The organism is Kineococcus rubinsiae, assembly GCF_011839805.1.
Classification (GTDB): domain Bacteria; phylum Actinomycetota; class Actinomycetes; order Actinomycetales; family Kineococcaceae; genus Kineococcus; species Kineococcus rubinsiae.
Genome location: NZ_VWPY01000016.1, coordinates 1 through 56,008 on the forward strand (window position 1 = coordinate 1; position 56,008 = coordinate 56,008).

At 74.4% G+C, this 56,008-nt stretch carries 55 protein-coding genes (1 of these 55 cut by a window edge); 31 read left to right on the top strand and 24 right to left on the bottom strand.

Annotated features, from left to right (window positions below):
- Positions 1-355: 355 nt before the first annotated feature.
- From F1544_RS10215 to F1544_RS10235, 5 genes are all read left to right on the top strand, one after another.
- Positions 356-1,102, top strand: coding sequence for a hypothetical protein (locus F1544_RS10215; protein WP_167584907.1), 747 nt, complete (start codon positions 356-358; stop codon positions 1,100-1,102).
- Positions 1,103-1,311: 209 nt separating this feature from the next.
- A complete protein-coding gene (locus F1544_RS10220; protein ID WP_167584909.1) occupies positions 1,312-2,073 on the top strand; it encodes an SDR family NAD(P)-dependent oxidoreductase in 762 nt (253 codons plus the stop codon).
- Positions 2,074-2,141: 68 nt separating this feature from the next.
- Positions 2,142-3,404, top strand: a complete 1,263-nt coding sequence (locus tag F1544_RS10225; protein WP_167584911.1) for an MFS transporter — start codon at positions 2,142-2,144, stop codon at positions 3,402-3,404.
- Positions 3,405-3,484: 80 nt separating this feature from the next.
- The gene (locus F1544_RS10230; RefSeq protein ID WP_167584913.1) at positions 3,485-4,114 is read left to right on the top strand and encodes a TetR/AcrR family transcriptional regulator; all 630 of its coding nucleotides are present in this window, start codon (positions 3,485-3,487) and stop codon (positions 4,112-4,114) included.
- Between the two features lie 171 nt (positions 4,115-4,285).
- Positions 4,286-4,879, top strand: a complete 594-nt coding sequence (locus F1544_RS10235; RefSeq protein ID WP_167584915.1) for a GrpB family protein — start codon at positions 4,286-4,288, stop codon at positions 4,877-4,879.
- Between the two features lie 132 nt (positions 4,880-5,011).
- Here the strand turns inward: F1544_RS10235 and F1544_RS10240 are convergent, their stop codons facing one another.
- Complete coding sequence (locus F1544_RS10240; RefSeq protein WP_167584917.1) at positions 5,012-5,635, bottom strand: TetR/AcrR family transcriptional regulator; 624 nt, start codon at positions 5,633-5,635, stop codon at positions 5,012-5,014.
- Positions 5,636-5,976: 341 nt separating this feature from the next.
- Between F1544_RS10240 and F1544_RS10245 the strand changes: the two genes are divergently transcribed.
- The 4 genes from F1544_RS10245 (at position 5,977) to F1544_RS10260 (ending at position 9,916) form a co-directional block, all read left to right on the top strand.
- Entirely contained in the window at positions 5,977-6,828 is an 852-nt protein-coding gene (locus F1544_RS10245; protein ID WP_167584919.1) for an SDR family NAD(P)-dependent oxidoreductase, read from the top strand.
- Between the two features lie 35 nt (positions 6,829-6,863).
- Positions 6,864-7,748 carry a transketolase gene (locus F1544_RS10250; RefSeq protein WP_208971648.1) on the top strand — a complete coding sequence of 295 codons (885 nt, stop codon included), beginning with the start codon at positions 6,864-6,866 and terminating at the stop codon, positions 7,746-7,748.
- Positions 7,748-8,761 (top strand): transketolase family protein, encoded by a 1,014-nt coding sequence (locus F1544_RS10255; RefSeq protein WP_208971649.1) that lies wholly within the window; start codon positions 7,748-7,750, stop codon positions 8,759-8,761. The genes F1544_RS10250 and F1544_RS10255 overlap by 1 nt, the downstream gene beginning before the upstream one ends.
- Positions 8,762-8,887: 126 nt before the next feature.
- Positions 8,888-9,916, top strand: coding sequence for an ATP-dependent 6-phosphofructokinase (locus F1544_RS10260; RefSeq protein ID WP_167584921.1), 1,029 nt, complete (start codon positions 8,888-8,890; stop codon positions 9,914-9,916).
- A 198-nt stretch (positions 9,917-10,114) separates the two neighbouring features.
- On the opposite strand, the gene F1544_RS10265 is transcribed toward F1544_RS10260, so the two are convergent.
- Together F1544_RS10265 and F1544_RS10270 are read right to left on the bottom strand one after the other, a co-directional pair.
- Positions 10,115-11,020: an NAD(P)-dependent oxidoreductase gene (locus F1544_RS10265; protein WP_167584923.1), complete on the bottom strand. Its 906-nt coding sequence runs from the start codon at positions 11,018-11,020 to the stop codon at positions 10,115-10,117.
- 150 nt (positions 11,021-11,170) lie between these two features.
- Positions 11,171-11,356, bottom strand: a complete 186-nt coding sequence (locus F1544_RS10270; protein WP_167584925.1) for a hypothetical protein — start codon at positions 11,354-11,356, stop codon at positions 11,171-11,173.
- A gap of 36 nt (positions 11,357-11,392) precedes the next feature.
- On the opposite strand from F1544_RS10270, the gene F1544_RS10275 reads away from it, so the two are divergent.
- Complete coding sequence (locus F1544_RS10275) at positions 11,393-11,986, top strand: cysteine hydrolase family protein (RefSeq protein WP_167584927.1); 594 nt, start codon at positions 11,393-11,395, stop codon at positions 11,984-11,986.
- A gap of 255 nt (positions 11,987-12,241) precedes the next feature.
- On the opposite strand, the gene F1544_RS10280 is transcribed toward F1544_RS10275, so the two are convergent.
- The 4 genes from F1544_RS10280 to F1544_RS10295 all read right to left on the bottom strand — a co-directional run bounded on the left by F1544_RS10280 (position 12,242) and on the right by F1544_RS10295 (position 16,562).
- Entirely contained in the window at positions 12,242-12,907 is a 666-nt protein-coding gene (locus F1544_RS10280; protein ID WP_167584929.1) for a response regulator, read from the bottom strand.
- On the bottom strand, positions 12,904-14,178 hold the full coding sequence (locus tag F1544_RS10285) for a sensor histidine kinase (RefSeq protein WP_167584931.1): 1,275 nt from the start codon (positions 14,176-14,178) through the stop codon (positions 12,904-12,906). Before F1544_RS10285 ends, F1544_RS10280 begins: the two co-directional genes overlap by 4 nt.
- A gap of 70 nt (positions 14,179-14,248) precedes the next feature.
- Positions 14,249-15,775, bottom strand: coding sequence for an alpha/beta hydrolase (locus tag F1544_RS10290; protein WP_167584933.1), 1,527 nt, complete (start codon positions 15,773-15,775; stop codon positions 14,249-14,251).
- 73 nt (positions 15,776-15,848) lie between these two features.
- A complete protein-coding gene (locus F1544_RS10295; protein ID WP_167584935.1) occupies positions 15,849-16,562 on the bottom strand; it encodes a TetR/AcrR family transcriptional regulator in 714 nt (237 codons plus the stop codon).
- Between the two features lie 126 nt (positions 16,563-16,688).
- Between F1544_RS10295 and F1544_RS10300 the strand changes: the two genes are divergently transcribed.
- Positions 16,689-17,522 (top strand): SDR family NAD(P)-dependent oxidoreductase, encoded by an 834-nt coding sequence (locus F1544_RS10300; RefSeq protein WP_167584937.1) that lies wholly within the window; start codon positions 16,689-16,691, stop codon positions 17,520-17,522.
- Here the strand turns inward: F1544_RS10300 and F1544_RS10305 are convergent.
- Complete coding sequence (locus tag F1544_RS10305) at positions 17,491-18,666, bottom strand: epoxide hydrolase family protein (protein WP_167584939.1); 1,176 nt, start codon at positions 18,664-18,666, stop codon at positions 17,491-17,493. The two genes, F1544_RS10300 and F1544_RS10305, sit on opposite strands and share 32 nt — an antisense overlap.
- Before the next feature lie 114 nt (positions 18,667-18,780).
- Between F1544_RS10305 and F1544_RS10310 the strand changes: the two genes are divergently transcribed.
- From F1544_RS10310 to F1544_RS10320, 3 genes are read left to right on the top strand one after another with little or no spacing between them, the layout of a single operon-like run.
- Positions 18,781-19,380, top strand: coding sequence for a TetR/AcrR family transcriptional regulator (locus tag F1544_RS10310; RefSeq protein WP_167584941.1), 600 nt, complete (start codon positions 18,781-18,783; stop codon positions 19,378-19,380).
- Positions 19,381-19,412: 32 nt separating this feature from the next.
- Entirely contained in the window at positions 19,413-19,931 is a 519-nt protein-coding gene (locus F1544_RS10315) for a GNAT family N-acetyltransferase (protein ID WP_167584943.1), read from the top strand.
- Positions 19,932-19,968: 37 nt separating this feature from the next.
- Positions 19,969-20,550 (top strand): histidine phosphatase family protein, encoded by a 582-nt coding sequence (locus tag F1544_RS10320; RefSeq protein ID WP_167584945.1) that lies wholly within the window; start codon positions 19,969-19,971, stop codon positions 20,548-20,550.
- Positions 20,551-20,582: 32 nt separating this feature from the next.
- Here the strand turns inward: F1544_RS10320 and F1544_RS10325 are convergent, their stop codons facing one another.
- Together F1544_RS10325 and F1544_RS10330 are read right to left on the bottom strand one after the other, a co-directional pair.
- Entirely contained in the window at positions 20,583-21,371 is a 789-nt protein-coding gene (locus F1544_RS10325) for a nucleotidyltransferase domain-containing protein (RefSeq protein WP_167584946.1), read from the bottom strand.
- A gap of 74 nt (positions 21,372-21,445) precedes the next feature.
- Positions 21,446-22,243, bottom strand: coding sequence for a DeoR/GlpR family DNA-binding transcription regulator (locus F1544_RS10330; protein ID WP_167584948.1), 798 nt, complete (start codon positions 22,241-22,243; stop codon positions 21,446-21,448).
- An 80-nt stretch (positions 22,244-22,323) separates the two neighbouring features.
- Here F1544_RS10330 and F1544_RS10335 point away from each other — a divergent pair, with 80 nt between their 5' ends.
- Both F1544_RS10335 and F1544_RS10340 read left to right on the top strand, forming a co-directional pair.
- Entirely contained in the window at positions 22,324-22,572 is a 249-nt protein-coding gene (locus F1544_RS10335; protein WP_167584950.1) for an NUDIX hydrolase, read from the top strand.
- Positions 22,569-23,675 carry a LacI family DNA-binding transcriptional regulator gene (locus F1544_RS10340; protein WP_167584952.1) on the top strand — a complete coding sequence of 369 codons (1,107 nt, stop codon included), beginning with the start codon at positions 22,569-22,571 and terminating at the stop codon, positions 23,673-23,675. Before F1544_RS10335 ends, F1544_RS10340 begins: the two co-directional genes overlap by 4 nt.
- Here the strand turns inward: F1544_RS10340 and F1544_RS10345 are convergent.
- Positions 23,602-24,342: a hypothetical protein gene (locus F1544_RS10345; RefSeq protein ID WP_308469992.1), complete on the bottom strand. Its 741-nt coding sequence runs from the start codon at positions 24,340-24,342 to the stop codon at positions 23,602-23,604. The two genes, F1544_RS10340 and F1544_RS10345, sit on opposite strands and share 74 nt — an antisense overlap.
- Positions 24,343-24,794: 452 nt before the next feature.
- Between F1544_RS10345 and F1544_RS10350 the strand changes: the two genes are divergently transcribed.
- The 3 genes from F1544_RS10350 to F1544_RS10360 all read left to right on the top strand — a co-directional run bounded on the left by F1544_RS10350 (position 24,795) and on the right by F1544_RS10360 (position 27,970).
- Positions 24,795-25,058, top strand: a complete 264-nt coding sequence (locus tag F1544_RS10350) for a hypothetical protein (protein WP_167584956.1) — start codon at positions 24,795-24,797, stop codon at positions 25,056-25,058.
- Between the two features lie 459 nt (positions 25,059-25,517).
- Positions 25,518-26,354: a hypothetical protein gene (locus F1544_RS10355; protein ID WP_167584958.1), complete on the top strand. Its 837-nt coding sequence runs from the start codon at positions 25,518-25,520 to the stop codon at positions 26,352-26,354.
- A 155-nt stretch (positions 26,355-26,509) separates the two neighbouring features.
- Positions 26,510-27,970 carry a hypothetical protein gene (locus F1544_RS10360; protein WP_167584960.1) on the top strand — a complete coding sequence of 487 codons (1,461 nt, stop codon included), beginning with the start codon at positions 26,510-26,512 and terminating at the stop codon, positions 27,968-27,970.
- Between the two features lie 143 nt (positions 27,971-28,113).
- Here F1544_RS10360 and F1544_RS10365 read toward each other — a convergent pair whose 3' ends face one another.
- The 3 genes from F1544_RS10365 to F1544_RS10375 all read right to left on the bottom strand — a co-directional run bounded on the left by F1544_RS10365 (position 28,114) and on the right by F1544_RS10375 (position 30,582).
- Positions 28,114-28,938 (bottom strand): SDR family oxidoreductase, encoded by an 825-nt coding sequence (locus F1544_RS10365; protein ID WP_167584962.1) that lies wholly within the window; start codon positions 28,936-28,938, stop codon positions 28,114-28,116.
- A 93-nt stretch (positions 28,939-29,031) separates the two neighbouring features.
- On the bottom strand, positions 29,032-29,781 hold the full coding sequence (locus F1544_RS10370; protein WP_167584964.1) for an NAD-dependent epimerase/dehydratase family protein: 750 nt from the start codon (positions 29,779-29,781) through the stop codon (positions 29,032-29,034).
- A gap of 36 nt (positions 29,782-29,817) precedes the next feature.
- Entirely contained in the window at positions 29,818-30,582 is a 765-nt protein-coding gene (locus F1544_RS10375; RefSeq protein WP_167584966.1) for a TIGR03089 family protein, read from the bottom strand.
- A 56-nt stretch (positions 30,583-30,638) separates the two neighbouring features.
- Between F1544_RS10375 and F1544_RS10380 the strand changes: the two genes are divergently transcribed.
- Positions 30,639-32,900 (top strand): hypothetical protein, encoded by a 2,262-nt coding sequence (locus F1544_RS10380; RefSeq protein WP_167584968.1) that lies wholly within the window; start codon positions 30,639-30,641, stop codon positions 32,898-32,900.
- A gap of 24 nt (positions 32,901-32,924) precedes the next feature.
- Here F1544_RS10380 and F1544_RS25825 read toward each other — a convergent pair whose 3' ends face one another.
- A complete protein-coding gene (locus F1544_RS25825) occupies positions 32,925-33,671 on the bottom strand; it encodes a class I SAM-dependent methyltransferase (protein WP_308469993.1) in 747 nt (248 codons plus the stop codon).
- Between the two features lie 183 nt (positions 33,672-33,854).
- Between F1544_RS25825 and F1544_RS10390 the strand changes: the two genes are divergently transcribed.
- From F1544_RS10390 to F1544_RS10400, 3 genes are read left to right on the top strand one after another with little or no spacing between them, the layout of a single operon-like run.
- Positions 33,855-34,793, top strand: a complete 939-nt coding sequence (locus tag F1544_RS10390; RefSeq protein WP_167584970.1) for a glycosyltransferase family 2 protein — start codon at positions 33,855-33,857, stop codon at positions 34,791-34,793.
- Positions 34,790-36,823: a glycosyltransferase gene (locus F1544_RS24295; protein WP_167584972.1), complete on the top strand. Its 2,034-nt coding sequence runs from the start codon at positions 34,790-34,792 to the stop codon at positions 36,821-36,823. The genes F1544_RS10390 and F1544_RS24295 overlap by 4 nt, the downstream gene beginning before the upstream one ends.
- Position 36,824: 1 nt before the next feature.
- Positions 36,825-37,838 (top strand): lysylphosphatidylglycerol synthase domain-containing protein, encoded by a 1,014-nt coding sequence (locus F1544_RS10400; RefSeq protein WP_167584974.1) that lies wholly within the window; start codon positions 36,825-36,827, stop codon positions 37,836-37,838.
- Between the two features lie 22 nt (positions 37,839-37,860).
- On the opposite strand, the gene F1544_RS10405 is transcribed toward F1544_RS10400, so the two are convergent.
- Genes F1544_RS10405 through F1544_RS10420 form a run of 4 tightly spaced genes read right to left on the bottom strand, consistent with a single transcriptional unit; the run spans position 37,861 to position 42,228 of the window.
- Positions 37,861-38,628 (bottom strand): FadR/GntR family transcriptional regulator, encoded by a 768-nt coding sequence (locus tag F1544_RS10405; RefSeq protein ID WP_167584975.1) that lies wholly within the window; start codon positions 38,626-38,628, stop codon positions 37,861-37,863.
- 5 nt (positions 38,629-38,633) lie between these two features.
- Positions 38,634-40,487 carry a D-apionate lactonase family protein gene (locus F1544_RS10410; protein ID WP_167584977.1) on the bottom strand — a complete coding sequence of 618 codons (1,854 nt, stop codon included), beginning with the start codon at positions 40,485-40,487 and terminating at the stop codon, positions 38,634-38,636.
- Positions 40,484-41,248 (bottom strand): SDR family NAD(P)-dependent oxidoreductase, encoded by a 765-nt coding sequence (locus F1544_RS10415; RefSeq protein WP_167584979.1) that lies wholly within the window; start codon positions 41,246-41,248, stop codon positions 40,484-40,486. Before F1544_RS10415 ends, F1544_RS10410 begins: the two co-directional genes overlap by 4 nt.
- A 56-nt stretch (positions 41,249-41,304) precedes the next feature.
- Entirely contained in the window at positions 41,305-42,228 is a 924-nt protein-coding gene (locus tag F1544_RS10420) for a phosphogluconate dehydrogenase C-terminal domain-containing protein (protein ID WP_167584981.1), read from the bottom strand.
- Positions 42,229-42,468: 240 nt separating this feature from the next.
- Here F1544_RS10420 and F1544_RS10425 point away from each other — a divergent pair, with 240 nt between their 5' ends.
- The 5 genes from F1544_RS10425 to F1544_RS10445 all read left to right on the top strand — a co-directional run bounded on the left by F1544_RS10425 (position 42,469) and on the right by F1544_RS10445 (position 47,868).
- Positions 42,469-43,179 (top strand): DUF2291 family protein, encoded by a 711-nt coding sequence (locus tag F1544_RS10425; RefSeq protein WP_167584983.1) that lies wholly within the window; start codon positions 42,469-42,471, stop codon positions 43,177-43,179.
- Positions 43,176-44,735: a sugar ABC transporter ATP-binding protein gene (locus tag F1544_RS10430; protein WP_167584985.1), complete on the top strand. Its 1,560-nt coding sequence runs from the start codon at positions 43,176-43,178 to the stop codon at positions 44,733-44,735. The genes F1544_RS10425 and F1544_RS10430 overlap by 4 nt, the downstream gene beginning before the upstream one ends.
- Positions 44,732-45,874 (top strand): ABC transporter permease, encoded by a 1,143-nt coding sequence (locus tag F1544_RS10435; RefSeq protein ID WP_167584987.1) that lies wholly within the window; start codon positions 44,732-44,734, stop codon positions 45,872-45,874. The genes F1544_RS10430 and F1544_RS10435 overlap by 4 nt, the downstream gene beginning before the upstream one ends.
- 53 nt (positions 45,875-45,927) lie before the next feature.
- Positions 45,928-46,971, top strand: a complete 1,044-nt coding sequence (locus tag F1544_RS10440) for a D-ribose ABC transporter substrate-binding protein (RefSeq protein WP_167584989.1) — start codon at positions 45,928-45,930, stop codon at positions 46,969-46,971.
- Positions 46,972-47,052: 81 nt separating this feature from the next.
- Positions 47,053-47,868, top strand: a complete 816-nt coding sequence (locus F1544_RS10445; RefSeq protein WP_167584991.1) for a sugar phosphate isomerase/epimerase family protein — start codon at positions 47,053-47,055, stop codon at positions 47,866-47,868.
- 7 nt (positions 47,869-47,875) lie between these two features.
- On the opposite strand, the gene F1544_RS10450 is transcribed toward F1544_RS10445, so the two are convergent.
- On the bottom strand, positions 47,876-48,274 hold the full coding sequence (locus F1544_RS10450) for a DUF4345 family protein (RefSeq protein ID WP_167584993.1): 399 nt from the start codon (positions 48,272-48,274) through the stop codon (positions 47,876-47,878).
- Positions 48,275-48,337: 63 nt separating this feature from the next.
- Between F1544_RS10450 and F1544_RS10455 the strand changes: the two genes are divergently transcribed.
- Both F1544_RS10455 and F1544_RS10460 read left to right on the top strand, forming a co-directional pair.
- Complete coding sequence (locus tag F1544_RS10455; RefSeq protein ID WP_167584995.1) at positions 48,338-48,928, top strand: hypothetical protein; 591 nt, start codon at positions 48,338-48,340, stop codon at positions 48,926-48,928.
- A gap of 106 nt (positions 48,929-49,034) precedes the next feature.
- On the top strand, positions 49,035-50,336 hold the full coding sequence (locus F1544_RS10460; protein ID WP_167584997.1) for an HNH endonuclease signature motif containing protein: 1,302 nt from the start codon (positions 49,035-49,037) through the stop codon (positions 50,334-50,336).
- A gap of 4 nt (positions 50,337-50,340) precedes the next feature.
- Here the strand turns inward: F1544_RS10460 and F1544_RS10465 are convergent, their stop codons facing one another.
- Positions 50,341-51,072, bottom strand: a complete 732-nt coding sequence (locus tag F1544_RS10465; RefSeq protein WP_167584999.1) for an SDR family oxidoreductase — start codon at positions 51,070-51,072, stop codon at positions 50,341-50,343.
- A 105-nt stretch (positions 51,073-51,177) separates the two neighbouring features.
- Here F1544_RS10465 and F1544_RS25345 point away from each other — a divergent pair, with 105 nt between their 5' ends.
- Positions 51,178-52,029 (top strand): LysR family transcriptional regulator, encoded by an 852-nt coding sequence (locus F1544_RS25345; protein WP_167585001.1) that lies wholly within the window; start codon positions 51,178-51,180, stop codon positions 52,027-52,029.
- A gap of 35 nt (positions 52,030-52,064) precedes the next feature.
- Here the strand turns inward: F1544_RS25345 and F1544_RS10475 are convergent, their stop codons facing one another.
- The 3 genes from F1544_RS10475 to F1544_RS10485 form a co-directional block, all read right to left on the bottom strand.
- Positions 52,065-52,814, bottom strand: coding sequence for an SDR family oxidoreductase (locus tag F1544_RS10475; RefSeq protein WP_167585003.1), 750 nt, complete (start codon positions 52,812-52,814; stop codon positions 52,065-52,067).
- Positions 52,815-52,933: 119 nt separating this feature from the next.
- Positions 52,934-53,782: a helix-turn-helix transcriptional regulator gene (locus tag F1544_RS10480; RefSeq protein ID WP_167585005.1), complete on the bottom strand. Its 849-nt coding sequence runs from the start codon at positions 53,780-53,782 to the stop codon at positions 52,934-52,936.
- Positions 53,783-53,917: 135 nt separating this feature from the next.
- Positions 53,918-56,008, bottom strand: the 3' portion of a protein-coding gene (locus F1544_RS10485; RefSeq protein ID WP_167585007.1) for a DUF2201 family putative metallopeptidase. It continues 45 nt past the right edge of the window; 2,091 of the gene's 2,136 nt are visible here — the last part of the coding sequence; the start codon falls outside the window, past its right edge — the gene reads right to left on this strand; the stop codon is at positions 53,918-53,920.

Consider the following 56,008-nt stretch of genomic DNA (forward strand, 5'->3'; position numbering starts at 1 on the left):
CCCGGCCGGGGTGTCCGCGCGGCGGCGGCGTGGCTGCTGCTGGTCCTGCCGCTCGGTGCGGCCGGGGAAGTGCTCCTGCACCTCGTCCTGGCCTGACGTGATCGCCGGACGCGGGCCAACGGCGTCGTTGCGGTGACCGCATGGGAACCGTGAAGCCGTGGCACATCGTGGTGCTGGTCCTGATCGTCCTCGTGGTCGCTGCCGTCGTGGGCATCGTCGCTCGGGTGGCGCGGGCCGGTCGCCGCCGCTATGACCTCCAGCAGAACTCCGGCGGTCACCTCGTCCCGCGGCCCTGCCGCCCGGTCGGGGGAGTTCCAGGGACGGGTTCCGCGGCCCGCGACGACAGGGTGGGTGGATGCGACGCGAGGGACTGGGGCAGCTGTGGCAGCTGCCCGACGACGTCAGCGCGGCCGACTGGATCGTGGCCGCGGTGCGCACCTTCGACCACACGGTCGGCTCGCTGGTGCCGCCGGTCTTCGAGGCGTACGCGCGGGTCTTCCACCCGGCCGCCCGGCGCGACGACTTCGGCCGCGACGTCTCGGTCAGCTGGGCGGAGGTCGCCGCGGCCAACGGCCGCCAGGCCCACGCGGGCATGGAGTGGGTCGCCGTCACCGGTTCCTGGGAGTACCACCACGGCCAGACGCAATCCGAGGTGTGGGACCTCGAACCGGTCGAGGGCAGCCTGCCCGCCGCGCAGGCCGCGGCGCTGGTGCCGGTGCTGGCGCGTTCCACCGGAACTCCCGACGACTGCCTCTACGCCGTGTGGGAGGGGTTCGGCGCGCTCGGCCTGGCGGGGGTCGCGAAGACCGTGGCCATGCCGTCGCGGGAGATGCTGCTCTTCACGGGGCCGCTGTCGCAGGCGGCGCAGGTCTCGATGGAGGAGGGTCCGCGGGAGCAGAGCCCGAGCCTGTGGTGGCCGGCGGACCGGGCGTGGTGCGTGGCCACCGACGTCGACCTGATGACTACCTACGTGGGTGGCAGCCGGGCCTGCATCGACGCGGTGCTGGCTGCGCCCGGCCTGGAGGCGTGGGACGTGGATCACCGCCAGCGCGTGACCTGGGACAGCGACACCCTGAACCCGCAGCCGCAGCGACCGGAGTGACCGCGGCACGTGCCGTCGGTGGAGGCTTCGACGACCGCTCCCTCGTCGTCCTCTCCGGCCCCACGCGGCCACAGGACCCCCGTCGCGGCGGCGCCCAGGACCGTCGCCGTGAGACCACGGCAGCAACCCCCGCCCGGTAGTTCTTGACTGACTGGTCCAGCAAGGCGTACGTTCAAGACCAATCAGTCAACAACCGAACGGGAGCCACCGTGAACAGCACCGCGAACCCCAACGCCCTCACCGGCAGGACCGCCCTGGTCACCGGCGGCACGTCCGGCATCGGCCTGGCCGTCGTCCACCGCTTCGTCGCCGAGGGCGCCCACGTCGTCCTCACCGGCCGGCGCCAGGCCCAGCTCGACGCGGTCGCGGCCGAGCTCGGCGACGCCGTCACCACCGTGCGCGCCGACGCCTCCGACCCGGCTCAGGTCGCCGCCCTCTTCGACGCCGTCGCCGCCCGCGGCACCGGGCTGGACGCGGTGCACGTCAACGCCGGCCTCGGGGAGTTCAAGCCCCTGGCCGACGTCAGCCCCGCCGACATCGACGCCGCCTTCGCCACCAACGTCCGCGGCACCACGCTGACCGTGCAGGGGGCTCTGCCCTTCCTGAACGACGGCGCCACCATCGTGGTGACCGGGTCCACCGCCGCCTCGGGGACGGAGAAGAGCTTCGGCCTCTACGGCGCCTCCAAGGCCGCGGTCGCCACGCTGACCCGCACGTGGGCCGCCGAACTGGCCCCGCGCGGCATCCGCATCAACACCGTCATCCCCGGCCCGACCGAGACCCCGGGGCTGAAGGGCCTGGCCCCGGGCAGCGGGGACGCCCTGGTCCAGCAGATCGCCGCCGGGCTGCCGTTCGGGCGGGTGTTGCGGCCCGAGGAGGTCGCCGCCGTCGTCCTCTTCCTCGTCTCGCAGGAGAGCTCGGGCATGACCGGCAGCGAGGTCTACGTCGACGGCGGCTCCACCATCGCCTGATCCCGCACCGCCTCATCCCGGCCCACCCCGACCACCCCGACCACCCACCACCAGCGAGGAGCTCCCCCGTGGACGACCGCACCCCCACCCCCCTTCCGCCCGCGACCGACCCCGCCGCGAGGCGCGGGTGGCTCGGTGTCTCCTCCGTCGCCCTCGGCTCCTTCGCGATCGTCCTGTCGGAGTTCCTGCCCGTCGGGCTCCTGACCTCCATCGCCTCCGACCTCGACGTCCGGATCGGGACGGCCGGCCTCATGGTCGTCGTCACGGGCCTCTTCGCGGCGATCGCCGCCCCCGCCGTGACGGTGGCCGCCTCCGGCCTCGACCGGCGGGTCGTCCTCGTCGGCCTCAGCGCGCTGCTGGTCCTCTCCGACGTCCTCGCCGCCCTCGCCCCGGGCTTCGCCGTCCTCCTGCTGGCCCGTGTCCTGCTGGGGGTCAGCCTCGGCGGGTTCTGGGCGACCGGGGCCGGGATCGCGGGGCGGCTGGTGCCCGCGGGCGACACGATCCGCGCGACCGCGCTGATCACCGGCGGGATCTCCGTGGCCACCGTCGTGAGCCTCCCGCTGGGCGCGGCGGTCTCGGCGCTGTCGACCTGGCGCCTCGCCTTCGTCATCGGCGCCGCCGTCGGGCTCCTCGCGCTGCTCCTGCAGCTGCTGACGCTGCCGGGCATCCCCTCGGCCCACCGGGTCGGGGTGTCCGCGCTCGGCTCGCTGTTCCGGGTTCCGCGCGCCCGGATCGGGCTCGTCGCGGCGGCGTTCGCCTTCGCCGCGCAGTTCGCCGCCTCGACCTACGTCACCCCCTTCCTGCAGGACCGGGCCGCGGCGGGCCCCGCGACGGTGACCGCCGCGCTCCTCGCGTTCGGCGTGGCCGGGATCGCGGGCAACTTCGCGGCCGGCGCGACCTTGAGCCGCAGCGTCCTGGGCACGACGGCGATCGCGAAGGTCGTGCTCGCCGCGGCGGTGCTGCTGCTGCCGCTGCTCGCGCACTCGACCGTCGCGGTCCTCACCCTGGTCGTGGTGTGGGGCTTCGTGTGGGGGGCACTGCCCCTGGCTCTGCAGACGTGGATGTCCACCGCGTCACCGGCGGGTGTCGAGACCGGGCTCGCCCTGTTCGTCACCACGCTCCAGCTCGCCCTAGCCGCGGGCTCCGTCCTCGGCGGCGCAGTCGTGACGGTGTCCGGTCTCGACGCGGACTTCCGGCTCGCCGGTGCGATCGCGCTGGTCGGGGCCGTCGTGTTCCTCGCGCTCGGCTCCCGTCCCGCGGCCACCGCCGGCGTCCCGGCCGAGGGCGCACCCGATCACGGGAGCGTCCCCACCGCGCCGCGATCCTCCTGACGCGCCCAGCCCGCCCGTCCGCCCCCCGGTCGTGCGTCATCATGGACCAGCCGGTCACGAACCCGACCCCAAGGACGACCATGGCCAGACCCCGCACGTTCGACGAAGCCGACGTGATCGCCCGCGCCCGGAAGGCGTTCGCGGACACCGGTTTCGCCGGCACGTCCCTGGACACCCTCCTGGAGGCCACCGGCCTGGCGCGCCAGAGCCTGTACAACGCCTTCGGGGGCAAGAAGGAACTGTTCATGCGGGCGTTCCTCAGCGACGCCGCGGAGGCGGTCGAGGCGGTCGAGTCCATCCGGCACGGGGAGGACAGCCCCATCGGGCGCATCCGCTCCCAGCTGGTCAAGGTCGCCGTCGAGCAGGGTTCGGCGCAGGCTGCGCCCTCGCTGTTCACCAAGGCCGCCGTCGAGCTCTCGGCGCGCGACGCCGAGGTCGCCTCCACGGTCGAGGCCGCGTTCGAGTCGATGAGCCGGCACTACGCCGCGTGCATCGCCGAGGCCCAGGCCGCCGGGGAGATCGAGGCCTACGCCGACGCCGACGCCCTGGGGACGTTCTTCTGCGCCGTCATCGAGGGCATGTCCACCCTGGGCGGGTCCGGGGTGGCGCGAGCCACGTTGCTGGACATCGGCTTCACCAGCATGGCGGCCATCCCGATCACCGACCTGGGCCGTGAGCACCTCGGGACCGGCGACGGCGACTGGTCCTGACGGCACGGAGGACCAGGCGGCACGGAGGATCAGGCGGCATCACCTCGGCGTGCAGGGTGTCGTCGGTGGCGGCAGGGGGCTACCGCGCCGTTCCGGTCCCGGTGGGGATCGTGCCGGGTCCCGGCGCGCCGGGCCACGTCTCCTCCGGTGCCCCTCAGTAGCGTGCACTCCGTGCCTGGACCCGCTGTGCTGCAGCCCTACGACGCCGACTGGCCGCGACGCGCGGCTCGACTGCTCGCCGCCGTGGAACAGGCGGTGGAGCCGCTGAGGGTGGCCGAGTCGTTCGAGCACATCGGCTCCACGTCGGTGCCGGGCCTCGCCGCCAAGGCGTGCCTCGACCTCCAGGTCCAGGTCAGCGAGCTGCCGCCTCCCGAACTCCTGGACCGGGCCCTGGCCCCGACCGGCTTCGTCCCCACCACCGGTTCGCGACCGGACTCACCCGGGGTCCACCGCGACATTCCCCGCGGTTCGGAGCAGGTGCCCGACGAGGTCTGGCGCAAGCGGCTGTTCGTCTGCGACATCGAGGGACCCGGGGCCGCGATCCTGCACGTCCGGCTCACGGCCTCGCCGTGGGGCCGCTACGCCGTCTGGTTCCGCGACTGGCTGCGCGCCCACCCCGAGGCCCGCGACCGCTACGCCTCCTTCAAGGCCGGGGTGGCCGCGGAGCACGCCGGCGACGCCGACTACGACGACTACACCCGCGCCAAGACCGCGTTCTTCGACGAGGTGCAGGACCAGTTCGAGGCGTGGGGGCGCCGCCGCTGAACCGCCTGGGTGCCGCCGACTCGGCACCCGCGCCGAGGGACCCACTGGTCGGGCTGCGGCCAGTCGGTCGCCCACCGCTGGTTCGCGGTGTTCCCGCGCGGGAGAGGTGCGCCCCGATCAGCCGCTGCGGGCTCAATCCGGGTGGTGCAGCTCCGAGTGCCACGCCTCGGCGAGGGCGCGCACGACGTGAGCCTCGCGGTAGGGCATGCCCCGGACCTTCCACTCGAAGAAGGTGACCGCTGCGTTGACCTGCATGAGCATGACGCGAGTGATCGCCTCTTCCCGAGCATCGCCCTCCCAGCGGTCGAGGTGAGGTCCGAGGCACTCGGCCTGCTCCCTCAGCAGCGTCCAGTCCGTCTGGGCGAACGAGGCGTTGGCGAAGCTCACCTTCATCCCCACCTCGAGACCCACCCGGTGCCGTTGGAAGTGATCGGTGAGCCTCCTCACCCAGTTCTCCACCTCCGCGCGTGACGGTCGGCCCAGTCCAGCGAGTTGGCGGTACAGCTCGCGCAACTCCTCCTGGCCTTCCGTGCCGATCGCGATGGAGAGCTGCGACTTGTCGGAGAAGTGGAGGTAGAACGCGGCGCGACTGACACCCGCCTTCTCGGCGATCTGCTCCACCGTCGTGTTCTCGAAACCACGCTCGAGGATGAGTGACGATGCGGCCGCGACGATACCGTCTCGCGTCTCCTGTCGTCGGCGTTCGTGGATCGTCGGACGTCGCGCGGGTTCCTCGATGTCCGTTCCAGGAGGCATCCGTCCACCGTACTCCTGGACCTGCGACACAGGCGGTGCGGACCGAGGAACCGCGCACCGTCGTCACCGAGGCCTCGTACGGCGGAACGAGGACGACTGTCCTCGAGCCGTGCGTCGCCGAGTCGAGCAGGGGGATCCCGGCCGACTCCGCTCTCGGCGCGTGCGTCCCGGAGCCTGGCGGCGGAGACCTGGTCGGCGCGTGGTCGACCAGGAGGTGGAGGAGGCTGACGGCAGTCGGACTAGACGTACGTCTACTCACTTGACACGCGTCTAGTAACTACTTAGTCTCCGTCCACCGGGTGCTCACCCGGCGTTGGACACGGATGCAAGGAGGCATCGAGATGGCTACAGCTACAGCCACCCCGCTCGACGAGCTGCTGCCCACGCGGGCCCGCTTCGACCTCACGGGCAAGGTCGCTCTGGTCACCGGGGGAGCCGGCGGGATCGGGCGATCGACCGCCTCCGCCCTCGCCGACCTCGGAGCGGACGTGGCAGTCGTGGATCTCAAGATCGACACCGCCCGCGAGGTCGCCGAGTTCATCTCGTCCCGCTACGACGTGAAGACGACCGCACTCGAGACCGACGTGGCCGATGAGGCGTCCGTGGTCTCCATGTTCGACCAGGTCGTCCGCGACCTCGGCGGACTGGACGTCGTCCACAGCAACGCGGGCATCATCACCGGCGACGACAGCGCCGACATGCCGCTCGACTCGTGGCGGCGGATGATCGACATCAACCTCACGAGCATGTTCCTGGTGAATCGTCACGCTGCGCGGGTGATGAAGCAGGCGGGGACCCGCGGCTCGGTCATCAACACCGCCTCGATGTCCGGCAGCATCGTGAACCAGGCACCCCCGGGTTCCCGCCACGGGATCGCCTACTCGACCACGAAGGCCGGCGTGAAGCACCTCACGAAGGGCATGGCCGCCGACTACGCCGTCGACGGGATCCGGTTCAACAGCATCAGCCCGGGCGTCATGATCTCCGGGATCCACGACGGGTTCCTCAGCCAGATCGGCATCTCGGCGGAGGACTTCCTCGCGACCGCCAAGTCCGGTCCGTCACACCTTCCGATGGAGCGGTTCGGCACGATGGACGAGATCGGCGGCATCGTCGCCTTCCTCGCCACGGACCTCGCTTCGTTCATCACCGGCGCGGACATCCTCGTCGACGGCGGAACCACGGTCTGGTGACCCCACCCTCGCAGCTCGACCAGAAGGAGAACGACGTGACGAACCCGACCACCGCTCTGGACGTCGACCTCGAACTGGTCGAGCACCTGGAGGACAGGGCCGCCCACATCCGCAAGCAGGTCGTCCGCGGCGCCTACCTCATCCCTGGCACGGTCCACCTCGGGGGACCGCTCAGCGCCACGGACGTCGCGGTCGCGCTCTACTACCACTTCCTCGGCTTCGACCCGGAGAACCTGGACGATCCCGACCGCAACCGGTTCATCCTCAGCAAGGGCCACAACGGCGTCCTGCTGTACAACATCCTCGCCGACCTCGGCCTGTACACCTTCGACGAGGTCTTCGGGGGGTACAACAAGCCCCACCACCCGTTCGGGATGCACCCGAACATGCACTACATCAGGGGCATCGAGGCCTCGACCGGCTCGCTCGGACACGGTCTGTCGCTCGGCGTCGGGCTCTCGCTGGCCAACCGCGCGGACGGACGCACCTCCCGGACCTTCGTCATGACCGGCGACGGAGAGATGGAGGAGGGGTCGAACTGGGAGGCGATCATGTACGCCGGGTCGCACGGTCTGTCCAACCTCGTCGCCATCGTGGACTTCAACCGCTCGACAGGCTCCTTCCGCCACGGCGAGCACATGGTCGTCGACTGGAAGCCGGCGTTCGAGTCGTTCGGCTGGGACGTGGTCGAGATCGACGGCAACGACATGACGGCCGTGGTCCGGGCCTTCTCGCAGTTGCCTCCGGTCGTGCCCGGTGAGAAGGGCAAGCCGGTCGCGGTCATCTCGAACACCGTGAAGGGCTTCGGTGTCGACTTCATGAACGGCCCGAAGTGGCACCTGGGAAGCATCAACGACGAGAACCTGCAGATCGCGATCGAGAGCATCGACCGCAACAAGCTCGCGAGGAGGAGCCACTGATGTTCGAGAAGGGCAACGCTTCGTTCAACTTCAGCATGGACGACGCCGTGCAGATGATGAACGCCCGAGACCTCGTCCCGAAGAAGATCCTCCAGCTCATCGAGAAGGACGAGCGGATCGCCTACCTCAACTCCGACGCCATGCCGGAGGGGTCCAACGTCCGCGCGGTGTCCGAGCGACTGCCCGACCGCGTCACCGACGTCGGCATCGCGGAGATGAACCTCGTGGGCATCTCCGCGGGCATGGCCCTCGCGGGGAAGATCCCCTTCGCGAACGCGTTCGGGCCCTTCCTCTCGCTGCGGGCCGTCGACCAGATCCACACGGACGTCGCCTACCAGAACCTCCCCGTCCGGCTCATCGCCACCCACGGAGGGACGACCCCCGGTGGAGGCCCCACGCACTACGCCATCTGCGACTTCGCGATCATGAACTCGATCCCGAACATGACCGTGATCGCGCCCTCCGACGCGAACCAGTCGGTCAAGGTCATCGAGGCGTCCGTCGACTACCCGGGGCCGATCTTCATGCGCATCGCGCGCGGTGATGAGCCCCAGGTCTACCCGGACGGGGCCGACTACGACTTCGAGATCGGGAAGTCCATCCGTGTCCGCGAGGGTGTGGACGCGACGATCATCGGCGCCGGAGTCGGCGTCTGGCTGGGCCTGCAGGCTTCGCTGCGCCTGGAGCAGGAGGGCTTCAGCGTCCGCGTGATCGACATGCACACCATCAAGCCGCTCGACCGCGAGGCCGTCGTGGCTGCGGCACGCGAGACCGGTCACATCGTGACCGTCGAGGACCACAACATCGAGGGAGGTCTCGGAACCCTCGTCGCGGCCGCCATCGCCGAGGCCGGAGTCGCCGTGAAGCTGAAGAAGCTCGGGGTCCCCGACGAGTTCGCCCTGCTGGGCAACCCGGACTCGATCTACCCGGAGTACGGCTACGACGTCGAAGGGGTCACGAACACCACGCGCGCCCTGATCAGTCCTGACGCGCCCGCCGGGGCGCAGGGGTGACGCGTCGCCGTGCCCGCCCGCTCCGACGCAGGGACGTCGCCGCGGGACCGGGCACGGCGATGCATCGCCCACCGCACTGGGTCGAGCCCATCGGGCCCACTCGCCCATGCTCCTCGAGAGGTCTCCATGCGCATCGGTCTGCTGACGTCCGGCGGTGACTGCCCGGGGCTGAACGCCGTCATCAGAGGGGCGGTCCTGGCCGGAACACGTGCTCACGACAACGACTTCGTCGGCTTCAAGTACGGTTGGAAGGGTGTCCTGGAAGCAGACCTGGTGGCGCTCGACCGCCTCAGCGTCCGCGGCATCTCCAAGCAGGGCGGCACCATCCTCGGCTCCTCGCGCACCAACCCGTTCGAGGGACCGCGCGGTGGTGCGGCGAACGTCGCGAAGGTCCTCCACGACCACCAGGTCGACGGCATCATCGCCATCGGCGGAGAAGGGACGCTCACCGCCGCCCGTCGACTCGCCGATGCCGGCCTGCCCGTGCTCGGTGTCCCCAAGACGATCGACAACGACCTCGCCGCGACCGACTACTCCTTCGGCTTCGACACCGCCGTGGAGATCGCCACCGAGGCCATCGACCGCATCCGCACGACTGCCGAGTCCCACCAGCGGTGCATCGTCGTGGAAGTGATGGGTCGCCATGCGGGGTGGATCGCCCTGCACTCGGGGATGGCGGCCGGCGCCCACGCCATCCTCATCCCCGAGCAGTCCGTGGGCCTCGGTGAGATCTGCACCTGGGTCGAGATGGTCAGGGACCGCGGCAGAGCTCCGGTCATCGTCGTCGCCGAAGGCTTCGTGCTCGAAGGTGCGGCCGAAGCGCACTCTCACAAGGGTCTCGACGCGTTCAACCGCCCTCGGTTGGGAGGGATCGCCGACCATCTCGCCCCGCTCATCCAGATGAAGACCGGCATCGAATCGCGAGCCACCACGCTCGGTTTCAGTCAGCGCGGAGGTGTGCCCAGCGCTTACGACCGCGTCTTCGCCACCCGGCTGGGGATGGCCGCCGCGGGTGCTGCCGCGAAGGGCCGGTGGGGAAGCATGGTGGCTCTGAGGGGCACGGACATCGTCTCGGTCAGCATCGCCGATGCCACCAACGCATTGAACCGCGTGCCCCAGGCACGCTACGACGAGGCGGCGCTCCTCTTCGGCTGACGCCGAGGTCGTCACACTTCCCCTGCGCCGCGACGTCGAGCTCGTCGTCTCGGCCCTGGCGACCATCGAGCGATTGACCTCCTCGCTGGATCTCTCGAACTCCTGAAGGGCAACCGCATGAAGATCCTGGTCGACACGTCGGTGCGGTGAGGTCAGCGCCGTCCGTCGGTTGTTCTGGCTGACCTCCCCGGCGGGCCGTCAGCGGCGCAGCTGCCGCCTCGTGCGCTCCTCGAGGAGCTTCACGGCGAGCAGCTCGCCGGGCTGCGGCCCGTACCGCTCCAGCGCGGCGCGGTGCAGCTGCGCCGACGCGTCGAGCACGGGGGTCGGGACCTCCGTCGCCCGGCTCATCGTGTCGACGGTGTCGAGCTCCTCCACGACCCGGTCGATCCCGAAGGTCGTCAGGTAGTCGCCGTCGAGGAGCCGGCCGAGGTGATCGTCGAGGAACCGGCTCCCCCCGGCGCTGTCCCGGAGCAGGCCGTGCAGAGCGGGAGCAGTGAGGCCCAGCCCCTGCCCGACGAGCATCGCCTCCGCCGCGGCGACGGCGTTGGCGAACCAGAGCGCGTTGGCGAGGAGCTTGACGGTCTGACCGTCCTCGGCCCGGGCACCCGCCCGCCGGACACCGCCCGGGCGCGCCAGCGTCCGCAGGACCGGCAGCGCCCGCTCGACGGCGGCGTCGTTCCCGCTGACGAAGAAGCTGAGGTCGCCGGCCGTGGCCTCGGCCACCGAACCACCCATCGGGGCGGACACGACCGCGGTGCCGCGTCGGCTCGCCTCCTCGGCGAGCCCGCGCGTGACGGCGGGATCGCCCGAGGTGAGGTCGAGCCACAGCGCACCGGGGCGCAGCGCCGGCAGCGCCTCGCGGAGGCAGGTGCTGAGCTCACCCGGTCCGGGCAGGACCGTCACCAGGACGTCGGAGGACGCGGCGAGAGCGCGCACCGAGGGTCGCCACCGGACGCCGGCCACGGCGCCCTCCCGGGTGGGATCGGTGTCGAAGGCGCCGACGGTGAACCGGTGGCTGAGCCGCTCCGCGATGGGCGTCCCCATCCGCCCGAGCCCCACCAGCCCGAGCACGGGACGGTCGTCGCGAGTTCCAGGGTCGGACACGGCGGCACTGTCGCACACGCGCCGCCGCGTCGTCAGATCGGCTGCGCCGGTGGGTGTCCGCTGAGGATCCCGCGGTGAAGGTGCTCGGGAGGTAGCGCGCCGGGTCGAGGCCGGTCACGTGCGGGAGCTCGTCGCCCTGCGGATCTCCTGTCACCGGCTGCCGGCAGATGACGACCAGCCGCCCGGATCGCGGCACGAGCGGCGGTCGGCAGTCGCGATGTCCTCCTCGTACGACTCCGCGCGCCGCCCGGCGGCCCCGCCAGGGGAGGCGAGGTGGTGGCCGCCGGGTCTGGTCGCCGTGCCGGTCGGGCTGTCATCCTCGTCGTCGTGCAGCATGCGTTCGGAGTGCCGGTTCCGGAGAACCTGACCGAGATGTGCGCCGCTGGGGCCAGCGCGGTGCTGGTCTACGACGCTCAGGTCGGCATCTTCGCCCACGTCCGGGAGCGCGAGACGCTCACCGGGCGCATCGGCGCGGTGCTGACCGCCGCCCGAGCCGCCGCGGTCCCGGTGCTGTACGTGCGGCACGTGTCGTTGCCGCCGTCGCACCTGGGGGTGGCCGGGCTGCGCACGGCGATGGCCTGGCAGCGGGTGCCGCAGGCCGGCGACGTCGTGGCTCCCTTCCCGCCGGCGGCGCCGCAGACGCAGCTGGTCGCCGAGCTCACCCCGGTCGGGGCCGAGCCGGTGTTCGACAAGCTCGGCATGTCGGCGTTCGTGGGCACACCTCTGGAGGCGGTGCTGCGGGACCGGGGGGTGAGGACCCTGGTGCTCGTGGGGGCGGTGCTGGAGATCGGCATCGAGCCCACGGCCCGGCACGCCGCCGACCTCGGGTTCCTGCCGGTCGTGGTGCAGGACGCCTGCGGGGTGGTGGACGCCGAGGCGGCCCAGCGCTCGGTGCAGGCGCTGGACTACACCTTGAGCTGCTACCGCGGCACGGCCGCTCAGGTCGTGGCTGCCTTCGGCGGCTGAGCGGACCCCCCGGGCCAGGACGGGCCCAGCCCTGCTCGCCCTGAGGACAGGGTTCCCGCGCCGAGAACGGGGTCCCCCTGACCGCGGGACGCCGGAGGCCTCGGCGACGGGTCTGCTCGTCCCCGAGGGTTTCGACCTGGCGGACGCCCCGGCGTGCGAGGACCGGGTCGGTGTGGGCGAGAACCTGGCGTCGGCGGACGGGGCCGTCGGCGGTTCCTGACGAAGGAGCACCGGCAGGCCCGACCCGGTTCCTCCTCAGTCGTCCAGCAGGCCGAGCTCGTGGACGAGCACCACGGCCTGGACCCGGTCGCGCAGCGCCAGCTTGGTCAGGACGTGGGAGACGTGCGTCTTGACGGTCTGCTCGCCGATGAAGCAGGCGGTGGCGATCTCGGCGTTGGACAACCCGCGGCCCACCTGCAGCAGCACCTCGTGCTCGCGGGCGGTGAGCGTGCTCAGCGCCGGCGGTGGCGGGCGTCGCCCGAGGTGGGCGGAACCCAGGCCGGCGGCGAAGCGCTGGGCGAGGCGACGCGTCACCGACGGGTCGATGAGGGCGTCACCCCGGGCGGCGACCCGGATCGCGGCCAGCAGTTCGACGGTCGGCATCCCCTTCAGGCAGAAACCGCTGACGCCCGCCTGCAGCCCCCGGTGCAGGTACGTGTCGTCGTCGTAGGTCGTCAGCAGGATGATCCGCGTCCGCACCCCCTGCGCGAGCAGCGTCTCCGCCGCCTCGAGCCCGTCCATCGCGGGCATGCGCACGTCGAGCACGGCGACGTCGGGCACCAGCCGGGTGACGGCCTCGACCGCAGACCGTCCGTCCCCGACGTCGGCGACGCACTCGAGGTCCGGCTGGGTCTCGACCGCCGCGCGGAACCCGCTGCGGAACAGGTCGTGGTCGTCGGCCAGGACGACGCGGATGGTCACGGTGCCTCCAGCGGGAGGGTCGCCCGGGTGGACCAGGTGCGGCCGTCGGCCGCCGGACCGCTCGTGCAGGTCCCGCCGAAGACCTCGGCGCGTCGCCGGATCCCCGCCAGCCCGTAACCGCCCCCGGGTGTTCCCGCGGGGGCCGCGGCGATCGGGTTGACCCCGACGACCACCAGCGCGCGGGATTCCTGCCGCACCGTGAGGTCGAGTTCCCCCCGCCCGTGGCGCAGGGCGTTGGTGAGCACCTCCTGGACGATGCGGTAGGCCGCCAGCTGCACGGACTGCGGGAGGTGCCCGGCGTCCAGACCCGCCACCTCGCAGGTCACGTCGAGGCCGGCGCGCCGACTCCCCGCGAGGAGTTCGTCGAGGTCGGCGAGACCGGGCTGGCGAGCGCCGTCCGCGTTCTCGCCGGCCAGCAGGTCCAGCATGCGCCGCAGGTCGCTCATGGCCGAACCGCTGGACGTCTCGACGTGGTCGAGGGCGCGCGCGGCCAGGTCGTTCCCACGCCGGGGTGAACCGGTGGAGTCCGGCGTGGTGAGGGCGAGACGCCCTGCGGCGGCGTGCATCCCGATCGCGCTGACGTGGTGGGAGATCGTGTCGTGCAGGTCGCGGGCGATCGCCCCGCGCTCGGCGGTCAGGGCGCGGCTCAGGTCCTCCTGCGCCCGGCGGCGCTCGTCGGCGGCGGCGCGCTCGACCTCCTCGATGTGACCGGCCCGTCCGGTGGTGTAGCGCCCCATCAGCCACGGCAGGGCGGTGTTCGCCACCGTGGTCACCACGGCGACCGCCACGGCAGCCGTCACCGGTCCACCACCCGGACCCCGGCCCTGCACGAGCTGGGTCCCCGTCATCCCCAGCGCCAGCGCCGCGAGGGCCACCCACGAGGCGCGCCCCGTCACCCACGCACCGGCGCGGTAGCCGGCCACGACCAGGCCGGTGGAGTTCCCGGTGCCGAGGTCCTGGACGCCGCTGGCCTGCCACAGGAGGAGGGCCGTGGCGCAGCGCACGACGCCGTGGACCACCGCGACCGCACCCGCCGTGCGGGCCGGCAGCGCGAGCGCGAGGTCGGCCAGCAGGACCGCCGCGGCAGCGATCCACGTCAGCGGGGAGGAGAGCGCTCCCGACCCGGGGACCGACGAGATCGCCAGCCCGAACAGGACCCCGTCGCCCGCGGTGCACAGCGCGGCGATGAGGAGGGACTGCCGGCGCAGCCCGGTGTCCTCGTCGGTGCCCGCGGTGCGGACCTCGCCCGCGACCTCGTCGTGCAGCGTCATCGCCGGTCCTCCTCCCGCGCTCGTCCCGTGCCCATCCTGTCGTGTCCGTTCCACCGACCCGGGTGCGGACTCACACGTGCCCGGCGGCGATGAAGGAAAGGATCCGGGTCAGGCCCTCGGGTGTGGTCGCGGGGGTGTGCCCGGCGCCGGGGACCTCGACGAACGTCGCGTCCGGGAACTGCGCGGCCGCCTGCCGGCCCGAGGCGCTGGGGGTGTTGGCGTCGAGGTCGCCGTTCAGGACGAGGACGGGGACGTCGGGGAGTTCGGTGCCCCGGGCGAAGGGGACCTCGGCGGTGGGGTCGTCGGGCCAGGCGAGGCACGCACCGTTGTCGTAGTCGGCGCGGGTGGTCCACGCCGAGGCGCTGAACGGGGCGAACTCCTCCTCCTGCAGGTCCGCCTGCGTCGCGTCGTAGGTCTGCTCGCGCTCGGCGGGGCTGTCGGAGTAGTCGAAGGAGCGCAGGTAGTCGTGGCACGTGGTGGCCCAGCTCTGCGCGACCGACACCACCTCCGCGCCGGAGGACGCGATCTCGGCGGTGGCGGTCAGGCTGGCCGTCACGAACTCCCGCAGCGGCGCCAGGTCGCCCGTCCGGGCGGAGGCGGCGGCACCCGCCAGCGCCTGAAGCCCCTCGGGATCGGGGACGCTGGAGAAGACGCGCCCGGCCACCGAGGCGAGCCGCCACTCGTCCAGGACGACGTGGTGGGCGGCGCCCTCGAAGGGGACGTCCACGGACTCGGGGTGGGTGCGCAGCTGCGTTGCGAGGGAGGCGAGGTCGGCCAGCACGACGTCCCCCGAGCACGAGCCGAGGTTCTCGCAGGTCAGTTCCACGGCGCGGCGGAACGCGGCGGCCCCCACGGCGCCCGTGGGGTCGTCGTTGACCGAGTAGGCCCCGGCCAGGCTGAGGGTGCGCACGTGCTCGGGGTGGCGCTGCGCGTAGACGGGCATCAGGTAGGTGCCGTAGGAGAGACCCAGCAGGTCGAGGTCGTCGATGCCGAGGCTCGCGCGGACCGCGTCGACGTCGTCGGCGACGGCGTTGGTGCCGTAGTCGCCCACCCGGTCGCCGAGCTGCTCCCCGCAGGCCCCGATCGCCGCGCGCTGCTGCGCCAGGGTTCCGAACGTGTCGTCGGGCCCCTCCAGTGCGGCGCAGGTGATCGCGTCGGAGCGGCCCACCCCGCGGGGGTCGATCAGCAAGACGTCGCGCCGGTCCACCAGCGGCTGCAGGGCCTCGGTGAACAGGGCCCCGGTGGCGTCGATGGCGGAGGTCCCGGGGCCGCCGGGGTTGGGGACGATCGTGCCCAGGCCGGGGCGGGTGGTGTCGGTGCGGGGGACCAGGGCGAAGGCGACGCGGGTGCTCGCCGAGCCCGGGTCGCTGCGGTCCAGAGGCACGGTCACCGTCCCGCACACCGCGGTGGGCAGGGAGGGCAGGTCGGCACAGGATGCGAGGGCGGCCACGGTGGACGCCGGAGCCGTGGTCGCGGCCGTGGCGGGCCGGTCCGCTGCCGGGGCGGCCGGGTCCCCGTCCCCTCCGTCCCCGGCGCAGGAGGCGATCAGCGTCGCCGTCATCGTGGTGGCGAGCAGGAGGGGCAGGAGCTTCTTCACGGGGGTTCGTCCGTCCGGTGGAGGGGTGTTTCCGGTCGCCTCCGAACCTAGGAACCGGCCCCCCTCGCGGACGTCACGCGCGGGCGGGAGCGGCGCCTCCCTCCCGAGAGGGAGACGACGGCGCCGCGGGGGTGAGGCGGGCGACCGCCGTGACCACCCGGTCGAGCAGGTGGCGGCCCTCGGGCCACGGGAACCCGGGTGTGGCGGCGGGTGTGGTGACCACCCCGTGCAGGCAGGCGAAGAGGGCGGCGCTGTCCGCGCGGGGGTCGCTGCTGGTGGAGGTGCCGGCGTCCACGGCCTGCTGCAGCGCCGTGACGAGGACGTCGAAGGCCGCCGACCCCGCGGGGTAGGCGGGCGCACCGGCGGCGATGTCGGCGGGACCGCGCTCGAAGAGCACCCGGTAGCGCCCGGGCTGCTCGGCGGCGAACGTCACGTAGGCGGCGCACACCGCGCGCACCGCGCCGGCCGGGTCCGGGGCGGTGCGGGCCGCCTCGTGCGCGGCCGCCGCCAGCGCGGTGAACGCCTCCTCGACCAGGGCGGCGAGGACGGCGTCCCGGTCGGCGAAGTGCCGGTAGATGGACGGCGCGGCGATCCCCGCCCGCCGGGCGATGGCCCGCAGCGTGACGCCTTGGCCGGCGCCGGCGCCGGAGAGGAGTTCACCGGCGGCGTCGAGGATCTCCTGCCGCAGGTGCGCTCCCTGCCCGTAGGCGTTGACGGTGCGCCGGCCACCCCCGGGGTTCGCGGGGGAGTCCGCTGCCGCTGCCGGGTTTCCGTCGCTCGCGCTCACGCCACCAGCTTACGACTGTTAGGTGGTACGGTGAACCAGCTAACAAGCGTTAGTCGGTGGGATGGGGCCGAGGTCGGTCGCACCCACCACGACCCGCCCCCACGCAGCACGTCGACGGAGGACCCCATGCCCAAGACCATCGTGATCACCGGCGCCAGCGACGGCATCGGCGCCGCGGGCGCCCGGCGCCTGTCCGCCGACGGGCACACCGTCGTCGTCGTCGGTCGCTCCCCGGAGAAGACCGCGGCGATCGCGGCCGAGCTCGGCGTGGAAAGCCACGTCGCGGACTTCACCCGGCTCGACGACGTGCGCGAGCTGGCCGGGCGCCTGCGGTCGCGCCACCAGCGCATCGACGTCCTCGTCAACAACGCCGGCGGCGTCTTCGGGGACCGGACGCCCACGGCGGACGGTTTCGAGAAGACCCTCCAGGTCAACCACCTGGCTCCCTTCCTGCTGACCGACCTGCTGCTGGACGTCCTGATCAGCAGCCGGGCCACGATCGTGGCGACGTCCAGCATCGCCGCGCGCCTGTACGGCCACCTCGACCTCGACGACCTGGGCAACGCCCGGCGGTACTCGGCGAACAAGGCCTACGGGGACGCCAAGCTCGCCAACATCCTCACCACCCGGGCCCTGCACGACCGGTTCCACGGCGACGGCCTGGCCGCGGCCGCGTTCCACCCCGGTGTCGTGGCCACGGGTTTCGCCTCGGACACCACGAGCACCGCGATGAAGCTCGTCTACGCCAACCCGCTCGCGCGGCGGTTCATCGCCGGGCCGGACCGCGGAGCGGACCAGCTGGTGTGGCTGTCCACGTCCGCGCCGGGGACGGACTGGCGATCCGGTGAGTACTACGAGAAGCGGTCGGTGGCGTCTCGGGTGAACCCCCAGAGCCGCGACGACGACCTCGCCCGGCGCCTGTTCGACGTCAGCTCCGACCTCGTGCGCGCAGGCTCCTGAGTCCGGTCCGGATCTCGCGGACCAGGATCCCGGGTTGCTCAAGGGCGGCGAAGTGCCCGCCCCGTTCGGCCTCGCCGTAGTGGATGAGGTCGGTGTACGTGTCCTCGATCCAGCTGCGGGGCAGTCGCGGGATGTCGCCCGGGAACACCGTGACCGCCACCGGCAGCGCCAGCTTCGGGCCGGCGAGGCTTCCCGAGGAGTTCTCCCAGTACGTGCGACCCGAGGATGCCGCGCTGTTCGTGTACCAGTACAGCGAGATCGCGTCGAGCATGTCGTCGGTGCTGAGGACGTCCTCGGCCAGGCCCCGGTTGTCCGTCTTGGACTGGAACTTCTCGTAGATCCAGGCGGCCTGGCCGACCGGGGAGTCCGCGAGGGCGAAGCCGACCGTCTGGGGCTTCGTGCTCTGGAGGTGGTTCGACCCGCCCAGCACCCCGGTGTAGAGGGACAGGGACTCCACGGCGTGGCGCTCCTCGGGCGACAGCGCGTCGGGGACCTGCGCGGGGAAGGCGTACTGGGTGTTCAGGTGGATGCCGAGGAGGCCGGCGGGCCGCGCCGCCCCGAGGGCCGTGGTGACGACGGCTCCCCAGTCGCCGCCCTGCGCCGCCCACTCGTCGTACCCGAGGCGTTCCATCAGCTGCGCCCAGGCACCGGCGACCCGGCGGACGTCCCACCCGGTCCCGGTCGGCTTCTGGGAGAACCCGAAGCCGGGCAGCGAGGGGATGACGACGTCGAAGGAGTCCTCGACGTCCCCTCCGTGCGCCGCGGGGTCGGTCAGCGGGCCGATCAGGCGCAGGAACTCGACGATCGAGCCCGGCCACCCGTGCGTCAGGAGCAGTGGCATCACCTCCGGGTTCCCGGACCGGACGTGCAGGAAGTGGACGTCCAGCCCGTCGATCTCGGTCAGGAAGTTCGGGAACCCGTTGAGCTCGGACTCGAACCGCCGCCAGTCGTACTCGCGCTCCCAGTGGGCGACCAGCGAGCGGAGGTCCTCCGTGCGCACGCCCTGCGACCAGTCGCCCACCGTCTCGGGGTCCGGCCACCGCGTCCGGGCCAGTCGCTGCTGCAGGTCCGCGATCTCGGAGTCCGGAACCGCGACGGTGAACGGTCGGACGAGTGCGGGGGTCGTGGTGCCTGGTGCGGTCATGGCGGGGTCTCCTGGACGTCGGTCTCACGGTGCAGCCGTCCGCTGCACACGCGTGTGCATTGCACACTGATGTGCAAGGTAGGTCATTGCACACTGCTGTGCAAGGGTGTGGGGATGCAGGTCGAACCGGCCCGGGCCCGATCCGTGAGCGACACGCGCAGCCGCATCCTCGACGTCGCCCGCGAGGTCCTGGGGCGGGACCCGAGCGCGGGCATGGGGGACATCGCCGCTGCTGCCGGGGTGGTGCGGCGCACCGTCTACGGCCACTTCCCGACGCGCGGGGACCTGGTGCGGGACCTCACCCGGAGCGCGGTCGGCGAGATCACCGCCGTGGTCGCCGAGGTCGACGCACCCGACCGGGACGCCGACGCGGTGTGGGCCGACGTGGTCGCCCGCCTGTGGCCCCTGGCGCACCGCTACCGCGTCCTCCTGGCCCTGCGGCGCGGGGAGCACGGCGACGAGATCCACGTCCTCCTGCGGCCGGTCGACGACGTCCTCGCCGGACTCGTCCGACGGGGCCAGGACAGCGGGGTGTTCGGGCGGCACCTGCCGGCCGCGGTCGTCAGCCAGATCGCCTGGTCCACGGTGTTCACCCTCGCCGGGGACGGCGTCGCGGACGGCGCCCTCGACGTCCGCGCGGCGACGATCACCAGCCTCCTCGTCCTGGGCGTCCCCGGGGGGCGCGCCACGGCACTGGCCGCTCAGGACGGGTGACGTCCCCAGGGTCACGTCCCTAGGGTCGGCGGATGATCGAACTGGTGACGGAGCGGCTGCGACTGAGGGGTTTCACCCCCGACGACGTGGCGGCGGTGCACGCCTACGCCGGCGACCCGGAGGTGTGCCGCCACACCGACTGGGGACCGAACACCCCGGCCCAGTCCCAGGCGTTCGTCGACGAGGTGTGCGCCGCCTCCGCTCCCGGGCAGCCCGGGCCGACGACGTGGGCGGTGACGGCGACGGGGGAGGTGGTCGGGGCGTGCTCCGTGGAGGTCACCAGCGCGCAGCACCGCCGCGGGGTGATGGGCTACGTCGTCGCCAGAGAGCACTGGGGCCGGGGGTTCGCCACCGAGGCCGCGGCGGCGGTCCTGCGTTTCGCGCGGGAGGACCTGGCCCTGGCGCGGGTGGAGGCGACCTGCCGGCCGGGCAACGTCGCCTCCCAGCGCGTGCTGCGCAAGATCGGCATGCAGCAGGAGGGGCTGCTGCGCTCCCACCTCCTGATCCGCGGACGGCGCGAGGACAGCCTGCTCTTCGCCGCGGTCGACTGAGCGGCCGTCCCGCCGCCTGCTCTGACAGGCTGCCGCCGTGCAGGTGCACGTGGTGTCCCACCCGGAGGTGGAGGTCGACCCCGCCGTCCCCGTGCCGCAGTGGGGCCTGTCGGAGGCCGGGCTGGCGCGGTTGGAGCGGCTGCTGGACCTGCCGTGGGTCCGTTCGGCGTCGTTCGTGGCCTCCAGCGCGGAGCGCAAGGCGCTGCAGACGGCGCAGGCCGTGGCCGGGGTCAGCGGTCGCGCCGTGCACGTGGACGACGAGCTCGGGGAGAACGACCGCAGCGCCACGGGTTTCGTGCCGCCGTCGCGGTTCGAGGCGCTGGCCGACGCCTTCTTCGCCGAGCCGGAGCGCAGCGTGCGCGGCTGGGAGACGGCGGCCGTCGCGCAGCAGCGCGTCGTGCGCGCGGTGGACCGGGTCCTCGCCCGCGCCGCAGCGGTTCCCGGCGCGCCCGGGGACGGTGGGATCGTGATCGCCACGCACGGCGGTGTCGGCACGCTGCTGCTGTGCGCCTTGCGCGGCGTGGCGATCGACCGCCGCCTCGACCAGCCCGGCCAGGGCAGCTGGTACTGCTTCGACAGCGAGACGCGGCACGTCCCGCACGGGTGGCGGCGGTTCTGAGGTTCGCGTCCGCGCCGCCCGACGGTCGGACGTCAGGGGCGCAGGAGCAGCAGCCCGTCGCCCCAGTCGTCGATGACCTCCCTGGTGCGGTGGTGACCGCCGGCGGCGTCGTGGGCCGCGCACCCGGCGTCGACCCGCGCGAAGGTGTCGCGGAGCGCGCCGGGGTCCCCGTCGAGGGTGCGTCGCAGCAGGGGGAGCAGCACGTCCGCCGGCCAGTCCGGCAGCGGGTGCTCGCGCAGTTCCCAGGGCAGGTACTTGTGGTACGGCCTGACCCGCCCCGCGAGGGCGAAGACGACGTCGAGCAGCCACGGCATCGACTCCGCCGCGTCCAGTCGGCACTCCAGCGGCTGACCGTCCCGGTCGGACTTCACTGCTCGGTAGGCGTAGTTCAGCCAGCCGTCCAGACGGCTGTGCTCCACCAGGACGGCGTCGACCTCGTGCGGTGTGAGCGTCGCCTGTCGCTGCAGCGCAGCCGGTACGCGGCCGCCGGTGCGGTCCAGCAGCGTGGGGACCCACGCGAAGGACCAGCGGAACCACCACCCTCGCGACCCGAAGGCGGGTACCCGTTCCAGTTCGGTCAGGGTCACGGGCAGCTCGTCGAGGGTGGCCGAGCGGGCGGCCGGTCGCCGCTGCGCCGCGTCGTCGGTGAGCACCACGTAGACGTCGAGGTCGGACCGTGCCGTGGCCACGCCGCGGGCAGCCGATCCCGACAGCACCAGACCGAGGAGATCGGCGCCGTGCTCGGCCTGGTTGCGGTCGGCCAGGTCGATGAGGAGCGCCCGCTGGTCCTCGGTGAGGTGGTCCGGCAGTTCCAGTTCCATCGGTCCTCCTGGTCGAGCCGGACAGCGACGGTGCTCGTGCAGGCTGACACACCGCTTCCCGCCCGGACGGTGGTTCAGGTCGGGAGCCGGTCCTCGGTTCCCTGCGGCCCGGCGGGATCGACGACCACGACGGCGGTGGGGTGCTCGCGCCACTGCTCCGCGACGTCGCCGACGTCGGTGACGAGGACGTCGATCGCTCCCGGTGGCAGCACCAGGTGCGTGGCCGTCGTGTTCAGCTTGGTCCGGTCGGCGAGCACCGCCACCTGCCGCGCGCTGCCGGCCATCGCCACCTTGACGGCGGCGTCGCGGGCGTCGACCGAGGTGGCCCCGGCCTCGGGGTCCAGCGCGCAGGTGCCCAGGAAGGCCCAGTCGGCGCGGTACCGGTCCACCCCGGCGACGGCGGCGGGACCGGTGAGGAAGCGCGAGTGGCGGTCCCACTCGCCTCCGGTGACGTGCAGGGTGATGTCGGAGTCGGCGTCCAGGGTTCCGGCCACGTCCAGCGAGTTCGTCACCACCGTCAGCGGACGCACCTGGCGCGCGGACAGCAGGGCCTGGGCCAGGCTCAGGACGGTGGACCCGGCGTCGAGCACGATCGTCTGCCCGGGGCGCACCAGCTGTGCCGCAGCGGCTCCGATCGCCTGCTTCGCTCCGACCGCGACGTGCTCGCGGGCGCTCCAGGACATGCGGGCCGGGTCGAGGCTGACGGCCCCGCCGTGGGTCTTCTGCAGGTGCCCCTCGGCGGCGAGCGCACGGAGGTCCCGGCGGATCGTGTCCTCGGCGACGTCCAGCTCCTGCGCCAGGGCGCCGACCTCCACGCGCCCCTCCCGGCGCAGCCGGACCAGGACCTGCTCCCGGCGTTCCTTGGTGAACATGACCCCAGCATCCCACACCACCGCCGACTTGAGCCGAAATTGTCTTGACTGAGCCGACTTGCGCCGATCTACTGGCGACCATGCCTCACCCCCTCGTCGAGGAGGACCCTCGAGGCGCCGGCTTCGGCGCCCCCTCCTCTGCGCCCGCGTCGACGCACCCGCTGCTCGGCACGTCCTGGACGCGCGTGGACGTCGACGCGGCGGCGCTGCCGCTGACCGAGGGGCAGGCCGTCCGGTTCCACACCCTCGCGCAGATCCGGCTCCTGCGGCTGGGGTACGAGGACAACGCCGTCCTGGAGGACTTCTCCGCCCGCAGGAACCGCACGTGAAGCACGACGCGCAGGCACGGTCCCACCGCCCGACCCCGGGCACCGCCACCCTGGCCGACGTGGCGCGGGTAGCCGGGGTGTCGGCGAGCACGGTCTCCAAGGTCGTGCGCGGCCTCCCCGGCACCTCACCCGGACTGCGTCGCCGGGTGGTCGAGGCGGTCGAGGAGCTGGACTACCGCCCGCACCCCGCCGGCCGGGCCCTGAGCACCGGTTCCGCCGTCCTCGCCGATCCGGTCACGATCGCGGTTCCCACGCTCATGAGCAGCTACTACCGGAGGCTCGCCGGGCACCTCGTCCGCGGTGCCGCCTCGGCCGGCCTGCGCAGCCGGATCGTGCAGACGGACGGTTCGCGGGAGGTCGAGGCCGACCTCCTCGCCGCGAGCGTCCAGCACGGCTCGCCCCTGCTGCTGGCCCCCTGGCACGTGGACCCGCACCGGTCTTCGTCAGGAGGTGCGACGTCGGCCGTCCTGCTCGCCGACCTGGACGCGTGGGAGGACCTGGACCGTGTCGGGACGGACTCCGCCGGCGCCGCCGACCTCTGCGCCACCCACCTGCTGCACCAGGGCAGACGCCGCCTGGCCTTCGTCGGCGCCGGTGGTGGGGGAGTTCCCGCCGCCGCGGCCCTGCGCGAGCCGGGTTTCCACGCGGCCCACCGACGCCACGGGTTGGAGGTACCCGCGGGGCGGACGCGCTCCCTCCCCGAGTGGACGGCGCAGCACGGTGCCGCCGCCACGACCGCACTGCTCCGGGAGGATCCCGGGATCGACGGCGTCGTCGCCGCCAACGACCAGATCGCGGTCGGAGTGCTGCACGCCCTGCGCTCCTCGGGACGGCGGGTACCCGACGACGTCGCCGTCACCGGCGTCGACGACGACGACGTGGCCCGGAACAGCACTCCCGCGCTGACCTCCGTCGCCCTGCCCGTTCCCGAGATGGCCGACGCAGCCTTCGAGCTGCTCACCGAGAGGCTCGCGGGTTCCGGTGGACCCGCCCGGGTGCGGCAGTTCCCCGGCCGCCTCGTCGTGCGGCTCAGCTCGGCAGATCGACACCGTCCCGGAGCAGAGCCACGCCGGCCACCGGATCGCCCGGCGCGTCCACGCTGACGTCGAAGACGTGGTCGGCGACGGTGCCGCGCCAGGCCAGGCGGGTCTCGCCGCGAGTCGAGTACTGGACTCCGAGCGGGTCCCCGTTGCGCCAGGTCAGCCGGGTGACGTCCGCCCGGGGTGGTTCAGCGGTGGTGGGGGCGCTGGAGGGCTGCGCGATGGATCCGCCGTACAGGATCGTCATCCACACCAGCCCCTCCGCGCGAGCCTCGTCGAACGGCGTGCGGTCCAGCGTCACCCCGGGTGGCACGTAAGCGATCTTGATGCCGTGGACGTCGGCGGCGGGGTCAGCTGCGGGCGGGGGAGGGGTGGCCGCCGACGGCACCGGGTGCTCGAAGAGGGTGGAACCCTCCGCACTGCCGCACGAGGCCGTGAACCCCCGCTCCTCCAGGGTCGGGAAGGTCGGCATCTCGATGCCGAGGTGGTCGGTGACGTCCTCGCACGCCAGGGAGGTGCCGATGAGGTCCTCGACGCTGCGCAGCAGGGCCAGCGGGTCGCCGCGGGGAGAGAGCGTGGGGCGGGCCAGCGCGGCGACGGCGGTCTCCTGCGCGGGGGTCAGGACGAGGGCGGGATCGCCGTCCCGCTGCGTCGGTCCCGTGCTCGTCGGGCCGAGGCCGCAGCCGGTCAGGGCGCTGAGCGCCACACAGAGGCCGGCCGCGACCCGCACGCCTCGTCGTCGCTGCCGCACACGCACCCCTCTCGTCCCCGACCTTGACCCGGACACGGTGACGCACGCGCCCACGTCGCTGACGGTACGGGTCGACGTCGGAACTGGTCGTGTGAACTCGCGAGGGTGATCACTCCCAGCACTGCAGGTGCAGCAGGCTCCCTCGCCTGGTTGATGTCCCGCCCGGCTGTGGCCTGGGCGATCGTGGGAGCAGAGAGCATCGCGGAACTGCGCGCCAACGCTCGGCTGCGGAGGTCGAGCTCACCCCGACCCGGCTGGACGCCGACTCTGCCCGCACCGCCGACCTCGTGCGCTGCGCCGCCGCCCGCGCTCCCCAGTTCTCGTGCCAGTCTTCCCTCGTGGGACATCGCATGTATCGGTCAACCGCCGGAGGTCATCTGCCTGCTCGTCGGGGCCGGTTGACGGTCTCTCAGGAGGCCGAGGACCGGTGGGTGGCTGAGCTGGTCGACGAGGGCACGCTCAGGACCTTCACTGGCTCGCGCGAGGAGGTGCTCGTGTGGGGGATGGTCGAGATGCCCTACGAGGCCGTCGTGCTGGACCCGGTGCTTGGTGAGCGGTCGTTCTCCGGCTGGGCGCGAGAGGTGAAGGCGGAGGTCGCGCCGACGCGTCCTGATGGTGCCGACGTTCCTGGTGCGGTGATCGCCGAGATGTACGCGGGTGGCGGACCGACCGCTGGCTTGGAGGGGCGCGGCTAGGACTCCACCGTGGCGTCAGACGTTGCGCACCAGCTGGAGGTGCGGGTTCGCCAGCATCGAGGCGACCGGCACGGTGCCTGGTCGCCTGCTCCGGGGCCGGCCGGTACTGGGCAGCGGGTCAACATCGACGCTGTCGTCGGATTGCTCGTCTTCCTCGCTGTGCTCCTGTCGCGAGGCACCGGCGCTGCCACACCGGTTGCCCCCATCCGTGTGGACGCGGTGGCAGCGTGTCGTAGGAGCGCGGCATGCTGAACACAGCCCCGGTGATCGCCGGAGGGCGCACCGGAGCAGAGGGGAACGCACGGTGGGCATTGCCTGGATCGAGGCGGTCCGGTTGGCGAGCGAGAACCGCGGCCAGCAGGAGGAGCTCGAGGACCGCAGAGCCGCGCTGATCAGTCGGGCGCAACGGGAGAGCCAGGCGCAGGAGCAGCGCCGTCGTGAGGTCACGAGCAGGTTCTCGTGCCCTTCCGCGATGTCTTCGCCCGGCTGAAGAACATCGACCTCGCCGAGCTGGCCAGCGTGGCCCTGCCCACCCCCGGGCAAACCCCGGAGGTGGAGGTCACCCAGGTGCGGCTCAGTGCTCTGCACACCGTGGGCGGGCTCGCCGGAGGACTCGGCGTGGGGGCGGGAGCCGGGGCAGGAGCCTTCGCCACCGTCGGCGCCTTCGCCGCGGCGTCCACCGGCACTGCCATCTCGGGACTCACCGGGGCCGCCGCCACCAGTGCGACCTTGGCGTGGCTCGGCGGGGGCTCGCTCGCGGCCGGCGGCTACGGCGTCGCCGGGGGCACCATCGTCTTGGGCGGTCTGGTGGCGGCACCAGCGATCCTCGCGACGGTCGGGGTCGTGGCCTGGCAGGGGCGGCGCCACCGCCGCCTTCGTCAGGGGGACGCCGAGAAGCTCGCTGCCGCCGACGTCGACATGGCCCGCGCCGAGGAGCGAACCGCCGCGGTTGTCCGCCGCAGCAGGCAGGTCCGCGCGCTGCTGTCGGATCTGGAGGCCGAGGCTGGCGACCACCTGCAGCGGTTGCGCGGTCTCGTCGACGCCGAGGCCGACTACGCCCTCTTCACCCCGGCCCAGCGGGCACAGGTGGCGACAACGGTGTCGATGATGACGACGACGATCTCAGTCATGGCCACTCCGTTGGCTGACGCCGACGGCGCGGTCACCGACCTGTCGGGCCAGGTCGTCGACGACACTTGCCAGCGCCTGCAGAGCCTTGCCGACGAGCGCACCGCCGCGACAGGCACTGCGACCTCCGCTGATGCAGTCGGCTCGACCAGTACGGAGTCGTCGTGAGCCAAGACGCCCCTGGGTCTTCCGGGGAGGACGTCGAGCGCCCAGGTGTCAGCGACGTCGGTGTCGCTGCACCCTCCGGTGCGTCAGGTCGTCGAGGCCGCCGGGTCCTCCGGGTCGGAGCACGATCTGGGGCACAGGCTGCGGCATGGGCGCTGGTGAACGCCGCGACACAACGGGCAGCGGCGCAGACCGCGGAGGCTCTGCGGATCGAGAAGATCGCCCAGCAGGTCGCCCGGCGCTACCAGAACGTCGGCGTGCCCCAGCGTGCAGGGCACCTGTTCGAGGTGATGCACGAACTGTCGTTCAATCTGGATGCCATCGCCAAGGGCTCGAAGATCCGCGCCGCCACCACCGAGTGGGTTGCGGGCGGTTCCCAGAGCGCCGCGGCGGACTTGCACCTGAGCGAGGGTGGGCGGCTGCTGGCCGCTGCCCAGGCGAAGCTGATGAGTGATGACATGACCGCCGCGCGCAGCATCGTCAACGGCCGCTACGAGGGCATGCAGCGCCTCATCCCGGGCGATCAGTTGGAAGCCGTCAAGCGAATCCTCACCAAGCGCTTGAGCTTGAACCCCGAAGGCCTCCGCTTCACCGACTACGCCGACGCCGAGGCCCACGTCACCGCCACGCTCCACGCCGAGGACGCGGGCCTGCGCAGGGGGTTCCGAGTCCGTGGGGGTGACGTGAGCAGCGCCCCAGTCTCCACGACGGAGGCTCGCAAGGGCGCCATGGATGCCACCAGCTGGGGCAAGGACCGGGTCCACCAGGCGGGCGTTCACCAGGTCAAGACGGCGATGACCGCGGGCGCTGTCACGGGCGCTGCGCTCGCGGGTGTCGTGGAGGCGGCCAAGCAGACCGCCCGGGTCCGGGCGGGGGAGACGTCTGCTGCGGCCGCGGCCGCCACCGCGGCGGGCGCTGCGGCGATGGGTGCCGTACGCGCCGCCTCCGTCGCGGGTCTGGGGGAAGCGATCTCGGTCGCCGTCGCTGCCAAGACCTTGCCGGCGTTGCTGGGGAAGGGATCCACCCCGGCGGCGATGGCCGGTGCGGTCGCCGACATCGCTGGAGCAGGTGTCGCCTTCGCTCGCGGGGAGATCGACGCCTCTGAACTCGCCGAGCGCTGCTGCGAGACGGCGCTGCAGACCGTCCTGGTGGGGGTGTGTGGGGCGTTGGCGCAGACTGCGATCCCGGTACCCGTCGTCGCCGGCCTCGTCGGGGGGCTGGTCGGTCAGACCGCAGCGATCCTCATCAGCCAGGGGCTGCGCGCCGCACTGAGCGCTGCGGCACCTGGCGGTCTCCCCGCCGACGAGTCCGTCGACGCGGACCTCCTCGCGCTCCTGGAGGACGAGACCGCTTGCGCCATCGCCACGGCGATGCTGCTCGGCGAGACCGAGCGGGCCCTCGGGGACGCCCGCGACGCCTACGTCAGCGCCACTGTCGGCCCGCTGTTGGACGAAGCCCTGAACGCGATCACCAGCGCCAGCCCGGAAGAGGCGCTGAAGCGGCTGGGCGAGGCTACAAGGTGTTTCGACGGGCAGCCGCTTTTCGTGACGGTGGATGAGTTCGACGCCTGGATGGCGGACCCGACGACTTCGCTGACGATGAATCCCAACTGGCTCTGACGGTCGCACCGCCAACCGGGTCTGCACCCCCGCGGTCGCAAACCGCAGTCGCCCCGTCGACAACGACGTGGTGGCGGGCGGTGCGGCCGCGAGAGCGCGGGCCTGATGCTCCCTCGCCCCGGCCCCGAGCCCCTGCCGCCGCCTCAGCCGTGGGCGGCCTTGGACAGGTGCTCCCACTCCCGCCAGGTGGCCAGGCGGGACTCGTAGTCGGCGGTGGCGATGGCCAGCGGCCCGTCGCCGAAGAACACCCGCAGCGGCGGGTTCTCGGCGTCGACGAGCTCCAGCACGGCCGCCCTCGTCGCGGTGGGGTCGCCCGGGCGGGACATCCGCTTGGCCCGGAGCTCCGCGGCCTTCTCGCGGTACGCGTCGTAGGCCGGCAGCGCCGTGGCGTGCTTCGCCGACGCCCCGCCCCAGTCGGTGGAGTACCCGGTGGGCTCGATCAGCGTGACCTTGATCCCGAAGTCGGCCACCTCCTGGGCCAGGGACTGCGAGAAGGCCTCGAGCGCCCACTTCGAGGCGTTGTACATCCCGATGTTCGGGAACGCGGAGATCCCGCCGATGGAGGACACCTGCAGCACGTGCCCGCTGCCCTGCTCGCGCATCCCGGGCAGGACGGCCTGCGTGACCCACAGCGCCCCGAACACGTTGGTGTCGATCTGCGCCCGGGCCTCGGCCTCGCTGATCTCCTCGACCATCCCGAACTGGCCGTAGCCCGCGTTGTTCACGGCGATGTCGATGCGCCCGAACCGCTCCCGCGCCTGCGCCACGGCGGCGAACACCGCGTCGCGGTCGGTGACGTCCAGGCTGATCGGGAGGACGGCGTCGCCGTGCTCGGCGACCACGTCGTCCAGGCTGGCCGCGTCGCGCGCGGTCGCCACGACCGTGTCACCGCGCTCCAGGGCGGCCAGCGTCCACTCGCGGCCGAAGCCGCGGGAGGTTCCGGTGATGAACCAGGTCTTCGCGCTCACGTCGTGTCCCGTCGTCAGAGTTCCGTCGTCACAGTTCCGTCGTCCTCGTCGGTGCCAGCACCGGCCCGGCGCCGGTTGTTCCGGTCGCGGTCCTCAGAGGACGCAGGTGGTGACGGCGCGGCCGTCGTCCTCGACGTCGCCGGCGAACACCTCGGAGTCCAGACGGGGTTCGTAGCCGAGGTCGCGGCGGGCCGCGGTGAGGTCCCAGCGGTTGCGGGTGTTCGCCGAGACGCCGGGGTAGACGCCGGACGTCACGTCGGCCTCGAGGGCCGCCACCACGAGGCGGCGCAGGTCCTCGGGCCCGAGCCAGCCCGTGAGCTGGCTCGACTGCGTCGGCCGTTCGACGGTCGCCCCGAGCCGCAGGCCGATCGTCGACGGCCCGCCGTGGGCCGCGTGGACGCCCGCGAGCGCCTCGTCGAACGCCTTCGTCGCCCCGTACGCGCAGCAGGGCGCGGGGGCCCAGGTGGGGTCGATCGGGAACCGGCCCGCCGACTCGTAGCGGCCCATGGCGTGCACCGAGCTCGCGTAGACGACGCGCCGCATGCCGTGCTCGCGGGCCGCGCCGAGCAGGGCCGCGAACCCGTCGACGTTGGGGCCCTCGAGGTCGTCCCACTCCGCGTCCGGGCGCGGGTCGCCCGCGAGGTGGACGACCGCGTCGACCCCGGAGACCGCGCGCGCCAGCAGGTCCCGGTCGGTGAGCTCGCCGACGACGACCTCGGCGCCGCCCGCCTCGTCCGGTGCGGCGCGGTCCAGCACCCGCAGCCCGAACCCGGTCAGCCCGGGCAGCAGCTGCTGCCCCACGCTGCCCGCCGCACCCGTCAGCAGCACCCGTCGCGCGTCCACGCGCCCATGCTGGCCCGGCGTCGGCGCGCCCGCCCGTCAGGCGGGCTGGACCTGCGTGACGCGCTCGGTGTCGCGCACGTGCTGGCCGAGCGCCTCCAGGTCCGGGACCAGGACGACGGAACCCGCGCGGACCCAGGCGGCGAGCGCCGAGCCGACCACCGCGGCCGGGGGCGCGGACGTCAGCAGCCGGACGCCGACGCTCCACGCGGCCCCGGCGGCGAGGGCGTCAGCGAGGAGGTCGGCGTGGGCCACGGTCGTCGCGCCGGCCACCAGCGCCGGGTCGGTCGGCAGCGGCTGCGCGAGGGGGGAGTGGTGGTCGCCGTAGCCGGTGATGGTGCGCGCGTAGTCCAGGACCCCGTCGGGGAGGTCGTCGCCGAAGGCGCGCGCCAGCGGGGCCAGGGCCACGGCCACGGTGTCCGTCCCGGTGGACGCGCTGCGCCGCAGCACCTCCGGCGTCGCGCTGACGAGGACGTCGACGTCGGTCGCGCCCGTGCGCAGCCCCTCGCCCAGCACCACGCCCGCGCCCGTCGACCACGTCGCGAGCTGCAGCACGAGGGTGCGCCAGTGCGTCGGCAGGTCCAGGCCCACGGTGCGGCCGGGGCCGACGTCGAACTCCTCCTCGAGGAGGTTGGCGGTCTTGGCCACCCAGGTGCCCAGCACGCGGGCGGACAGCTCGATGCGCTCGCCCGTGCTCGCGTGCTCGGCGGCGTACCAGGTCAGGCGCGGCGTCCCGGGGTCGTCCGCGACGAGCCGCTGGAGGAGGGCGGGCACGGACCGGGGCGCACCGGGCGGGAGGGACACGCGGGACACCGTACGGGCGGGGTGCGGTGGAGACGGCACCCACTAGCGTCCCGTCCGTGCCCGACCGCCCCCGTCCCGCCGACCCGCGTCCCGCCGACCCGCGTCCCGCCGCCGACGACGGGCGCCACGCGTGGGCGGGCGTGCTGCTGACGCGGGTCCCGGTCGTGCTCGCCGCCGCGGTGGCGGCCGTCACGGCGATCGCGGTCCCGCTGGTGCTGCTGGACCTCTGGACGCCGGTGGTGGCGGTGCCCGTCGTCGTCGTGGCCGCCGTCCTCGCGGGGCGCCTCGCCTGGGGGACGCCCGTGGTGGCGTCGCCGCGCTGGTCGGCGCTGCTCAGCGCGGGGATCGCCGTGGCCGGCGGGGTGTGGGCGGGCCTCACCCACGCCGAGCACGTCGTGCTGCGCCGCGACGCGGGCTCCCTGGCGCTGTACGCCCACCACCTCGCGACGGCCCACGGCCTGCCGGTCGACCCGTCGCTGGCGGCCCTCGGGGGCGCGGCCGTGCTGGGCGACCCGAACGTCAGCCTCGCCAGCCCGGCGTTCTACCAGGTCGGCGACGTCGTCGTCCCGCAGTTCCTGCTCGGGGCGCCGGCGCTGTTCAGCCTGGGGGAGTGGGCGGGCGGCTGGACGGGCCTGCTGCTGGTGCCCGCCGTCCTCGGGGCGTTCGGGCTGCTGGCCGTGGCGGGTCTCGCCGCGCGCCTCGTCGGCCCCCGCTGGGCCCCGCTGGCCGCGGCGACCCTGGCGCTCGCCCAGCCCGTGCTGCACGCGGCCCGCTCCACCTACTCCGAACCGCCCGCGCTGCTCGTGCTCGCCGCGGCCGCGTCGCTGCTGGTCGCCGCCACGGTGCGGGGCACCGCGGCCACCGCGCCCACCGACCGGCTGAGCGCGGCCCGCCTGGGCGGGGCCGCCGGGCTGCTGCTCGGCGCGTGCGGGTTCGTGCGCATCGACGCCCTGCGCGAGGACGCCCTCGTGCTGCCCGTCATCGCGGTCCTGCTGGCGCTGGCCCACCCCGCCGCCCGCGCCCTGCTCGCCGGAGTCCTCGTGACCACGGTGCTGTCCGCGCTGGCCGCGGTCGCGACGTCGCGGCCCTACCTCGCGACCATCGCGGGCTCGCTGGTCCCGCTCGTCGGCGCCCTCGTGGCGCTCGCGGTCGTGTCCTGGCTGGGGGTGCGGCTCGCGCGGCGGGGCGTCCTCGCCCGGCGCCGCTGGCTGACCTCGACCCGGCTCGGGCCCGTCCTCGCGGCGGTGCTCGCGCTCGTCCTGCTGGCGCTCGGCACGCGGCCGCTGTGGCTCGTCGTGCGCCAGGACCCGCAGGACTCCGGGAGCCGGCTCGTCGCGGCGCTGCAGCTCGCGCAGGGCCTGCCCGTCGACGGCGGCCGCACCTACGCCGAGCACAGCGTCGACTGGATCTCCTGGTACCTCGGCTGGCCCGCCGTCATGCTCGCGGGCGTCGCGGCCGTCGTCCTGCTGCTGCGGCTCGTCCCCGCCCTGCAGGGCCGCACGCCGCTGCCGGGGTGGACGGCGCCCTACGTCGTCGCCGTCGGGTCGCTGCTGCTCACGCTGTACCGCCCCGGCATCACGCCCGACCACCCGTGGGCCGACCGCCGGTTCGTGCCGCTCGTGCTCCCCGCGGTCGTGCTGCTGGCCACTGCGGCCGTCGCGTGGGGCGTGCGGGAGCTGCCCCGGCGCATCGCGCAGGTCCTGCCCGGCAACCCGCGCGACCGCAGCGAGGAGGTGACCGTGACGCTGACGCCGGGGGAGCCCGCCGTCGAGACGCGGACCGTCCGCTACCGCACCCCCGCAGCGGTTCCCGGGGTCCTGGCCGCCGTCGGCGGGATCGTCCTGCTGCTGCCCGCCGCCCTCGCCACGGCCCCCCTAGCGGGGCAGCGCACCGAGCGCGGCGAGGTGGCCGCCGTCGCGGGCGCCTGCCGGTCCTTCGCGCCGGGCGACGTGGCCCTGGCCGTGGACCCGCGCTCGCGCAACGAGTGGCCGCAGGTGCTGCGCGGCACGTGCGGCGTGCCGTCCGCCTCGATCGTCGTGCCCACCTCGGTCGGGCGGGCCGGGACCCCGGAGTACGCCGCGGCCCTGCGCACGGCCGTCGAGCGGCAGGCCGCCCGCGTGCGGGCCGCGGGCGGCCGGCCCGTCCTGGTGGCCGCGGGCGGTGACGCCGCCGCGGAGGACACGCTCGCCGCCCTCGGCGGCACGGACCTGCGCCGGGTCAGCGACCTGCGGACCCCCGAGGACGAGCGGGTCCTCACCACCCGCCCCGACGGAGCCCAGGTCATCGACGTCGACCTCTGGACGGCGCTCGCCCCCTGACCGCGGTGCGGGGGCGCGGTGCCGTCAGGTCGTGCGCGTGCGCGAGCAGCGCGTCACGTACGCCATCTCCAGGACGCCCACCTCGTCCAGCCGCGCCTGCGCCTGCGTGCGGACGTCGTCGAGGACGGCGCTGCGGCGCGGCTCCTCCAGGGTGATGACCCAGCTGCGCGACGCCGTGAGGTCCATCAGCTCCTCGAGGGTGATGACCTGCGTCCACGTCACGTCGTGGCGCTCGACGGGGCCGAAGGGCGGGCCGACGACCGGGGCCATGCTGCGCAGGTGCTCCTCACCGGCCTGGGGGAGCAGCCGGTCCAGCCGGGCGATCCACGGCACGCTCGCGTCGCGCACGTTCCACAGCAGCCCGAGGGTGCCGCCGGGGCGCAGCACGCGCGCGACCTCCGGGGCCGCCGTGCGGGGGTCCACCCAGTGCCAGGCCTGCGCGGCCAGCGCGGCGTCGACGCTCGCGTCCGGCAGCGGGACGTCCTCCGCGGTCCCGGCGACGAGCTCGACGTCGGGCAGCACGGCGCGGAACTGCGCGCGCATCCCCTCGGTGGGTTCCACGGCCACGACGTCGAGGCCGCGCCCGACGAGGGAGCGCGTGAGCTTGCCCGTCCCCGCGCCCAGGTCGAGGACCCGCCGGGCGCCCTCGGGCAGCAGCCAGTCGAGGGCGGCGGCCGGGTAGGTGGGGCGACCGCGCTCGTAGGCGGCGGCCGCGGCGCCGAAGGACCGCGACTGGGCCCGGCGCCGCTCGGCACTGCGTTCGGTGTCCACGCGCGCGATCCTGCCAACGCGGCGGCGTCCGCGGGAGCCCGGGGGAACGTCACCGCCCCGGGTCGCCGGCGGTGACCGCCCGTGGAGGACGTGTGCAGAGGGCGTGACGGGGCCCGCGGCGGTCGGCGCGGCAGGCGCGCGGGGACGGCTCCCCGCCCGGCGGCTGGGTAAGCTCCACCCGCCATGCCTCCCGAACACCCGCTCACCGACAGCGCCCCGTCGGCACCCACGGCCACGCCCGTCGCGACCATCGTGCTGCCCTGCTTCAACGAGGAGGCGCACGTCCTCGCCGAGATCCAGCGCATCAGCAAGGCGATGGACGACGACGGGATGCCCTACGAGCTGCTCGCGGTGGACGACGCGTCCACGGACGACACGCTCGCCGTCCTGCGCCAGGCCGAGCGGGAGTTCCCGCACCTGCGGGTCGTCGCGTTCCGCCGCAACGGCGGTTCCGGCACGGTGCGGCGCATCGGCACGCAGATGGCGCGCGGCGAGATCGTCGTGTGGACCGACGCGGACATGACGTACGAGAACGACCGGATCCCCGAGCTGATCCGCCTCCTGCTGGCCGACGACACCTACGACCAGGTGGTCGGCGCCCGCACCACGGAGGAGGGGTCGCACAAGGCCCTGCGCGTGCCCGCGAAGTGGGTGATCCGCAAGGTCGCGGAGGTCCTCGCCAAGCAGCGCATCCCCGACCTGAACTCGGGGCTGCGGGCGTTCCGCAAGGAGGTGTCGCTGCCGTACCTGCGGCTGCTGCCGCCCGGGTTCAGCTGCGTCACGACGATCACGCTGGCGTTCCTGTGCAACCAGCACGACATCAAGTACGTCCCGACGTCGTACGCCAAGCGCGCGGGCGTGTCGAAGTTCCACTTCGTCAAGGACGCCTACCGCTACATCCTGCAGGTGCTGCGGATGGTCATGTACTTCGAGCCGCTGCGCGTGCTCATGCCGCTGGCGCTGTTCCTGTTCGGCCTGGGCGCCGTCAAGGCCGTCACCGACATGGTCCGCCACCTCTTCTACTTCCCCGCGAACACCGTGCTGCTGCTGGTCTCCGGGCTGCTCATCGGTTCCGTCGCGCTGCTGGCCGACCTCGTCGTGCGCTCGCGGGACTCCACGTGAGCCACCTCGCGGCCCCGCCCGCCGACGAGACCGTCCCCGGGGACGGCGGCACGACCGGCGAGCGCCGCAAGGTCGTCGTCGTCGGGCCCGCGCACCCCGCCAAGGGCGGCACGGTCGCCCACACGACCGAGCTCGCCCGCCACCTCTCCCGCGACCCGCAGGCCGACGTCGCGCTGGTGTCGTGGTCGCGGCAGTACCCCGCCGTCCTGTACCCGGGGGAGCGCGAGGTCCCCGGCGGCCGTCCCGAGGTCGCGGAGTTCGTCCCGACGACCCGCCCGCTGGCCTGGGACTCGCCCGCCTCTTGGCTGCGCACGGGCCGCCGGATCGCCCCGGCCGACCTCGTGGTCCTCGTGCACGTCGTGCCGTTCCAGGTGCCGGCGCTGCTCGCGGTCCTGGCCGGCCTGCGCACCGCGGGCTCCCACGCCCGCACCGTCGTCGTCGCCCACAACGTCCTGCCGCACGAGCCCCGCCCGGGCGACGCGCTGCTCGTCGGTCGCCTGCTCGCCAGCGTCGACGGCGTCGTCGTGCACTCCCAGGCCCAGGCCGAGCTGGCGCGCGCGCACGGCGCCCGCCACGTCGAGGTCGCCGACCTCCCGCCCCACCTGCCCGGTGGCGCGCCGCTGACGGGCGAGGCGGGCTCGCTGGTGCCCCGCGACGGCGGCGTCCGGCTGCTGTCCCTCGGCGTCGTGCGCGACTACAAGGGCGTCGACCTCCTGCTCGAGGCGCTGCACGACGTCCCCGGCGCCCGGCTGACCATCGCCGGTGAGCTGTGGGGCGACGCGGGCCGCCGCGTGCTCGAGCTCGCGGGCGACCCGGCGCTGCACGGCCGCGTCGAGGTGCGCCCCGGCTACGTGCCCGCCGCGGAGATCGCGGAGCTGCTCGCGACCCACGACGCGCTCGTGCTGCCCTACCGCTCGGCGACGGCCTCGCAGAACGCGCTGCTCGCCTTCGCCCACGGCCTGCCCGTCGTGGCCACCGCGACGGGGTCCTTCCCCCAGCAGGTCACCGACGGCGTCGACGGGATCCTCGTCGAGCCCGGCAGCGTGCCCGCCCTCGTCGAGGGCCTGCGCCGCCTCGCCGACGGCGGCCTGCAGGTGCTGCGCGACGGCGTCCGCGCCCCCGACCCGCACGCCCCGTGGGCCGCCTACCTCGACGCCGTCGCCGCGGCCGCCGAGGGCGGCACCCCGGCCGCCCCGCCCGGCGGCCGCCTGCTCGAGGTCGCCAAGCGCGGCGCCGAGCACGCCCTGTGGACCCGGGTCGGCGTCCAGCGCCGCGTCGGGGAGGTCCTCGGCGCCCGCGACCTGGCCGCCCCGCCGTCCCTGCGCGCCGTGCCCAGCGGCGTCCCGCGCACCGGCGTCCTGCAGGACACCGCCGAGGTGGCCGACGCGGTCGCGCAGACCCGGCGCCTGCGCCTGCCCGCGCACCCCGACGCCCCGAAGAACTGGGATGCGCTCGGCGCGGTGGCGGCCGTGCTCACCCTCGCCGACGACGGTTCGCGCACCGCCCGCGTCCTGGACGCCGGCAGCGCCCGCTACTCCCCGGTGCTGCCGTGGCTGCGGCTGTACGGCCTGGGCCACGAGCGCGGCGCGCTCGCCGGCATCAACCTCGAGTTCGGCGCGACCGTGCACCGCGACGGGGTGGAGTTCCGCCACGGCGACGTCACCGCCACGGGCCTGCCCGACGCCTCGCTCGACGCCGTGACCTGCATGTCCGTCATCGAGCACGGCGTCCCGGTGCAGCCGTTCCTCGCCGAGACCTCGCGCGTCCTGCGCCCGGGCGGGATCCTCGCGCTCTCGACCGACTACGACCAGGACCCGCCGGACACGACGGGCATCACGGCCTACGGCGCCCCGGTGCGGATCTTCAGCCCCGCGGACTTGCGCGAGATGACGGCGCTCGCGGACGAGGTCGGCCTCGACCTCGTGGGCGAGCTGGACGACGAGGTGCTGTCCCACGCCGAGCGCCCCGTGCACTGGAAGCGGACCGGCCTCGACTACACGTTCGTCCTGCTCACCTTCCGCAAGCGCTGACGTGCGGCTGCTGCCGCGGGTGCTCGCGGCCCTGCGCTCACCCGTCGTGCGCGTGGGCTTCCTCCTGCTCGCCCTGGCGCTCGCCGTCGTCTACGTCGTGCGCGACGCCGACGCCATCGCGGCCGCGTGGTCCCGCCTCGACCCGGGCACCGTCGTGCTCGCGCTCGTGCTGTCGCTCGGCAACGTCGCCCTGTCGGGGGCGTCGTGGCGCGCCGTGCTGGCCGACCTCGGCTCCCGGCTCGGCTGGCGGGCCGCGGCCCGCGTCTTCTTCGTGGGCCAGCTGGGCCGCTACATCCCCGGCACCGTCTTCCAGTTCGTGGCCCAGGCCGAGCTCGCGCGCGACTACGACGTGCCCCGGCGGCGCACGGCGTCAGCGCTGGTCGTGGCCCTGCTCGTGTCGATGACGACGGCGCTGATGCTCGTCACGGGCGTGCTGCCCGTCGCGCTGGCGGGCCGCGGCGACGGCTCGGGGGCGGACCTCACGGGGTGGGCGTGGACGGGCTGGCTGCGCTGGCTCACACCCTTCCTGCTCGTGCTGCTGGTGCCGCGCGTGCTCAACCCGCTGCTCGGCGTCCTGCTGCGCCTGGCCCGCCGCGACCCCCTGGAGCACCCCGTCACCTGGCGCGGGCTGCTCGCCGCCGCGCTGTGGGCGCTCGCGTCGTGGGGCTCGGTCGGGCTGCAGGTCTTCGTCCTGGCCTCGGCCGTCGGCGGCGGCGACCTGGGCGCCGGCCGGCTGCTCGCCCTCGCGGTCGGCGGGTACGCCCTGGCCTGGGCCGTCGGGTTCCTCGTGGTCCTCGCCCCGGCCGGAGCGGGAGCGCGCGAGGTGGCGCTCGCGGCGCTCGTCGGGCTCGGCACCGGCAGCGGGGGAGCGGCCGTCGTCGTCCTCGCCTCGCGGGTGCTGCTGACGGTGGCCGACGTCCTGCTCGCGCTGGCGGCGCTGCTCACCGCGCGCGGTGCGCTGGCACGGATCCGGACCGCCTCGGCGGCCGGCGGGGCCCCGCATGACCCCGCCTAGCGCCGGACGTCGTCCCCGCGGCTCAGGCGCGGGCCGGCACCGGCCCGGGGGGCGCGACGTCGCCGGCCTGGCCGACGCGGCGCCCCGCGGTCCGCATGTGGCTGCTCATGGCCGCCGCGGCCGCGGCGGGGTCCGCCGCGACGACCGCCTCGAGCACCGCGCGGTGCTCCCGGCACGCCGTCAGCGCCTGCTCCCCGGTCTGCAGCCGCCGCTCGGACCACACGCGCAGCAGCGAGCGGATGGTCCGCAGCAGGTCGCCCATGACCGCGTTGCCGGCCGCCTGGGCGAGGTGCTGGTGGAAGGCGGCGTCCGCCTCGATGAAGGCGGGCAGGTCGTCGGTGGCGGCCTCCATCGCCGCGAGGTCCGCCCGCAGCGCCGCGAGCGTCGCGTCGTCGCTGCGTCCCGCGGCCAGCACGGCGGCCTGCACCTCCAGACCCGCGCGGACCTCCGAGAGCTGGGTCGTGTGGTCGGCCGAGAGCATCAGCCCCCAGCTCAGCGTGGTCGGCAGCAGCTCGGACATGCTGTCGCGGATGTAGGTGCCGGACCCGGGCCGCACCTGGACCAGGCCGAGGATCTCCAGCGCGGCGAGGGCCTCGCGGACCGCGGAGCGGCCCACGCCGAGGCTCTCCGCGAGCTGGCGCTCCGGCGGCAGGCGGGACCCGGCGGCAAAGGTGCCGCCCGCGATCAGCGTGGTCAGCTGGCGCGCGACCTCCGCCACGGCCGAGCCCGGGGCCACGGCGCGCAGCTCCGGGTCGGTGCGGGCGGGGTCATCGGCGCGGAAGACCGGCATGCGGGTCAGCCTACGGCGGCGGCGTCGGGGGCCCGGTCGCTCGCGGCAGCGGTGGCGCCGCCCGCGGAGGGGCCGGGACCCTCAAGGCGGACGACGCCCCAGGCGGGCAGCGCGAGCTCCCGCCCGGCCACGCGCAGCCGCCGGGCGACGCCCGTGAGGTCGGCCGCGAGCACCGTCAGGCGCCCCGCGCTGCGGGCGGCGACCACGCCGAGCCCGGGCGTGAGCGGGGCGTCGAGGCGCTCCCACCCGTCGAAGTCCTGCAGCCAGCCCACCACCTCCGCGACGGGGAGGGCGACGCCGTCGGCGGTCGTCGTGCCGCGCGGCCCCCAGGTCTCGCAGGCCGTGATCGAGGCGACCCCCGCGACGGCGAACGCCTGGTGGGCGGCCAGCAGCCAGGCGGCCGCGCCGCGCCCGGCCTGGCGCGGGTCGTCGGCGCCCCAGACGTGCTGCGGCCCGGTGCCGTCGGTCCGGACGTCGGCGTCGGCGGGCCGGTGCGCCGACGTGGCGACCGCGTTGAAACGCGCGCGCAGGGTCACGGGGCCGACGTGCACGGGCCGCCCGGCCGCGATCCGCACGGCCTCCTCGGCCGTGAGCCGCTGCACCGCGACGGAGGCCAGCAGCTGCGGGCGCCCGGTGTCGTGCATCTGCGGGGTGCTGGAGAAGACGAGGGCGGGCACGTCCCCGGGGAGCTCGCCGTGCCGGCGGTTCAGCTCGGTGAAGTGCGCGCGGGTGCCCCCGGCGACGGGCAGGTCGCCCCGCAGGCGCAGCAGGCGCTCCCACAGCGGTGCCGTCGTGACGTGGGTGGCGACGTCGTGCACGGCGACCCGCACGACGGGGCCTTCTTCGTGCAGGGCCGCCAGCACCGGGTCGAGCTGCCCGGGGTGGGCGGCCGTGACGCGCACGTCGAGGCCCGCGGCCCCGGCCTCGCGGCGGGCCCGGGCCAGGACGCCGGGCCACGCCGGTCCGGTCGCGTCGAGCTCGACGAGCACCGGGCCGCGCCACCAACCCAGCCGGAGTTCCCCGCCGGGCCCGTCGCCCGGAGCGGTGGACGCCGCGAGCTGCAACCGGGGCAGCGGCTGCCCGGTGGGGGTGAGGTCGACCTGCTCCACCGGCGCGGGGACGACGCGGGGCGCCGTCGCCGCCGTCAGCGGGACGACCGCGAGGTCGAGGGCCTGGGTGAACGTGGCACCGACCGCGAGGTCGACGGGGAACGGCCGGTCCAGCGGGGTGCTGTAGGTCTTGAACGAGGCGTCGGTCCAGTTCCGCTGGTCCTCGACCTCGAACACGTCCCCCGTCAGGTCGAGCGTGACCCGTTGCGCTGCAGGGCCGCCGGTGTCCCAGTCGAGGCCCGCGACGTCGCGGGCCGGCTGGTGCGGGGCGATGCGCGCGGGGAACTCCGCGCCGGTGCGGGAACCGTCGGGGTGGCGCACCCGCAGCGGGGTGCCGGCGAGGGCGGCGGGGTGCAGCACCACCAGGCCGAGGCGGTTGCGGCGGAACGCCCGGGTCACCTCCCCGCTCACCTCGACGCGCAGGTGCCCCGCGCCGTCGGTCGATCCGGCCGTGAGGACGGCGTGCCAGCGGACCCCGGCCCCGAGGGCGTCGTGCTCGGCGGTGAGCTCGACCCGCAACCCCTCGCCCTCGTGGACCTCGACGGCCCACGACGTGACGGGCACGGTGCGCCAGTCGTGGTCGCGCACGACGACGCGCACGGCCGTGAGCACGAGCGTCCCGCGGTGGCTGACCTCCTCCACGGACGTCCCGCGCAGCACGAGGGACCAGTCGCCGGCCGTGAGGATCCGGGGTTCCGGCTCGCCGTCGCCCCAGGCGTCCCCGGCCGGGGACCCGGCCCCGGGGTTCACAGCGACGTCATCCCCCCGTCGACGCGGAAGATCGCGCCGGTGGCGAAGGACGACTCGTCGCTGACGAGGTAGACCATGATCCCCTCGACGTCGTCGGGCCGGCCCGCGCGCCCGAGCGGCGTGCGGGCGATGATCGCCGCGCGGGAGGCGTCGTCGGTGGAGATCGCGCTGACCAGCGGCGTCTCGGTGTAGCCGGGGACGACGGTGTTCACGCGGATCCCCTCGCCCGCGTAGGCCGCGGCCACGGTGCGCACCAGCCCGTGGACGCCGGCCTTGGAGGAGGAGTAGGCCGTGAAGTCGCGCCCCTCCCCGTTCAGGCCGGTGGGGCTGCCGGTGCACACGATGGAACCCCCGGCGCCGCGCAGGGCGCGCACGGCGTGCTTGACGGTGAGGAACGTGCCGGTGAGGTTCACGTCGAGCGTGCGCCGCCACACGTCGAGGTCGAGGTCCGCGACGGGGGCGTCGGCGCCGAACAGCTGCACGCCCGCGTTGGCCACGACGACGTCCAGCGCGCCGCCCTCGGCCTGCACCTGCGCGTAGGCCGCGGCGACGCTGTCCTCGTCGGTGACGTCCATCCGCACCGCGACCGCGGCCGGGGCGTCCGGCCCGAGGTCGGCGACGGCGCGCGCGGCGCCGTCGAGGTCGCGGTCGGCGAACACCACGCGCGCCCCCTCGGCGGCGAACCGCCGCGCCACCGCGAGCCCGATGCCCGAGGCGGCCCCCGTCACCAGCGCGTGCTTGCCCTGCAGCCGTGCGTGCATCGTCGTCGTTCCTCCGGGAGTTCTGGTGGGCAGCGGGGTTCCGCGGTCGGGGCGCTTCAGCGCTCGATCTCGTCCAGCTTGAGCATCTTCGTGATGACCGAGTCCAGCTCGGAGTCGGAGAAGATCTTCTTCCAGTCGTCCTTGACGATGGACTCGCGGCCGTAGTCCATGGCGATCAGGCACGCGTCGGAGAACGGGTTGGAACCGCGGAGGGTGTTGGTGAGCGCGATCTGCACGTGCCCGTGCAGCATCGCCTTCGCGGCGGCCTCGGGAACCCCCACGGTGTGCACCGTCTCGTGCAGGGCCTCCTTCAGGAGGGCACCGATCATGCAGGCGATGGTCTCGACGAGCGTGGGCTCGAGGTAGGCCAGCTGCTTGACGGTGACCCAGTGCACCTCGTCCACCGGGCCGTACATGATCCGGATGACGTCCTCGACGACGTCGCGCGCGGCGGCGTTCTCGGGGGTCTGCTCGTTGTCGAAGGCGGCCACGACGTTCTGCAGCGCGGCCTCGCCGCCGAAGTTGTCGGCGTACTCCTCGGGGCGGGTGCGCTCGAGGAACACCGACGGGTGGCAGGGGTGGGCGACGGCCTGCAGGACGTCGGGGCGCTGGGTGAGCAGGTTGGCGTACGCCGCGGCGGGGTCCAGCGTGAGCAGGGTCGCGCCGGCCTTCATCTGCGGGACGACCGACTGCGAGACGAGGCCGAGGACGGTGTCCGGCACGGCCAGGATCACGACGTCGGCGCCGGCGACGGCCTCCTCGGTGGAGACGGCCTCGCGGCCCTCGGCGGCCATGCGCTCCTTGCCGGCGGGGGAGTTCTCGGCGTAGCGCAGGGTGTGGGCGCTGCGGGCGAGGTTGCGCGAGACGCGCATGCCCATCTTCCCGCCGGCGCCGACGACGGCGACCTGCACGGGGGTCGTCGCGGGACGGGTTGCCGCGGAGGGGGTTCCTGCGGGGGTGGGGTCGGCGCTGGTGGTCATCGTGGCGTGCTCCTTCTCGTTCGGGAGGAGCCGCGGCCGGGGCTCCGAGGGGCGTTCCGGCGCGCAGCGCTCCATCGCGCGGCCCCGCTGGTCGTCGCGGGTGGAGCCAGCTTAGGGCCCTCCGCCGACATCCGGTCAACCGGTTGACAAGGGTCGAGCCGGGCTGGTCTGATCGCTGCAGCACGCTCCGCAGCGTTCACCGCTCCCGCCACGTCGTCGTGGCCGCAGATCGAGGTCTCCATGACGGATGTCCACCCGAGCACCCCCGCCGCCACCCCCCGCACTCCCGCTGCCGCGCAGCGCCTCCCGCGCGGTCGCCGCACCGGCCGCCGCCGCCGCGTCGTCACCGCCGTCGCCGTGGTGGCGCTCCTCGCGGCCATGGCCGCGAGCACCCAGGTGCGCTCCACGGAGGCCGCCGAGCAGCAGGCCGCGGCCGCCACGTTCGACCCGCAGGCGTGGGCGGCGAAGACCTACCCGGGGCAGGCCGAGGCCATCACCACCTCCGCCGTGGACCTGGCGCAGCTCCTGGGTGAGGTGGCCGCGGACCCGCAGGCCGCCGGGGAGCGCTACGGCCACCAGACCGGGGCCACGAGCCCCTTCACCTACCCGGTCAAGACCACCGGGACGGCCGGCGAGGTCAAGGGCACGTTCCTCACCCTCGACGTCCCGGGCCTGCCCGCCGGCACCACGGTGCGCGTGCAGACCGGGCCGGCGATCACCGGGACCGCGGTGCGCGACGCGACCGGGACCATCGCGTTCGGGCAGTTCACCAACCAGGTCGACTACGCCGACGCGGGGACCGCCCTGAACGACCAGGTCCGCACCGCCGTCCTGGCCGGCGTGGACGCGGCGGCGCTCGCGGGCCGCCAGGTCAGCGTCGTCGGGGCCGTGTCCCTGCTGACGCCCGCGAGCCTCGCCATCACGCCCGTGCAGCTGGTGGTGGCCCCGTGACCGCCCGCACCGCTGCGGCGCAGCGGGTCCCGGTGCTCTCCGCCGTCGACGTCACCAAGGTGTTCGGCGGCACCCGCGCCCTGCGGGGCGTGAGCCTCGACGTCCTCGCGGGCCGCGTCACCGCCCTGTTCGGGGAGAACGGCGCCGGCAAGTCCACGCTCATGAAGATCCTCGCGGGGATCGAGACGCCCACCACGGGCCGGGTCCTGCTGGACGGCGAGGAGCGGCGCTTCGGCTCGGCGCGCGAGGCCGCGGACGCGGGCATCTCGATCATCCACCAGGAGCTCAGCCTCTGCCCGAACCTCAGCATCGCCGACAACCTGTTCCTGGCCCGCGAACGCCGGACCCGCACGGGCGGCGTCGACCGCCGTGCCCAGCAGCGGGCCGCCCGCGAGGTCATGCTGCGCCTGGAGGAGGACCTCGACCCGGCGACCCCGGTCGGCGACCTCCGCCTCGGCCAGCAGCAGCTCGTCGAGATCGCCCGGGCCCTGCTCCAGGACGCCCGCGTGCTGATCATGGACGAGCCGACCTCGGCGCTCAGCGCCACCGAGGTGGACGTGCTGTTCGCCGTCGTGCGCGACCTCAGCGCCTCCGGCGTCGCGGTCGTCTACATCTCCCACCACCTCGACGAGGCCCTCGAGATCGCCGACGACGTGGTCGTCCTGCGCGACGGCGCGCTCGTCGCCCAGGCGGGCGCCCGCGACGTCGACGTGGCCTGGATCGTGCGCCAGATGGTCGGCCGCGAGTCCGACTCCCTGTTCCCGCCGCGCCACCCGACGCTCGGCGACGTGCTGCTGGACGTCCGCGACCTCGTCGTCGTCGACCCGCGCAGCCCCGAGCGCCTGGCCGTGGACGACGTCAGCCTGCAGGTGCGCGCGGGGGAGATCGTCGGCCTCTACGGGCTGATGGGCGCCGGGCGCACCGAGCTGCTCGAGACCGTCGCGGGGCGCAACCCCGTCGGCAGCGGGCAGGTCCTGCTGGACGGGGAGGAGCTGCGCGGCAGCATCGCCGACCGCATCGACCAGGGCGTCGTCCTCGTCCCCGAGGACCGCCAGCGCGACGGCCTCGTGCAGTCGATGAGCGTGGGGCGCAACCTCTCCCTGGCCAGCATCGCCGGGCTCACGCGCCGCCTGCTGCTGTCCCCGCCGCGCGAGCGCGCGCAGGTCGCGCAGATGGTCACCGACGTGACCGTCAAGACCGCCTCGGCCGACGCCCCCATCGGCTCCCTCAGCGGCGGCAACCAGCAGAAGGTCGTCATCGGCAAGGCGCTGATGACGCAACCTCGCCTGCTGCTGCTGGACGAACCCTCCCGGGGTGTCGACGTCGGCGCGAAGGCCGACGTCTTCGACCTCATGGCCCGCCAGGCCGAGCACGGCCTCGCGGTGCTGTTCACCACCTCCGAGGCCGAGGAGGCGCTGCACGTCCCCGACCGCCTGCTCGTCCTGGCCCGCGGCCGGCTGGTCGGGGAGTTCCGCCGCGGCGAGCTGACCCGCGAGCAGCTGATGAGCGTCAGCGACGGCGCCCCGACGACCACCACCCCAGGAGCGACCTCATGACCACCAGCGAACGCCACCCCGCGCCGGGGATCCCGCACGAGGCGGTGCCGGCGGCCGAGGCCCGGGCCGCGCTGGCCCGGGAACGGCGCCTGCGGGTGCTGGACGTGGCCTTCGAGGCGCGGGCGTTCATCGCCCTCGCGGTCCTCGTGGTCGTGTTCGGCATCCTCTCCGACAGCTTCCTCACCGGCTCGAACCTCATCACCATGACCCGCCACGTGGCCATCAACGCCGTCCTGGCGCTGGGCATGCTGCTCGTCATCCTCAAGGGCGGCATCGACCTGTCGGTCGGCTCCATCGTCGGGCTCTCGGGCGTCGTGGCCGGAGAGCTGCTGCGGGGCCTGCGGATCGACGTCCTCGGGGTCGTCCTCTACCCGCCGGTGTGGGTCGTCGTCATCATCGCCGTCGCGGTCGGCGGCGTGGTCGGCACGATCAACGGGCTGCTCGTGACGCGCCTGCGGGTCGCCCCGTTCATCGCGACGCTGGGCATGCTCTACGTCGCCCGGGGCACGGCCCTCATCATCTCCGGCGGCGAGACCTACCCGAAGCTGGCCGGTGAACCCACCCTCGGCAACACCGGGTTCTCCTGGCTGGGCAGCGGCCGCCCGCTGGGGCTGCCCACGTCCATCTGGATCATGATCGTCCTCACCGTCGCCGTCGCGGTGCTGCTGGCCCGGGCGCCGTTCGGCCGCTGGCTCTACGCCACGGGCGGCAACGAGCGGGCCGCAGAGCTGTCCGGGGTTCCCGTCGTGCGGGTCAAGACGCTGGTCTACGTCATCTCCGGCGCCTGCGCCGCGATGGCCGGCCTCATCATCGCCTCCGAGCTCACCTCCGCGGCCCCGCAGGCGGGGGAGTCCTACGAGCTGAACGCGATCGCCGCGGTCGTCATCGGCGGCGCGGCCCTCTCGGGCGGCCGCGGGAACGTCCGCGGAACCCTCGTCGGCGCCTTCGTCATCGGGTTCCTCGCCGACGGCCTCGTCCTGCTGGGCGTCTCCACGTTCTGGCAGATCTTCATCAAGGGCGCCGTGATCGTCCTCGCGGTCGCCCTCGACCAGGGCCAGCAGCGCCTGCAGCGCCGCCGGTCCGCCGCCAGCGCCGTCGTGCGCGCCGCGGCACCGCTCACGCCCGCCCCCACCGCCTGACCCCCTTCCGCACCAACCCCACCCGTCGACGACGACACCACCGGAGGTCCCCCATGACCGCTCCCCACCGCACCCCCCGCAACCTCACCCCCCGCACCCTGACCTCGCGCCGCGGCGTCCTGGGCCTCGCGCTCGCGGGCCTGACCACCGCCGGGCTGAGTGCTTGCGGCAGCGACTCCGAGGAGCCGACCACGGCCGCGGCCGGAGGCAGCAGCAGCAGCAGCTCGGGGAAGGCGGGTGGCCTCATCGCCATCATCACGCCGTCGCCGGACAACCCGTTCTTCAAGGCCGAGGGCGACGCCGCGGCGACGAAGGCGAAGGAGCTCGGCTACGAGACGTCGATCAGCTCCCACGACGACGACCCGAACAAGCAGAGCGAGCTCATCGACACGGCGATCTCCCGCGGCGCGGTCGCGATCGTCCTGGACAACGCCGGCGCGGACGCCTCGATCGGGCCGGTGCAGAAGGCGAAGGACGCCGGCGTCCCGGTGTTCCTCATCGACCGCGAGATCAACGAGGCCGGCATCGCCGTGTCGCAGATCGTCTCCAACAACTCCCAGGGCGCGCAGCTGGCCGGGCAGGCGTTCGTGGAGGCCACGGGCGGCAAGGGGAACTACGTCGAGCTGACCGGCAAGGAGTCCGACACCAACGCGGGTGTGCGCTCCAAGGGCTTCGCCGACGTCATCGGGCAGTACCCCGACATGGTGAAGGTCGCCGCGGAGACGGCGAACTGGGAGCAGCAGGAGGGGTTCACCAAGATGGAGACCCTCATCCAGCGCTACCCCGACATCGTCGGCGTCATCGCGGGCAACGACACGATGGCCCTCGGCGCGGTCGCCGCCCTGAAGGCCGCGGGCAAGACCGGGGTGAAGGTCGTCGGCTTCGACGGCAGCCCCGACGCGATCGCCGCCATCAAGGCGGGGGAGATGTCCGCGACCGCGCTGCAGCCGGCGGCGCTCGGGGCGCAGACCGCGGTCGAGCAGGCGCACGCCTTCATCACGACCGGGAAGACGGGCCAGCCCGAGAAGCAGTCCATCGACTGCGAGCTCGTGACCCCGGAGAACGCCGCCGAGTTCGGCGTCTTCGCCCGCCTCTGAGGCGCGAGACTCCACCAGAGGTACCGGGAGCCCGCTCGGGCTCCCGGCGGACGGCGGGGACGCCGGGAGAGGCAGGTCGACGTGGCCATCGGGATCTCCACCTACGCCTACAGCCACCGCTGGTCGCCCGCGGCCGCGCGGCCGATGTCGCTGCCGGAGATGCTGGCGGACACCCAGGCGCTCGGGGGCGAGGTCTTTCAGATCTGCGACCACCCCGACCTGGAGGCGCTGACCCCGGAGCTCGCGCTGGCCCTGCGCGCGGCGGCGGCCGTGGGCGGGACCGTCCTGGAGACGGGGACCCGCGGCACGGGCGAGGAGCACCTGCTGGCGCACCTGTCCCACGCCCGGGCCCTCGGGGCGCGCACGGTGCGCTCGATGGTGTTCGCGGTCGGCGACCGGCCGGACCCGGCGGAGTCGGAGCGGCGGTTGCGCGCCGTGCTGCCCGCCTACGAGGCCGCGGGGGTGGTGCTGGGCCTGGAGACCTACGAGCAGGTCTCCACCGCGGACCTGCTGGCGCTCGTCGAGCGCGTCGACTCCCCGAACCTGGGGATCGTCCTGGACCCGGCCAACTGCGTCGCGGCGCTGGAGCACCCGCGCGACGTGGTGCGGCGGCTCGCCCACCGCGTCGTGTGCGTGCACGTGAAGGACTTCCGCTTCACCCGGCGCGACGGCTGGGCGGGGTTCACCCTGGCCAGCTGCCCGCTGGGGGAGGGGCAGCTCGACTACGCCGACCTGCTGGCGGTCGTCCGCCCCGACCCGGCGCGCGTGCACCAGGTGCTGGAGCACTGGGTCCCGCTGCAGGGCACGGACCCCGCCGGGATCGCCGCCACCTGCGCGGTCGAGGCGGACTGGACGGCGCGGTCGCTGCGGACGCTCGCGGAGCTGCAGCCGTCCTGACGCGGCCTCAGCCGGCCGGGCGGTCCCGGCGGTGCTCGGCCGCCAGGGCCACGGCGAGCGCGGCCTCCAGCGCCAGGAAGGCCGCGGCCGGCCGGCCGGGGAGCCGGCGCTGCGCGACGCAGGACGCCAGCCGGGTCAGGGCCATCGCGGCGTTCACGTCGCGCGCCACCCGCACCGCCCCCGCCCGGCCGGGGGTCTGCGGCGGGGCGAGCAGCGCCCGCACGAGGGCCAGCGACGTCCCGGCGTACACGGCCCGGATCTCGGTGCGCGCGGCGGCCGTCGGCGCCGAGCCTCCGAAGACGCCCGGCACGAGCGCGGGCCGCGTCAGGGACACCGCCGCGAGCGCGGCGTAGCTGGCCGCCGGGAACCACCGGGCGGCGCTCGACGCGAGGTCCGCGGCCGTCATGCGGGCGACCCTGGCACGGGGGGCCGGGCGCCGACAGCCGGGACGGGTGAGAACCTGGGGGACATGCGCAGGTGGGACCCGGTCGGCGACCAGGGGAGCCGGCAGCAGCGGCGGATCGCGGCGGCCGGGGCCCCCGAGCCGCCGACCGCGGAGGTCGCGGGCTTTGCGGACTACCCGCGCTTCTACCTCAAGCTGCGGCGCGGCGAGGTGCTCGACATGGGCTCCTCCTTCGAGGACCTGGTCCGCTCCGCGCGGGGCGGGTGGGCGGCCGGGACGACCGTGACGGCCACCCACCAGGCCCCCGACGGCCACCCCGTGGTCTTCGACGGGTCCGCCACCGGTGCCGTCTGCGGCTCCACCCGCTGGGTGCCCGAGGTGCCGGGCGGGGACGTGGCCGAGGTCGTCGCGGCCCTGCGCACCCTGCGCGCCTTCGACGCGCTGCCCGCCCCGGGGGTGCAGGCGGACGTGGTGGAGGGTTCCGGCGTCCAGCGCTCGCAGGCGGCCTGGCTCGACGGCGACGTCAAGGACGGCGTCGACGGGTTCCGCGTCGAGTGCCGCCTCCCCGCCGGCCACGACGGCGACTGCCTCGCGCGCCCGCAGCTCGGCGACGTCGAGTGGCGCTGGGACCGCCGCGAGCAGGTCATCCACGCCTGATCCCGTGATCTTGCAGGTGATCCCTGCAAGATCACGGAGGGTGGGTGAGGGGTGGTCACGGAAGTGACTCTGGTTGCGGGACAGCGGTTCCCGTAGACTCGTACACGTGTTCGACCCCGCCGCGCTGCCCGCACCCGACACCCTCCCGGGTGCTCGGGACGCCGCGCTGGTCGACCTTCTGATCACCCTCGACCGCGAACGTTCCCGGATGGACGCCCTCGGTCTGCACGCCGTGGAGGAGCTGCGCCGGCGCCGGGTCGCGGAGCACTCCGGCCTGGCCGCCGCCGACATCAGTTCGGCCGAGGCGGTTCGGCTCACGGGAGAGCAGGTCCTCGCCTCGGAACTCTGCGCGGCGTTGCGCATCGGGCACGGCACCGCCCACCACCGCATCACCCAGGCCAAGACCCTGACCGAGGACCTGCCGGCCACCCTGGACGCCTACACGGCCGGCGATGTCCACCACGGCCACGTGTCCGCGATGCAGGACGCGGCTGCCCTGCTCACCGCCCCTGTCGTGGCCCCCGGCGGCAACGAAGGTGAACCCCTGTACTCCGGTGACGCCCTGCGTGTGGCGCGGGCGGAGCTGGAGAAGAGCTGCCTGGACGGGGTCAGCCGCCTCAGCCGCGCCCAGCTCACCCGACGCCTCACCCGCAAGCTGCAGTCGCTGGCCGCAGGGCACACCCGTCGCACGAAGGCCACGCGTGATGAGGCCCGGTTCGTGCGGATCGAGCCCTGCGACGACGGGGTTACGGCACACCTCACCGGGCTGCTCCCACTCGCCGAGGCGTTGCGGCTCGACGCGTTCCTGACGGGCTGCGCGGACGCCACCAACCCCGAGAACCCGCGCGGGGTGGACGCCGACGGTCGCTCCCACGCCGCCCGCCGGGTCGACGCCCTGCTCGACCTGCACGCCGGCAGCGGTACCTCGCCGTCCGTGCAGGTCCACGTCACCGTCGCCGCGACCACGCTGCTCGGCCTGGACGACGAACCCGGCGAGGTCGTCACCCCCACTCTCGCGCTCAGCGTTCCCGCGGAGGTCGCCCGCGACCTCGCCGCCTGCGGGACCTGGCGGCGGATCCTCGCCTACCCGGTCGGGACGGTGTTCGACGTCGGAACCCGCACTTACAAGCCGTCAGCGGCAACTGCCCGCCGGGTTCGAGCCCGAGACTCGACGTGCATCTTCCCGGGCTGCACCCGACCGGCGCAGAACTGCGACCTCGACCACGTCGTCCCCTACGCGCAAGGCGGGGAAAGCACCGCCGAGAACCTGGCCCCGGAGTGTCGGCACCACCACCGCCTCAAGACCCACACCCGCTGGCAGGTCACACCCCTGCCCACGCGCGGCTGGCGGTGGACCTCACCCACCGGTCACACCTACGACACGAGCACCGACCCGCCGCCGTACTGATGCGTCACCACGGGACGACGCCGGCGTCCTCGAAGAACCCTCCCGTCGGACCGCCGTCGGGCAGGGTGGCCAGGCGGATCGCGGTCGCCGCGCCCTGCTGCGGGCTGCGCACGCCCCGGAACCCGTTGAGGTCGGTGGCCACGAAACCCGGGCAGGCGCAGTTGATGAGGATGTTCGTCCCCGCCAGCTCCTTCACGTACTGCAGCGTGACCGCGTTGAGGAACGTCTTCGACGGGGCGTAGGCGACGGCGACGGGGCCGGTGGTGGTCTCGCCGCCCGGGCCGGACTGCCGGGTCAGGGAGCCGACGCCGCTGGAGACGTTCACGATGCGCGGGGACGGCGCGCGCCGCAGCAGCGGCAGCAGGGCGTTGGTGACCCGGACGACGCCGATGACGTTGGTCTCCACGACGGTGCGGATGACGTCCAGGTCCGCGGTGCTCGGCTGCTGCGCAGGGCCACCGGTGATGCCGGCGTTGTTGACCAGCGCGTCGAGGCGGCCGTAGCGCTCAGCGATCAGCTCCGCGGCCGCGGTGACGCTCGCGTCGTCGGTGACGTCCATCGGGACGCCGAACGCGTCGACGCCCGCCTCGCGCAGCCCGGCGACGGCCTCCTCGCGCCGCGCCTCGTCCCGCGCGCCGACCCCGACGCGGTAGCCCAGCGCACCCAGTCCCGCCGCGATCTCGTAGCCGATGCCCTTGTTCGCCCCGGTGACCAGGGCCGTCCTCTTCTCGTCCATGCTCCGAGGGTGCGGGCCGGCGGGGGCAGCGGTCCAACACCGTCTGGGTCCTGACCGATACCTCCAGGGCATCGGTCCCGCCCGTGCTCCGGCTACCCTGGGCGCGTGGAGACCCGGGAGCTGCGCTACTTCGTCGCCGTCGCCGAGGAGCTGCACTTCGGCCGGGCCGCAACGCGTCTGGGCATCGCCCAGCCGCCGCTGTCCCGGGCGATCAGCCAGCTGGAGCGCCGCCTGGGCGCCGTCCTGCTCGAGCGCACCAGCCGCTCGGTGCGCCTGACCGGCGCTGGCGCTGTCCTGCTGCACGAGGCCCGGGCCGCGCTGGACGCGGTCGAGGCCGCCGAGCACCGCACCCGCCGCGCCGCCGCCGCGACCGCCGGCGGTGGGCCCGCCGTCGTGCTGGCCACCAAGGCCGGCGCCTCCGGCGAACTGCTGGCCAAGCTGCTCGACGCGTTCGCGGCCGAGCCCGGGGCGGTCCCCGTCGACGTGCTGCTCTGCGGTCCCGGGCAGCAGGGACGGCTGCTGCGCAGCGGCCGGGCCGACGTGGCGCTCCTGCACCGCCCCTTCGACGACACGACCGGTCTGGACACCGAGGAGCTGCTCACGGAGGGGCAGGTCGTGGTCCTGCCTGCCGGGCACGAGCTCACCCTCCGCGCCAGCGTGCACCTCGCCGACCTGACGGACGTCCCCGACCTGCCCCCGCCGCGCTGGCCCCTCCCGGACGGCACGTACCCGCCGGGACCCGGCCCCGAGGTCCTGGACCACACCCAGCTGCTCCAGCTCGTCTCCCTGGGCCGCACGCTCGTGGTGCTCCCCGAGTCCGTCCGGGCGCAGCTGCGCGAGGGCCTTGTCGCCGTCCCGGTCGTGGACGCGCCCGCCGTCACGACGGTGATCGCCTGGCCCCCGCACAGCCGGTCGCGGGCCGTCGCCGACCTGGTGCGCACCGCCGTCCGCCTCTGAGCACCGCCCCCGCAGCGGTGCACGGGGCGGCGGGGTCAGCGGTGGCGGCCGCTGAGGGCCGCCAGCACCTCCGGGTAGCGACCCTCGGCGACGGCGTCGCGCAGGAACCCGACGCGCCGGACCAGCACCTGCTGGGCGCCCGGGTCGCTCTGCAGCAGGCCCACCACCTCGTCGAGGAACTCCTCCAGCGGCATGGCGCTCTCCTCCTCCTGCTGGCCCATGAGCGTCGTGCGCACCGCCGGCGGCACGAGCTCGACGACCTGCACGCGGGTGTCCGCGAGCTGGACGCGCAGCGACTCCGTCCAGGAGTGGATGGCCGCCTTCGTCGCGCTGTAGGTGGGCGTCGCGGGCAGGGGGACGTAGGCGAGCCCGGACGTCACCGTCATGACCGTCGCGGCCGGCTGCGCGAGCAGGCCGGGCAGGAAGGCGTGCACGAGCCGGATCGGGCCGAGCAGGTTCACGGCGACGGTGCGCTCCGCGACCTCCAGCGACGCCGGGTCGAGCAGGTCCTCGGGCTCCATGATCCCGGCCATGGTGATGAGCGTGTCGAGCGTCGGGTGGCGCTGCGCGAGCTCGGTCACGGCCGCGGCGATGGACGCCTCGTCGGTCGTGTCGATCACGACCGTCCCGAGGCCGGGGTGGGTGACCGCGAGCTGCTCGAGTAGTTCCCGCCGGCGGCCGCCGACCACGACGGTGCTGCCCCGGGCCTGCAGGCGCAGGGCCAGGCCGAGGCCGATGCCGGAGGTGGCGCCGGGGATGAAGACGGTGCTGGAGGTGACGTCCACGGGGTTCTCCCTGTTCTCCGCGGCTGCGCCGCAGGGGATGACGAGCACCGGCGCGGGCGCGCCGGCGGACCGCGCGTCCGGGCGGACGGCGGGAAGCCTGGGTGGTGGTGATCGGCCGGTCAGTTCCCGGGCTGCTGCCCCACGGCGGTCAGGAACTCCAGCTGCTCGCGCGCGCCGGAACCCACCTGCGGCCGGAACACGACGAGCCGGTGGCCGGAGGCGGGGCTGGCGACGACGTCGCACTGCAGGTCCAGGGGGCCCGTCACCGAGTGCAGCAGGCGCTTGGGCGACGACGTCACGGGGGCCACCTCGTGCTCGGCCCACACCGCGCGGAACTCCGCGCTGCGCTGCAGCAGGTCGTCGACCAGGCCGGAGCCGTAGCGGTCCGTCGCGGGACGCCGGGCGAGGCCCGCGCGCAGGTCCGCGGCGTAGGTGCGGCCGAGCCGCTCGTGCTCGGCCGGGTCGTTGCTGCCGCGCGAGGAGAGGTCGGCGAACCAGCGCCAGGTGACGTTCGACCCCCACCCCGGCAGCCCCGTCCACCGGCCGAGGAGGAGTTCCGCGGCGCGGTTCTGGGCGATGACGGTCAGCAGGTCGTCGGCCACCTGCGCGGGGGTGTCGTGCAGGACGTCGAGCAGGTAGGTCAGGGCCGGGTCGACGTGCGCCCGGGGCGAGTGCGGTGCGGGCGGCTGCAGGCCGGCGAGCAGGAACAGGTGGTCGCGCTCGTCCCCGCTCAGCCGCAGCGCCCGGGCGAGGCTCGCCAGGGCCGACTCCGACGCCGTGGTGACCCGCCCCTGCTCCAGGCGCGAGTAGTAGTCGGGCGACAGGGCCGCCAGCGCCGCGACCTCCTCCCGGCGCAACCCCGGGGTCCGGCGCCGGCCGCCGCCGGGCAGCCCGGCGTCCTCGGGACGCAGCCGCTCGCGCCGCAGCCGGAGGAACTCCCCGAGACCGCCGCCGCTGGTGCCGCTCACCGGACCACCTCCCTCCGCCGTGCTCGTCGCCCCCGTCCCGGGGACGGGAACAGCTTCGCCCACGCGGGCGGGGACAGCCACGGCCCGTTCACCCTGGGAACGCCGGACCCCCCTTCGCGCGACCGGCGACGGCGCTCAGGCGTCGCCGGCGTCGCGGGGGACGGTGATGGTGCGCAACCACGGCGGGACGCCCTCGCGCTCACCGTCGAGCAGCAGCACGGCGTAGGTGGCGCCGGGGTTCTCCGGCGGCGGGCGCTCGGGCCACGGGGTGTCGCCGTCGGTGGCGACGAGGACCAGGTCGACGGAGGGGCGCAGCGCGGCGGCCGCGGTGAAGCCCACGCGCAGGTCGGTGCCGCCCCCGCCGGTCAGCACGACGTCCTGGACGCGGCGCACCAGCCGGGCCCGCCCCGCCGCGGCGTCGCAGGCGATGACCTGCACGCCCGAGCCGTGGACGCGGCGCAGGACCGCGGCCGTCTCGGCGTGCACCCGCGCCAGCATCTCGTCGGTGACCGAGCCGGAGGTGTCGACGACGATCGCGGCGCGGGGCGGACGGGGCTGCCGCATCGCCGGCAGCACCACCCCCGGCGTGGAGGCCGCGCGGCGCGAGGGCCGCGCGTAGGAGTAGTCGCGCGCCCCGGCGACGGACGCGCTGACCCGGCGGGTCAGGCTCGTGAGCTCCCGCCGCCAGTCGACGACCGGAGTGAGGACCGCGCTCGCCCACCGCTCCCACCCCGCGGGCACGGAACCCCGGCTGCGGACGTGGTCGAGCACGTTGCGCGCGGTCTGCTGCCGCAGCAGCTCCGCACGACCGGCGTCGACGCTGCCGTCGTCGTTCCCGGCCGCGTCCCGGCCGCTCGCGTCGCCCTCCCACGCCCGGCGCGGACCGCCCGCGCCGGAACCGCAGTCGTCGTACCCGGCCGGCGGGGGCGGGGGCTGCCCGGCGGCGCTGCGGTCGGTGCCCACGGCGAGGGTGGCCGACGCCTGCTCCCCGGCCGTCGTGACGACGACGAGGTAGGAGCCGTCGGCGAGCGGCCGCGCGACGTCGAGGTTCACCACCTGCGGGCCGAGGACGCGCAGGTGCCCCAGCGCTCCCGCGACGGGTTCCAGCCCGGCCGCGGGGTCGAGCAGCTCCGCGGTGCTCGTGGCGTCGAACCGCACGTCGTCGCCGACCCCGGCCAGCGCAACGGGGACCGCGTGCCCGCCGGGGAGGCGCTGCGGGCTGAGGTCGAGGTGGGGGACGCCGACGGGCAGCGCGGCCTGCAGGACCTCCTCGCCGGTGCGCACCCGCACGAGGTGGGTCCCCTCGGGAACGGCGCCGACGGAGAACGTGAGGAACGTGGCGCTGACGGGGGTGACGTCGGCGACGGCGCCCAGGGCGCCGCCGTCGGCGGTGAGCAGGTCGACGACCGTCGCCGCCGAGAACCGGGTTCCCCGGCCCACCACGACGACCTTCTCGTGCGCGTTCCTGCGGCGCGGCAGGTGGTCCGGGCGCAGGGTGATGGTCGGGGCGGTGACCGTCAGGACGGCGCTCGCGCGGCCGTCGGCGTCGGTGAGCTCCACGGGGTGCTCGCCGGGAGGCAGCCTCGTGACCAGGTCGAAGGAGGCCGTGCGGGCGTCGTGCACGGCGACGGGGACGGGGGCACCGCCCACCGCGAGCCGCGCCCCGGCGGTGAGGAACGGCTCGCGCGTGTGCGCCACGACCCGTGCGGGAACGGCGTGGTCGTGCCGGACCGCCCCGGGCAGCAGCAGCATCGACGGCGGCGGGGCCGCCAGCCGCCGGCCCGCGGGGCTGTCGGCCAGCAGCCGGTAGATCTGCTCGGCGGTCATCCCGGCCGCGGCACCGGGGACCCGCTCCGGGTACCACGCCTTGATGGCCGGCAGCCGGACGCCCGCGCTGCGCAGGTCGTCGTTGATCGCGCAGTCGCCGGCCTGGTTGAACAGCGGGTGCAGCCCCTGGGGTTCGCCCAGGGCGTCGAACCGCTCGTGGTGGCGGCGCAGCGGGTGCCCGACCTCGTGCAGCCAGACGCCGACGACCTCGGCGACGTCGAGGGTGAGGATGAACTCGGGGTTGTAGTACATCCGCCAGCGCGGGTCGACGCCGACCGTGGGGATCGCCGTCGTGGGCACGGTCGTCACGGCGTACAGGGCGTCGCCGAGGTACGGCAGGAGCTCACCGGCCCGGGCGCGCCCGGCGGCCAGGCGCAGGGCCGCCCTCTCCTGCAACGC

Excerpts from the sequence above, each read along its gene's own strand:
- F1544_RS10215 (WP_167584907.1), top strand. The coding sequence starts at position 356 with ATGCGACGCGAGGGACTGGGGCAGCTGTGGCAGCTGCCCGACGACGTC.
- F1544_RS10230 (WP_167584913.1), top strand. The coding sequence starts at position 3,485 with ATGGCCAGACCCCGCACGTTCGACGAAGCCGACGTGATCGCCCGCGCC.
- F1544_RS10240 (WP_167584917.1), bottom strand. The coding sequence starts at position 5,635 with ATGCCTCCTGGAACGGACATCGAGGAACCCGCGCGACGTCCGACGATC.
- F1544_RS10245 (WP_167584919.1), top strand. The coding sequence starts at position 5,977 with ATGGCTACAGCTACAGCCACCCCGCTCGACGAGCTGCTGCCCACGCGG.
- F1544_RS10255 (WP_208971649.1), top strand. The coding sequence starts at position 7,748 with ATGTTCGAGAAGGGCAACGCTTCGTTCAACTTCAGCATGGACGACGCC.
- F1544_RS10260 (WP_167584921.1), top strand. The coding sequence starts at position 8,888 with ATGCGCATCGGTCTGCTGACGTCCGGCGGTGACTGCCCGGGGCTGAAC.
- F1544_RS10270 (WP_167584925.1), bottom strand. The coding sequence starts at position 11,356 with ATGCTGCACGACGACGAGGATGACAGCCCGACCGGCACGGCGACCAGA.
- F1544_RS10275 (WP_167584927.1), top strand. The coding sequence starts at position 11,393 with ATGTGCGCCGCTGGGGCCAGCGCGGTGCTGGTCTACGACGCTCAGGTC.
- F1544_RS10285 (WP_167584931.1), bottom strand. The coding sequence starts at position 14,178 with ATGACGCTGCACGACGAGGTCGCGGGCGAGGTCCGCACCGCGGGCACC.
- F1544_RS10300 (WP_167584937.1), top strand. The coding sequence starts at position 16,689 with ATGCCCAAGACCATCGTGATCACCGGCGCCAGCGACGGCATCGGCGCC.
- F1544_RS10305 (WP_167584939.1), bottom strand. The coding sequence starts at position 18,666 with ATGACCGCACCAGGCACCACGACCCCCGCACTCGTCCGACCGTTCACC.
- F1544_RS10310 (WP_167584941.1), top strand. The coding sequence starts at position 18,781 with ATGCAGGTCGAACCGGCCCGGGCCCGATCCGTGAGCGACACGCGCAGC.
- F1544_RS10315 (WP_167584943.1), top strand. The coding sequence starts at position 19,413 with ATGATCGAACTGGTGACGGAGCGGCTGCGACTGAGGGGTTTCACCCCC.
- F1544_RS10325 (WP_167584946.1), bottom strand. The coding sequence starts at position 21,371 with ATGGAACTGGAACTGCCGGACCACCTCACCGAGGACCAGCGGGCGCTC.
- F1544_RS10330 (WP_167584948.1), bottom strand. The coding sequence starts at position 22,243 with ATGTTCACCAAGGAACGCCGGGAGCAGGTCCTGGTCCGGCTGCGCCGG.
- F1544_RS10335 (WP_167584950.1), top strand. The coding sequence starts at position 22,324 with ATGCCTCACCCCCTCGTCGAGGAGGACCCTCGAGGCGCCGGCTTCGGC.
- F1544_RS10390 (WP_167584970.1), top strand. The coding sequence starts at position 33,855 with ATGCCTCCCGAACACCCGCTCACCGACAGCGCCCCGTCGGCACCCACG.
- F1544_RS10405 (WP_167584975.1), bottom strand. The coding sequence starts at position 38,628 with ATGCCGGTCTTCCGCGCCGATGACCCCGCCCGCACCGACCCGGAGCTG.
- F1544_RS10415 (WP_167584979.1), bottom strand. The coding sequence starts at position 41,248 with ATGCACGCACGGCTGCAGGGCAAGCACGCGCTGGTGACGGGGGCCGCC.
- F1544_RS10420 (WP_167584981.1), bottom strand. The coding sequence starts at position 42,228 with ATGACCACCAGCGCCGACCCCACCCCCGCAGGAACCCCCTCCGCGGCA.
- F1544_RS10425 (WP_167584983.1), top strand. The coding sequence starts at position 42,469 with ATGACGGATGTCCACCCGAGCACCCCCGCCGCCACCCCCCGCACTCCC.
- F1544_RS10435 (WP_167584987.1), top strand. The coding sequence starts at position 44,732 with ATGACCACCAGCGAACGCCACCCCGCGCCGGGGATCCCGCACGAGGCG.
- F1544_RS10440 (WP_167584989.1), top strand. The coding sequence starts at position 45,928 with ATGACCGCTCCCCACCGCACCCCCCGCAACCTCACCCCCCGCACCCTG.
- F1544_RS10450 (WP_167584993.1), bottom strand. The coding sequence starts at position 48,274 with ATGACGGCCGCGGACCTCGCGTCGAGCGCCGCCCGGTGGTTCCCGGCG.
- F1544_RS10455 (WP_167584995.1), top strand. The coding sequence starts at position 48,338 with ATGCGCAGGTGGGACCCGGTCGGCGACCAGGGGAGCCGGCAGCAGCGG.
- F1544_RS10465 (WP_167584999.1), bottom strand. The coding sequence starts at position 51,072 with ATGGACGAGAAGAGGACGGCCCTGGTCACCGGGGCGAACAAGGGCATC.